The 57,671-nt window shown below is 49.6% G+C and carries 49 protein-coding genes (2 of these 49 only partly in view); 44 read left to right on the forward strand and 5 right to left on the reverse strand.

Features of this window, described 5'->3' with window-relative positions; translation table 11 throughout:
* From RQP52_RS16950 to RQP52_RS16960, 3 genes are all read left to right on the forward strand, one after another.
* Positions 1-726 carry the 3' portion of a glycoside hydrolase family 35 protein gene (locus RQP52_RS16950; RefSeq protein WP_379173910.1) on the forward strand. Its footprint begins 1,050 nt before the window's first position, so the window shows 726 of its 1,776 coding nt (coding positions 1,051-1,776); the start codon falls outside the window, past its left edge; it ends in the stop codon at positions 724-726.
* A 19-nt stretch (positions 727-745) separates the two neighbouring features.
* Entirely contained in the window at positions 746-1,573 is an 828-nt protein-coding gene (locus tag RQP52_RS16955) for an alkaline phosphatase family protein (RefSeq protein ID WP_315952974.1), read from the forward strand.
* 117 nt (positions 1,574-1,690) lie between these two features.
* Positions 1,691-2,671 carry a CapA family protein gene (locus RQP52_RS16960; protein ID WP_315952975.1) on the forward strand — a complete coding sequence of 327 codons (981 nt, stop codon included), beginning with the start codon at positions 1,691-1,693 and terminating at the stop codon, positions 2,669-2,671.
* Positions 2,672-3,681: 1,010 nt separating this feature from the next.
* Here RQP52_RS16960 and RQP52_RS16965 read toward each other — a convergent pair.
* A complete protein-coding gene (locus RQP52_RS16965; protein ID WP_315952976.1) occupies positions 3,682-3,819 on the reverse strand; it encodes a hypothetical protein in 138 nt (45 codons plus the stop codon).
* A gap of 220 nt (positions 3,820-4,039) precedes the next feature.
* Here RQP52_RS16965 and RQP52_RS16970 point away from each other — a divergent pair, with 220 nt between their 5' ends.
* The 9 genes from RQP52_RS16970 (at position 4,040) to abc-f (ending at position 12,347) form a co-directional block, all read left to right on the forward strand.
* On the forward strand, positions 4,040-4,768 hold the full coding sequence (locus RQP52_RS16970; protein WP_315952977.1) for an amino acid ABC transporter ATP-binding protein: 729 nt from the start codon (positions 4,040-4,042) through the stop codon (positions 4,766-4,768).
* Between the two features lie 61 nt (positions 4,769-4,829).
* A complete protein-coding gene (locus RQP52_RS16975; RefSeq protein WP_315952978.1) occupies positions 4,830-5,705 on the forward strand; it encodes a glutamate ABC transporter substrate-binding protein in 876 nt (291 codons plus the stop codon).
* Positions 5,706-5,766: 61 nt separating this feature from the next.
* Positions 5,767-6,417, forward strand: a complete 651-nt coding sequence (locus tag RQP52_RS16980) for an amino acid ABC transporter permease (protein ID WP_315952979.1) — start codon at positions 5,767-5,769, stop codon at positions 6,415-6,417.
* 4 nt (positions 6,418-6,421) lie between these two features.
* Positions 6,422-7,072 (forward strand): amino acid ABC transporter permease, encoded by a 651-nt coding sequence (locus tag RQP52_RS16985; RefSeq protein WP_315952980.1) that lies wholly within the window; start codon positions 6,422-6,424, stop codon positions 7,070-7,072.
* 33 nt (positions 7,073-7,105) lie between these two features.
* Positions 7,106-7,867 carry a TSUP family transporter gene (locus RQP52_RS16990; RefSeq protein ID WP_315952981.1) on the forward strand — a complete coding sequence of 254 codons (762 nt, stop codon included), beginning with the start codon at positions 7,106-7,108 and terminating at the stop codon, positions 7,865-7,867.
* Positions 7,852-9,162: a sensor histidine kinase gene (locus RQP52_RS16995; RefSeq protein ID WP_315952982.1), complete on the forward strand. Its 1,311-nt coding sequence runs from the start codon at positions 7,852-7,854 to the stop codon at positions 9,160-9,162. The genes RQP52_RS16990 and RQP52_RS16995 overlap by 16 nt, the downstream gene beginning before the upstream one ends.
* Positions 9,163-9,167: 5 nt before the next feature.
* Positions 9,168-10,070 carry a response regulator gene (locus RQP52_RS17000; protein ID WP_315952983.1) on the forward strand — a complete coding sequence of 301 codons (903 nt, stop codon included), beginning with the start codon at positions 9,168-9,170 and terminating at the stop codon, positions 10,068-10,070.
* A gap of 89 nt (positions 10,071-10,159) precedes the next feature.
* Positions 10,160-10,303, forward strand: coding sequence for a hypothetical protein (locus RQP52_RS17005; protein ID WP_315952984.1), 144 nt, complete (start codon positions 10,160-10,162; stop codon positions 10,301-10,303).
* A gap of 109 nt (positions 10,304-10,412) precedes the next feature.
* Complete coding sequence (gene abc-f, locus RQP52_RS17010) at positions 10,413-12,347, forward strand: ribosomal protection-like ABC-F family protein (RefSeq protein ID WP_315952985.1); 1,935 nt, start codon at positions 10,413-10,415, stop codon at positions 12,345-12,347.
* Positions 12,348-12,618: 271 nt separating this feature from the next.
* On the opposite strand, the gene RQP52_RS17015 is transcribed toward abc-f, so the two are convergent.
* Positions 12,619-13,704, reverse strand: coding sequence for a GntR family transcriptional regulator (locus RQP52_RS17015; RefSeq protein ID WP_315952986.1), 1,086 nt, complete (start codon positions 13,702-13,704; stop codon positions 12,619-12,621).
* A gap of 193 nt (positions 13,705-13,897) precedes the next feature.
* On the opposite strand from RQP52_RS17015, the gene RQP52_RS17020 reads away from it, so the two are divergent.
* The 7 genes from RQP52_RS17020 (at position 13,898) to RQP52_RS17050 (ending at position 20,453) form a co-directional block, all read left to right on the forward strand.
* Positions 13,898-15,202, forward strand: coding sequence for an ABC transporter substrate-binding protein (locus RQP52_RS17020; protein WP_315952987.1), 1,305 nt, complete (start codon positions 13,898-13,900; stop codon positions 15,200-15,202).
* Between the two features lie 99 nt (positions 15,203-15,301).
* The gene (locus tag RQP52_RS17025) at positions 15,302-16,186 is read left to right on the forward strand and encodes a carbohydrate ABC transporter permease (protein WP_315952988.1); all 885 of its coding nucleotides are present in this window, start codon (positions 15,302-15,304) and stop codon (positions 16,184-16,186) included.
* Between the two features lie 9 nt (positions 16,187-16,195).
* Positions 16,196-17,035 (forward strand): carbohydrate ABC transporter permease, encoded by an 840-nt coding sequence (locus RQP52_RS17030; RefSeq protein WP_379175033.1) that lies wholly within the window; start codon positions 16,196-16,198, stop codon positions 17,033-17,035.
* A 56-nt stretch (positions 17,036-17,091) separates the two neighbouring features.
* Complete coding sequence (locus RQP52_RS17035) at positions 17,092-18,054, forward strand: glycoside hydrolase family 43 protein (protein WP_315952990.1); 963 nt, start codon at positions 17,092-17,094, stop codon at positions 18,052-18,054.
* A gap of 168 nt (positions 18,055-18,222) precedes the next feature.
* Positions 18,223-18,921, forward strand: coding sequence for a pirin family protein (locus tag RQP52_RS17040; protein ID WP_315952991.1), 699 nt, complete (start codon positions 18,223-18,225; stop codon positions 18,919-18,921).
* A 16-nt stretch (positions 18,922-18,937) separates the two neighbouring features.
* The gene (locus RQP52_RS17045; RefSeq protein WP_315952992.1) at positions 18,938-19,267 is read left to right on the forward strand and encodes a hypothetical protein; all 330 of its coding nucleotides are present in this window, start codon (positions 18,938-18,940) and stop codon (positions 19,265-19,267) included.
* Between the two features lie 67 nt (positions 19,268-19,334).
* Complete coding sequence (locus RQP52_RS17050; RefSeq protein WP_315952993.1) at positions 19,335-20,453, forward strand: nitric oxide synthase oxygenase; 1,119 nt, start codon at positions 19,335-19,337, stop codon at positions 20,451-20,453.
* An 87-nt stretch (positions 20,454-20,540) separates the two neighbouring features.
* On the opposite strand, the gene RQP52_RS17055 is transcribed toward RQP52_RS17050, so the two are convergent.
* On the reverse strand, positions 20,541-21,035 hold the full coding sequence (locus RQP52_RS17055) for a hypothetical protein (RefSeq protein WP_315952994.1): 495 nt from the start codon (positions 21,033-21,035) through the stop codon (positions 20,541-20,543).
* 621 nt (positions 21,036-21,656) lie between these two features.
* Between RQP52_RS17055 and RQP52_RS17060 the strand changes: the two genes are divergently transcribed.
* The 17 genes from RQP52_RS17060 (at position 21,657) to RQP52_RS17140 (ending at position 41,428) form a co-directional block, all read left to right on the forward strand.
* Positions 21,657-23,450, forward strand: coding sequence for a sensor histidine kinase (locus RQP52_RS17060; protein ID WP_315952995.1), 1,794 nt, complete (start codon positions 21,657-21,659; stop codon positions 23,448-23,450).
* On the forward strand, positions 23,416-24,225 hold the full coding sequence (locus tag RQP52_RS17065; RefSeq protein WP_315952996.1) for a response regulator transcription factor: 810 nt from the start codon (positions 23,416-23,418) through the stop codon (positions 24,223-24,225). Before RQP52_RS17060 ends, RQP52_RS17065 begins: the two co-directional genes overlap by 35 nt.
* A 109-nt stretch (positions 24,226-24,334) precedes the next feature.
* On the forward strand, positions 24,335-25,693 hold the full coding sequence (locus tag RQP52_RS17070) for an extracellular solute-binding protein (RefSeq protein ID WP_315952997.1): 1,359 nt from the start codon (positions 24,335-24,337) through the stop codon (positions 25,691-25,693).
* 82 nt (positions 25,694-25,775) lie between these two features.
* Positions 25,776-26,657 carry a carbohydrate ABC transporter permease gene (locus RQP52_RS17075; protein ID WP_127457874.1) on the forward strand — a complete coding sequence of 294 codons (882 nt, stop codon included), beginning with the start codon at positions 25,776-25,778 and terminating at the stop codon, positions 26,655-26,657.
* A 31-nt stretch (positions 26,658-26,688) separates the two neighbouring features.
* Complete coding sequence (locus RQP52_RS17080) at positions 26,689-27,558, forward strand: carbohydrate ABC transporter permease (protein ID WP_315953121.1); 870 nt, start codon at positions 26,689-26,691, stop codon at positions 27,556-27,558.
* A 193-nt stretch (positions 27,559-27,751) separates the two neighbouring features.
* Positions 27,752-28,663: an EamA family transporter RarD gene (gene rarD, locus RQP52_RS17085; RefSeq protein ID WP_315952998.1), complete on the forward strand. Its 912-nt coding sequence runs from the start codon at positions 27,752-27,754 to the stop codon at positions 28,661-28,663.
* 589 nt (positions 28,664-29,252) lie between these two features.
* The gene (locus tag RQP52_RS17090; RefSeq protein WP_315952999.1) at positions 29,253-30,119 is read left to right on the forward strand and encodes a MurR/RpiR family transcriptional regulator; all 867 of its coding nucleotides are present in this window, start codon (positions 29,253-29,255) and stop codon (positions 30,117-30,119) included.
* Positions 30,120-30,298: 179 nt separating this feature from the next.
* Positions 30,299-31,213, forward strand: a complete 915-nt coding sequence (gene murQ, locus RQP52_RS17095) for an N-acetylmuramic acid 6-phosphate etherase (RefSeq protein WP_315953000.1) — start codon at positions 30,299-30,301, stop codon at positions 31,211-31,213.
* A 31-nt stretch (positions 31,214-31,244) separates the two neighbouring features.
* Entirely contained in the window at positions 31,245-32,684 is a 1,440-nt protein-coding gene (locus RQP52_RS17100) for an ABC transporter substrate-binding protein (RefSeq protein WP_315953001.1), read from the forward strand.
* Between the two features lie 101 nt (positions 32,685-32,785).
* Complete coding sequence (locus RQP52_RS17105; RefSeq protein ID WP_157317659.1) at positions 32,786-33,691, forward strand: carbohydrate ABC transporter permease; 906 nt, start codon at positions 32,786-32,788, stop codon at positions 33,689-33,691.
* 19 nt (positions 33,692-33,710) lie between these two features.
* Positions 33,711-34,571: a carbohydrate ABC transporter permease gene (locus RQP52_RS17110; RefSeq protein WP_315953002.1), complete on the forward strand. Its 861-nt coding sequence runs from the start codon at positions 33,711-33,713 to the stop codon at positions 34,569-34,571.
* Positions 34,572-34,605: 34 nt separating this feature from the next.
* Positions 34,606-35,574: a GNAT family N-acetyltransferase gene (locus RQP52_RS17115; protein ID WP_315953003.1), complete on the forward strand. Its 969-nt coding sequence runs from the start codon at positions 34,606-34,608 to the stop codon at positions 35,572-35,574.
* Positions 35,575-36,282, forward strand: coding sequence for a PIG-L deacetylase family protein (locus RQP52_RS17120; protein ID WP_315953004.1), 708 nt, complete (start codon positions 35,575-35,577; stop codon positions 36,280-36,282).
* A 93-nt stretch (positions 36,283-36,375) separates the two neighbouring features.
* Positions 36,376-37,518, forward strand: a complete 1,143-nt coding sequence (locus tag RQP52_RS17125) for an exo-beta-N-acetylmuramidase NamZ family protein (RefSeq protein WP_315953005.1) — start codon at positions 36,376-36,378, stop codon at positions 37,516-37,518.
* 29 nt (positions 37,519-37,547) lie between these two features.
* Complete coding sequence (locus tag RQP52_RS17130; protein ID WP_315953006.1) at positions 37,548-38,465, forward strand: N-acetylglucosamine kinase; 918 nt, start codon at positions 37,548-37,550, stop codon at positions 38,463-38,465.
* 105 nt (positions 38,466-38,570) lie between these two features.
* Positions 38,571-40,223: a beta-N-acetylhexosaminidase gene (nagZ, locus tag RQP52_RS17135; RefSeq protein WP_315953007.1), complete on the forward strand. Its 1,653-nt coding sequence runs from the start codon at positions 38,571-38,573 to the stop codon at positions 40,221-40,223.
* Positions 40,223-41,428 (forward strand): anhydro-N-acetylmuramic acid kinase, encoded by a 1,206-nt coding sequence (locus RQP52_RS17140; protein WP_315953122.1) that lies wholly within the window; start codon positions 40,223-40,225, stop codon positions 41,426-41,428. Before nagZ ends, RQP52_RS17140 begins: the two co-directional genes overlap by 1 nt.
* Before the next feature lie 980 nt (positions 41,429-42,408).
* Here the strand turns inward: RQP52_RS17140 and RQP52_RS17145 are convergent.
* Both RQP52_RS17145 and RQP52_RS17150 read right to left on the reverse strand, forming a co-directional pair.
* Positions 42,409-44,118 carry an MORN repeat-containing protein gene (locus RQP52_RS17145; RefSeq protein ID WP_315953008.1) on the reverse strand — a complete coding sequence of 570 codons (1,710 nt, stop codon included), beginning with the start codon at positions 44,116-44,118 and terminating at the stop codon, positions 42,409-42,411.
* Positions 44,119-44,164: 46 nt separating this feature from the next.
* Complete coding sequence (locus tag RQP52_RS17150) at positions 44,165-44,551, reverse strand: DUF4280 domain-containing protein (RefSeq protein ID WP_315953009.1); 387 nt, start codon at positions 44,549-44,551, stop codon at positions 44,165-44,167.
* Between the two features lie 212 nt (positions 44,552-44,763).
* Here RQP52_RS17150 and RQP52_RS17155 point away from each other — a divergent pair, with 212 nt between their 5' ends.
* The 8 genes from RQP52_RS17155 to RQP52_RS17190 all read left to right on the forward strand — a co-directional run.
* The gene (locus RQP52_RS17155; protein ID WP_315953010.1) at positions 44,764-47,997 is read left to right on the forward strand and encodes a stalk domain-containing protein; all 3,234 of its coding nucleotides are present in this window, start codon (positions 44,764-44,766) and stop codon (positions 47,995-47,997) included.
* Between the two features lie 17 nt (positions 47,998-48,014).
* The gene (locus RQP52_RS17160; protein WP_315953011.1) at positions 48,015-50,783 is read left to right on the forward strand and encodes an adenylate/guanylate cyclase domain-containing protein; all 2,769 of its coding nucleotides are present in this window, start codon (positions 48,015-48,017) and stop codon (positions 50,781-50,783) included.
* Positions 50,761-51,297, forward strand: coding sequence for a GNAT family N-acetyltransferase (locus tag RQP52_RS17165; RefSeq protein WP_315953012.1), 537 nt, complete (start codon positions 50,761-50,763; stop codon positions 51,295-51,297). The genes RQP52_RS17160 and RQP52_RS17165 overlap by 23 nt, the downstream gene beginning before the upstream one ends.
* A gap of 18 nt (positions 51,298-51,315) precedes the next feature.
* Positions 51,316-54,378, forward strand: coding sequence for a cyclic nucleotide-binding domain-containing protein (locus RQP52_RS17170; RefSeq protein WP_315953013.1), 3,063 nt, complete (start codon positions 51,316-51,318; stop codon positions 54,376-54,378).
* A gap of 13 nt (positions 54,379-54,391) precedes the next feature.
* Positions 54,392-54,853 (forward strand): ATP-binding protein, encoded by a 462-nt coding sequence (locus RQP52_RS17175; RefSeq protein ID WP_315953014.1) that lies wholly within the window; start codon positions 54,392-54,394, stop codon positions 54,851-54,853.
* Positions 54,850-55,185: an STAS domain-containing protein gene (locus RQP52_RS17180; protein WP_127457854.1), complete on the forward strand. Its 336-nt coding sequence runs from the start codon at positions 54,850-54,852 to the stop codon at positions 55,183-55,185. The genes RQP52_RS17175 and RQP52_RS17180 overlap by 4 nt, the downstream gene beginning before the upstream one ends.
* Before the next feature lie 51 nt (positions 55,186-55,236).
* Positions 55,237-56,634, forward strand: a complete 1,398-nt coding sequence (locus tag RQP52_RS17185) for a PP2C family protein-serine/threonine phosphatase (protein ID WP_315953015.1) — start codon at positions 55,237-55,239, stop codon at positions 56,632-56,634.
* Between the two features lie 128 nt (positions 56,635-56,762).
* Positions 56,763-57,671 carry the 5' portion of an eCIS core domain-containing protein gene (locus RQP52_RS17190; RefSeq protein ID WP_315953016.1) on the forward strand. The gene runs 63 nt beyond the window's last position, so the window shows 909 of its 972 coding nt (coding positions 1-909); its start codon is at positions 56,763-56,765; its stop codon lies beyond the right edge, outside the window.

Consider the following 57,671-nt stretch of genomic DNA (forward strand, 5'->3'; position numbering starts at 1 on the left):
ACAGAGAAAGCAGATCTGTTGGGGCAGCTAGCCCAGCTTTCCACACCTGTTAAACGTACGTGCCCGGAGCCGATGGAGATGTTGGGCCAAAGCTATGGCTTCATCGTTTATTCAACACAGGTATCCGGTCCGCGGACCGGAGAAAAGCTGCACCTGCAAGAGGTGCACGATCGCGCACAAGTTTTCCTGGACGGTGTCTACCAAGACACAATTGAGCGTTGGGACCCGCGTCCTCTCTCGCTGGACATTCCTGCCGAAGGCGCGAGGCTGGACATCGTGGTTGAGAACATGGGCCGCGTTAATTACGGACCGAAACTGAAGGACTACAAAGGGATTACAGAAGGCGTACGCTTCAACAATCAATTCTTGTTTGATTGGACGATTTATCCACTGCCACTGGACAAAGTAGATGCAATTCCATTTGTGAGTTCAGAGAAAAACGTAAAGCAGGATGACGCGCGGGATCAGGAGCGCCCGACTTTCTATCGTGGGGAATTTCACGTTGAAGAGGCTGGAGACACCTTCGTCCGTTTGGACGGATGGTCCAAAGGCGTTGTGTGGATCAACGGTTTTAATCTTGGACGTTACTGGGAAAAAGGTCCACAGCGTACGTTATATGTACCGGCGCCGTTACTGCGGAAGGGCAGCAATGAAATCATCATCTTCGAGCTGCATCGTACAGAAGAACCGATAGTTGCACTGACGGATTCACCTGATTTAGGGTAAAACGGGGAGCGTGAGAACGATGGTATCAAAAAAGGATATCAAACGTGTCATTATTCTAGGTATTGATGGTGCAGGAACATTCATCCGTGAAGCACAGACCCCTTATCTGGATATTTTGCTAGCTGGAGGCGTGCAAACACACCTGGCTCGCACCGTCTATCCTTCCAACAGCGGGGAGTGCTGGGGATCGCTTTTGCATGGTGTAGTGCCGAATCGGCATGAATCTCATGTACATATTCAAAAGAATCGAAGCTTTCCGGTGGATTCTATGGCGCCCTCTATTTTCCGGATATTGCGAAAAGCAAGACCTGACAGTACAATGGCCGCATTCGTTTCATGGAAACCCATTATTACCGGCGTAATTGAAGACATTGATGGCATGAATAAATATGCCGCTCCGGATGAAGAACTGGTTCCCGCCATCGGGGCGTACCTGCGTTCAAATCCGGGGGTAGAGCTCATGTTCGTTCAACTGGATGATGTGGATGCTGCCGGCCATCGCCATGGGTACGGGGAAGGTTCCACGGAATACCTGAAGGCCATTACGCGTGCTGACAAGCAGATCGGCGAGATCAGCAAAGCGCTGCTGGAGGCGGGGATGCTGGAAGACAGCTTGCTGATCATCACAACCGACCACGGTGGCGGTGGTTTGGATGCTTTCAATCATGGGAGTGACGCGCCGCGGGATATAACCATTTTCTGGGGATGCCGGGGTCCTGGTGTTAATCCCGAGGCCAATTTGCTGGGCTTGTCGATTATGGACACGGCGGCGGTCGCGATTCATGCGCTTGGCCTGCCGATTCCGAGAGATTGGGATGCCAAACTGCCGGCGGGATTGCTGAATTAGGGTTGGAATTGGGGACAGTTCGATGGGGAGCATCGGACTGTCTTTTTGCGCTTGTTGCTGTGCCGCCTATTTTACAAGCGTCATCTCCTTTTCTTGAATATTGTGCTCAAGAGAGGAGTGAGGGCGTTGATCCAAGTTAAGATTGCCGCTGTCGGAGATTTATTGATGAAAAGTGAAATTATTGCTGCGGCCAAAAGGCCGGAAGGGCATGTGTTTGACCCTATTTTCGAAGAGGTTGCCCCCATTTTGAAAGCGCATGATTTGGCATTAGGCAATTTGGAGACGACCTTCTCCGGCAAAAGACTGCTGGGCTCTCCCGGCGTCCGCCCCAAATGCAACTGTCCCAGAGAACGGAGAAATCCAAGAACAGGGCTTCCTGTTTTCAATTGTCCGGATGAGCTGGCAGGTTCGCTGAAAAAGGCGGGGTTCAATGTCCTGACGACAGCCAACAACCACTGCATGGACGGCGGGCGCAGCGGGGTGAAACGAACGTTGCAGGTTCTGGATGCGCACAAGCTTCAGCATACGGGAACTGCGCGTTCTGCGAAAGAAGCGAAAGGGCCGCTGATCGTGGATGTGAAAGGCGTGCGTATCGGCATAGTAGCCTATACCGAGAAAACCAATGCCATACCGGTACCGCAGAGGTGGCTAGTCAATCGGTTCAATGCGAATCAGATGAAGGCGGATATTCGGGCAATGAAGAATAAAGCAGACTTTATCATAGCTTGTCTTCATTTCGGCAAAGAGTATAGGAACTACCCGGACAGTGGTCAGAAAAAGTGGATGGACTTCCTGTTCAGGCAAGGTGTGAACGTCGTCTTAGGGGCACATCCGCATGTGCTTCATCCGGTCACTCAGGCCGTGATGAAAGATAAATACGGCGTAGAACGAACGCGCGTCGCTGCTTCATCTTTAGGGAATTTCGTATCTTCGAAATTGACGAAGGGGAAGAACACGGTTCGGGGCATGATTCTGTCGCTCACCCTGACGAAGCATGACAATGGTCGAACGGACATCAGCGGCGTTGAGCAAATCCCTACCCTTGTGGAGCGGAGAAAAGGGGAGACGACTGCGTACACCGTCGTTCCGGAGAGGTGACGCTGGATGCGTCTCGTGTCTGCGTTAACGTCGTAAAACAAGCTTAAACCAGCGGGGATGGGCAAAAAGTCCCCGCGCCAAGTCCGTGACGTTGTTTTTCGTCGCTAACGTTTGCTGAAAGCGTCTCGTGTCTGCGTTAACGTCGTAAAACAAGCTTAAACCAGCGGGGGTATGGCAAAATACCCCCGCGCCGAGTCGGTGACGTTGTTTTTCATCGCTAACGTATGCTGAATGCGTCTCGTGTCTGCGTTAGCGTCGCAAAACGAACTTAACCAGCGGGGAGGGGGCGAAAAGCCCCCCCGTCAAGTCTGTAACGTTGCTTTTCCTCTCTAACGTATGCTGAAAGCGTCTCGTGTCTGCGTTAACGTCGTAAAACAAGCTTAACGCAGCGGGGATGGGCAAAAAGTCCCCGCGCCAAGTCGGTAACGTTGTTTTTCGTCGCTAACGTTTGCTGAAAGCGTCTCGTGTCTGCGTTAACGTCGTAAAACAAGCTTAACGCAGCGGGGATGGGCAAAAAGTCCCCGCGCCAAGTCCGTAACGTTGTTTTTCGTCGCTAACGTTTGCTGAAAGCGTCTCGTGTCTGCGTTAACGTCGTAAAACAAGCTTAAACCAGCGGGGGTATGGCAAAATACCCCCGCGCCGAGTCAGTAACGCTGTTTTTCATAGCTAACGTATGCCGAGTGCGCCCCTTCACCCCTCTTACATTGCACTTTGTGCAACACAAGAGGTGCTCCGTGTCTTTAATCTCGCAGTTCATTGTACAAAGTACAACGAACTTACCCCAACTGGCTGAATTAATCGACATTTCAGCCCATAACATTGTACTTTGTACAATATAGAGGGGCGCCGGAGTCAAATTCAGCCCATATTGTTGTACTTTGTACAACATAGATAGACCGTCAGGCTGAATGCCTAACGGTCTTTTCTGCCTTTTGCTATAGCTCCCCAGCATAAGGGAACTAAAAGACGATATTTGTTCCAAATCGACTGTTTTTAGCATTTGAGCGGAACTACAGGGTCTTGTCCGCCGCCCCGTCGAATCGCCCGCCCGCGGTTGTCTCGCTCGCCACCCAAGCGGAGCCCCTCGCCCAGTGCCCGCTGCTGTCTCGTTCACCGCCTAGGCGAATTCCTCGCCTTCCGTGTCTCATTCGCCCTCACCCCAAACCCCATGGTTTCACCCGCAGGTGAGACGGTTAAGCATACTATAGGCCAGCACCCCGCCTTAACAAAAATTTCAAATCTTTTTTCTACCTCATGTCGGATTGTATAAGATTCCATAGTTTGACATTAAGATTTAAAGACATCAAGTGTAAGTTAACATGACAAATAGTTTACATGGTTAAGCTTTTAAGTGAAGGGGGGGTTCCATTGATCTCATTCCAGCAAGTAGAGAAGCATTACGGCGATTTTCATGTGCTCAAAGGAATTGATCTTCAGGTCCAGCAGGGGGAAGTTGTCGTTGTCGTCGGTCCGTCAGGTTCAGGCAAAAGTACGCTGCTCAGATGCATCAATCGACTGGAGACGATCACCAGCGGAGAACTAACCGTGAACGAGCGTAAATTCAGCGACAGAAAGACGGATATCAACAAGCTGCGCCGTGATATTGGGATGGTTTTCCAACATTTTAATCTGTATCCGCATAAAAAAGTCATCGATAACATCACGCTTGCGCCAATGAAAGTACTCGGCCTGCCGAAGAAGGAAGCGGAAGAAACGGCGATGTACTACCTTGAGAAGGTAGGCATTCAGGACAAAGCCGGAAGCTATCCCTCGCAATTATCAGGCGGTCAGCAGCAGCGGGTAGCGATAGCCAGAGGGCTGGCGATGAAGCCGAAAATTATGCTCTTCGACGAACCGACATCGGCGCTGGACCCAGAGATGGTGGGTGAGGTGCTGGACGTCATGAAGGCGCTGGCTCATGAGGGAATGACGATGGTTGTGGTCACGCACGAGATGGGCTTTGCCCGGGAAGTGGCGGATCGGGTTGTTTTTATGGATAAAGGGCAAATCGTCGAAGAATCGCCTCCGGAGGAATTTTTCGTCAATCCGAAAGAAGAGCGGGCACGACTGTTTCTAAACCGCGTTCTGAATCACTAATATTCGTTCTGCATCACTAATCCCGCGTTCTGAACCATTAAAAATGAGGAGATGAACTTATATGATAGCTAGAAAGTGGAATTTTATCGTCTTATTATCAGCCGTATTCGCATTGGCAGGGTGTGCCTCGACATCAACAACTGGAGGTGCGTCCAGTACGCCAGCAGGTTCGCCAGCAGCAAGCGCGAGCGCGCCAAGCACGGCCAAGCCGGCAGGCGGGGCATCGGTTCTCGACGAGATCAAGAGCAGAGGCAAGCTGGTCGTTGGCGTCAAATACGACACGAAGCTGTTCGGCTTGAAAAATCCGACAGGCGGCGAAGTCGAAGGCTTCGACGTGGACATCGCCAAAGCGTTGGCCAAGGAAATTCTCGGAGATGAGAAGAAAATTGAGCTGAAAGAAGTAACGTCCAAGACGCGCATCCCGATGCTCGACAACAAGGAGATCGACATGATTGTCGCCACGATGACGATCACGGACGAACGCAAGAAGCAGGTTGAATTCTCCGATGTTTATTTTAAAGCGGGACAGTCCCTGCTAGTGAAGAAAGGCAGTCCGATCAAATCGGTTGCCGATATTAAAAAAGGCACCAAAGTACTGGCGGTAAAAGGCGCTACGTCCGTTGGAAACATTAAAGCCAAAGCACCGGAGGCAACGGTACTGGAGTTCGATAACTACCAAGATGCCTTCAGTGCCCTAAAAGCGGGGCAAGGGGACACGCTGACCACGGATAATGCGATCCTCTACGGCATGGTGGCACAGGATCCGAACTTTGCCGTTGTCGGTGAACCATTCACGGATGAGCCTTACGGCATCGCGATGAAGAAAGGAGAAACAGCGCTTCAAACCGTGGTTAACGACAGTCTGAAGAAGCTGCAATCAAACGGCGAATACGACAAGCTTTATAAGAAGTGGATCGGCGAGGCGCCATCCAAATAACCAAGATCAGATGGGTGGCCGCAAGCTGCCCATCTTCTGTCTATGAGGGGGGCACAAGCCGATGCCGGATTTCTCAATTTTCACTGACCACATTGATATCTTTATGAAGGGCTTTGTTAACACCATCTGGGCTAGTCTCATTGCCTTAATCGGCAGCTTTATTCTGGGGACGTTAATCGCCATATGCCGGATCTCTTCGGTAAAACCCCTGCAGTGGGTAGGTACGGCTTACGTGGAGTTCATTCGGAACATTCCGCTATTGCTCGTCGTTTTTGTCTTCTTTTATGGTTTGCCTTCCCTTGGCGTTACCTTGAGCGGCTTCGTATGCGGAACCTTGGGGCTGACGGTGTACACGGCAGCTTTCATCGCCGAGGCGATCCGCGCCGGGATCATGTCAGTTCCGCTTGGCCAATCGGAAGCCGCAAGGTCCTCTGGGCTGACCTATGGGCAAGCGATGTGGCATGTCGTCCTTCCGCAAGCGATCAAAATTGTTATACCGCCACTGAGCAACCAGTTTATTAACCTGGTTAAGAATTCGTCGGTACTAGGGGTGTTTGCGGGACTTGATCTTATGTATTTTGGGGATATGATAGCAAGCGAGACGTACGCCACATTTGATACGTATATTTTCGTCGCTGTGCTTTATTTGCTCTTAACGCTGCCACTAAGCTACGGCGCTTTGTATCTAGAACGTAAGCTGGCGAGGGGGTGAATGAATGGATATTTTGCATGCTTTCTCTGTGGATAACATGAGGTTTATTCTCGAAGGATTTTATATGACGCTAAAAGTTGCCCTGATTTCCATCCTTCTAAGCTTTCTTGTAGGCTGCGTCGTGGGAACGGTCCGTTATACGAAAATACCCATCGTTTCACCTGTTTTAGGCGTAGCTGTAGAGTTGCTGCGTAACTTGCCTTTACTTTTGATCATTTTTTTCGCCCGTTTTGCCTTGCCGGATGTCGGCATTAAGCTGGGCCCGATGAATGCGACGATTGTGGCGCTAACGCTTTTTGAAGGGGCGATGATTGCAGAAATTGTGCGAAGCGGGCTCATTTCCATCGAAAAAGGGCAGATCGAAGCCGCCCGTTCTTCTGGGTTAAGCTATGTCCAAACCCTTTGGCATATCGTGATTCCACAGGGGCTTCGCCGTATGGTTCCTCCGCTGGTCAGCCAGTTTATCTCCTTGCTCAAAGATACATCTCTTGCCATTGTTATTTCCTTGCCTGAACTGATGCATCATGCGAAAATAGTAATTGGACAAAGTTATAGCTATACCTTACCAATTCTGTTTGTCGTGGCTGTGCTTTATTTTGCAGTCAATTATGCATTATCGTTAGCGGCGCGAAGATTTGAAGCGAGAATGGTGTAGAGAATTTGAGCGGAAAGAGGAGTTATTGACATCATGTTACACTTGAGTTGGGAAATGTTATTGTTCGTCATCATTGGAGGGTTTCTGGCCGCCTATGTCGATTCGGTCGTGGGAGGCGGGGGATTGATCGCCTTGCCTGTTCTTCTGGCAACAGGATTGCCACCGGCCATCGCGCTGGGAACGAATAAACTGGCTGGCACGATGTCGTCCCTGACGAGTACCATTTCCTTCATGCGTTCAGGCAATATCGATTTCAAAGCAGTAAAAGGCTTATTTCTTTTATCTTTAACAGGAGCCGTTTGCGGAACGATGGTACTTAGGCAAATTCCTTCGGATTTTCTTAAGCCGTTGGTCGTCGTCATGTTGATCCTGATCACTATCTACACACTTTTTCGGAAAAATTGGGGAAACAACTCGACATTCCGCCAGTACTCGACCAGGACAGCCCTTCTAATGGGAGGCGCCGCTTTCGGCTTAGGCTTCTATGACGGCTTTTTTGGACCGGGCACGGGTTCCTTTCTTATATTCGTTTTTCTTATGTTAGGTTTTGATTTTGTGAAAGCGGCCGGGAACGCCAAAATGCTCAATTTTGGAAGCAATATAGCTAGCTTGGCTACGTTCATGGTGCTGGGGTCCATTAACTACGGAATCGGGATTCCGATGGGGATCGCGATGATTTGCGGCTCCTTATTAGGGTCGCGTATGGCCATTCGCAAAGGTTCAGCGTATGTGCGCCCTTTATTTCTTACCGTATGTATACTTCTAATTAGCAAGCAGATATGGGATTTAATCTAGGGGGTGATCGGCTGGGACGCTTGAAAAATGAAGGGCTACAAATGATTCTCATCGCCATTGTGACGGCCATTGCCGGCGAGTTCAAAATAACGCCCTTCAGCGGCGAAGTGTTTCGGATCGGTCTGGGGAGCAGCACCTTTCTTCTGTGCCTGCTCTTGCTCAAACATTTGCCTTATATCTATACAGGTATTATTACCGGCATTACCGTTTTACTGTTTCGTTCCATCGAGGCGGGGATCATGACACACGGAGCTGTATCGCTTGGCTGGAGCGTGCAGACCCATTTGCCTGCGATGCTGTACTATATGGCTTTTGCGGTGGGCATGAGCTTGATGAAAGAGAAAATGGGGAGATTCCATCCCCTCGTGCTTGGTCTATTCTTATCGCTCATTGATCTCATGTCCAATGAGATTGAGCTGCTGGCGCGCAGCGTCATTTTCGATACCCCCTACAAGTTTTCACAGCAATTAGTGTATATTTCCGTAACTGCCCTTGTAAGAAGCTACTTTGTAGTAGGCATCTACAGCAGCGTGACCATTCATCAGATGAGGGTCCTCCACAGTGAGCAGCAGAAGCGGATGGAGCAAATGCTGAATACGAACAGCGGACTATATGGCGAGGTTTTCTACCTGCGTAAGTCCATGGAAACGATTGAGCAGTTGACGGCCAAAAGCCACAATTTATATGAAAGAGTGAATGGCTCGGGGCTAAAGAGTTATGCCCGCACGATTTTGGAAATCACGCAACAAATCCATGAGGTAAAAAAGGACTCGCAGCGCATCCTTGCCGGCTTATTAAAGCTGTTTGACCGGGAATTCGCCTCGAATATGAGGCTGGCGGAAATCATCGAGTTCGCGATAAAATCCAATCTAGGGTACAGCGCGATGATCGGCAAACGGATTCAATTCACCACTGATCTGCGCATCAATTATGATTCGGATCACTATCTTCCTCTGCTGACGGTTATGAATAATTTGTTGTCCAACAGTGTGGAGGCGATCGAAGATCAGGGGACGATTCACGTAAGTGCATACGGGCGTGGTGCTGAAACGATTTTGATGGTCTCGGATACGGGAACGGGGATTGCTGATCTGGAGAAAGAGATGATTTTCGAGCCTGGCTTCACGACGAAATTCAATCAGGAAGGCTTTGCTGCAACCGGCATCGGGCTTTCTCACGTACGGGATATTGTTCATTCCTTAGGCGGAGATATTCATTTGCGTTCTGATGAGCTTGGCTCTCAGACAACTTTTGTGATCACCTTATTGACCGATACGTTGAAAAAAGGAGCGTAGAGATCATGCTGTCTTTCGGAATTGTGGACGATGATGCGGTAAGCAGGCTGATGCTGCACAAGATTATTGAAAAAGGCGGATTAGGTGAAGTCGTAGGAACGGCAGGCAGCGGGAGCGAAGGGGAAAGAGTGCTGCTCGAAACGACTCCGGACGTCGTTGTCATCGATCTGCTGATGCCGGATCAGGATGGCATTGAGACCATTATTCGGCTCAAGGAGCAAGGTTTTCAGGGCAAGTACGTCATGATTTCGCAGATAGAAAATAAAGAGATGATCGGCAAGGCTTACCAGGCCGGCGTCGAATACTATATCCAAAAGCCGATTAACAAAATCGAAGTGGAAGCGGTCCTTTCCAAGGTTAACGAACAGTGGAAGATCAGCCGTTCCTTAAAGGAGATTCAGGACTCTTTGACGAAGCTGAGCCTCTTGAACCTCAGTCCGGAGAGCCCTCGTAAAAAGCGCAGCGTACGCGAAATCGTCCAGCCCATTCTCATGGACATGGGGATTGTCGGGGAGAGCGGAAGCAGGGACGTGACGGACATTATTGAGCATCTGACGAAGCATCATAGAGGTGACGGAATACCGCCACTGAAGGAGCTGTATGAGACGGCGGCACGTTGCCACAAACTGCAAGAAGCTGATGTGGAAAAGGAAGGGAAAGCCGTCGAGCAGCGAATTCGCCGCGCCGTTATGGCTGCTCTGGCCCATATAGCTAGCATAGGTTTGACGGATTACAGCAATCCGAAATTTGAACATTATGCGCCGCTCTATTTTGAGTTTCAGGATGTCCGTTTGAAGATGAAAGAAATCGATGAGAATTTGAAGTCGGAGAAAAGTAAAATTAACATCAAAAAGTTTCTCCAGGTCCTTTATTTAGAAGTCACGGACAAAATGCGAAGCGAGCATTAGGCCCGGAAGATGGGCGCTTTGCGGTTGCGAATTGACCGACGGTTATGATATGATTTTGTACATAGTGAAGAAAAGGAGGTGAAGGTAGGATGAATCGAGAGTTTGTGAACAACCGTGTGAGCCAGTTACCTATCGCGATGGCTGGCATCGTTCATGCATCTGCATACAACGGGAGAAGTCTGTCCAAATTTGCTCATACGGCATCACAACTCACGAGAAGACACCTACCTTAACCTCAATCGGATGATCCGCTGAAGGTCGTAGGAATTTTCCTGCGGCCTTTTTTGCTGCGTTCAGGATGTTCAGGATAGGGTCTTCCATAACCAAGGAGGATCCTTCACGATGTTAATTATAAATGGTCAAAATATAAAGAAATACCATGGCGCTCAGTTGGTGCTGGCGGACGTTACGTTTGAGATTCACGAAGGCGAACGAATCGGATTGGTCGGACGAAATGGGAGCGGTAAATCGACGCTGCTGCGCCTCATTTCCAAAATGGAAAAGCCGGACGAAGGGCTATTAACGGTGCGCAAAGATACACGAATCGGCTACTTAGCCCAGATTCCGACGGAATGGGAGAGCGGCACCGTGTACGATGTGCTCGCGGCTAGTTTTGCGGAGCTGCTGGAGTGCCGGACCGCGATGACGGAGCTGGAACAGCGCATGTCGGAGCCAGCTGCGGACGGTCAGCTCGATCAACTGCTGGGGCGGTATGCGCAGCTGCAGGAGCGTTTTGAGCGGGAAGGCGGCTATGAGCTGGATGCCAGAATCGACCAGGTGGCAAGCGGACTTCGCATTGCCCGTGAGGTATACGGACGAAGCTTCGCCTCGCTGTCCGGTGGGGAGAAGACGAAGATTGCACTCGCATCCCAACTGATCGGCAAGCCGGATGTACTGCTGCTCGATGAGCCGACGAATCATCTCGATTTATTTGGCGTTGAATGGCTGGAAGAATACTTGACCCATTATGAAGGCGCGTGCTTCATCGTGTCTCATGATCGCTACTTTTTGGATCGGGTCGTCACCAAAATTGTGGAGTTGGAGGACGGGGAGTCTTCGACGTATCTGACATCCTATACGGGTTACATGAAAGAGAAAGAAGTCCGACTGCTGCAGCAATTTGCGGATTATCAGGAACAGCAGAAGGTCATCAAGAAAATGAAAGAGACGATCAAGCAGCTCATGGAGTGGGGGCGTATCGGAGGAAATGATAAGTTTTTCCGCAGAGCGGCATCCATGCAGAAAGCGTTGGATCGTATGGAGAAGCTGAAGCGCCCTGTTCTTGATCCGAAGGCAGCTGAATTCGGGCTGAAGGTGGACGATCGCTCCGGCAAGCGGGTCATTGTGTTTGATGACGTAAGCAAGCAGTACGGGGATAAAGTGCTGCTGCGGAAGGCAAGCGGCTTGCTCGAGTATGGCGAGAAAGTGATGCTTCTGGGGCATAACGGTTCAGGGAAAACGACGCTGTTGAAAATGCTTTTGGGCGAGGTGAAGCCGGATGGCGGCGACCTGCAAATCGGCGCGCGCGTGGACATCGGTTACTTGGCGCAGCAGGAGTACCCCGAGGACCAAAAGAAGACGGTGCTGGCATACTTTTGCGAGGAAGCGAAGCTGGAAGAAGGGGAAGCTAGAAGCCGACTCGCCGCTTATCTGTTCTATGGCGCAGATGTTTTTAAACCGGTAAGCTCCCTCTCCGGTGGAGAGTGGACGCGGCTGCGGCTGGCGCTGCTCGTGCTGCGCAAGCCGAATCTGCTCATTTTGGATGAGCCGACGAATCATATGGACATAACCTCAAGGGAGGCGCTGGAGGAAGCGCTTGAGGAGTTTCCGGGCACAGTGCTTGCGGTGACGCACGACCGTTACTTCATAAACCGGCTGTCCCAGAAAATCTGGGAGCTGGATCAAGGGCGCATCACCGTTTATTTGGGCAGCTTTGATGACTACAAAGCGAAAAGCGCACAGCTGCGCGCGGCGCAGGCGCGCAAGGCGGATGCCGCTCCGGTGGCGAAGTCCGCCGGAGCAGGGTCCAAGGCAGCAGCGGCCAAGGCGGAGCCGCACGTGGCGTCTGCTCCGCGCGGGAAGTCACGCAGCACGGCTGCGTTCGCGCGCGAGCGGCTGGAGCGGGACATCGCGGAAGCGGAGGCGCGGCTCGGCGGGCTCGATCAGGTGCTGGAGAATCCGGCGCCTGAGGAGCTGAGCCGCCTCTGGGCAGAGCGCGAAGCGGCCCAGGGGGATCTGGATCAGCTGTATGCGGAGTGGATACAGCTTGAAGAATAGGAGGAGGGGAGCCTGCGGGCTCCTCTTTTTTTGGTGGCGGCGGAGAGACGGAACTACGATACGCTATTTTGATGTAAAGCGCCCCCTAGCCCTGTTAAAGGGAACCAGGGGGCGCTATTTCGCTTGTTTGGGCCGATTTGCAGGTGACTGCTCGCGGATAGGGCCATGTAGTTCCGCTAGGTCAGGGATATCGGCTGATTTAACCGAAATAGGTGATCACTGTTCCGCTAAAGCAAGCTCAAAGTCGCAGCATGGACCTGCAGCCCCACCCCTAAACCTGCACCCAACGCACAGGGATTTCCATGCGATGCGGCGTATACTGGCCGCTGCACTGCTCAAGCAGCAAGCTTACGGCAGAAAGCGCCATTTGCTCCTCATCCTGCAGCACGTGCGAGATTCCCGGGATTTCCGGATCATCGAAGGACACAAGCTCGGTATTAGGATTCAGTCCTTCTTCCTCATGGAGGGCATGATGCGCAAGCCTCGCCATCTCGGCTGTCAGAGCAAAGACAGCTGTAAGGTTGGGATGTTGATGCAGAAATTTAGTGACATAAGCTGAGGTGTCGCCTGTTCTCAGGATGTCGATGGGCACGTGGCACCATAAGTTTTTATCAATGGGAATGTTGCTGTCAATATAAGCCTTTTCGAAGCCGTGGGTGCGGTCCTCAATGCTCGTATTCGTATTATCCGGGGAGATGAGAGCAATTTGCCGATGCCCCACCTTGAGCAGACGGTCTACGGTTTCATAGGCGCCACCCCAATTATCGGATGTAATCCGGTACGTATCGATATTACGCAAGTAGCGGTCGATGAAGACAAAAGGGTACTTGTCTAAAGACAAACGCAGCAGTGATTCGTTATAGCTCTCATCTTCCGTAGGGAAAACAATGATGCCGCGAACGCCCTGCGTGTTCGTAAGCTGTTGGACGGCACGGGACTCTTCGTGGGAAGATTCCCGAGTGATATGCAGGACAAGCTGATAACCAGCTTCCTTAACATAAAACTCGACATAATCAACTAGTCGTTGAATGACCTTTGTTTTCATCGTAGGGATAATCAGACCAATGTAATTGTAATCGTGTGCAGTTGGCGAGATAGGGACAGACCGCGTCGCCGCCGTTTCCATGGTCACGGATACCGGATTTGTCGATACGAAGGTTCCCTTCCCTTGAATGCGCGTGACGAGCCCCTCGTCCACGAGGGCGGCCAGGGCATTTTTCACTGTAATTTTACTGACCCTAAATTCATCCATGAATTCCTGCTCGGAAGGTACGCGATCTTTGGGACGGAGCTCTCCTGAAATAATCTTGTCTTTGATGGATTGGTAAATTTGTCGATAGAGAGGAACTTTATTCATTCGAGCATCACCTGATTCTGTTTAATCTAGCTAGCCTCATTGTACTTAGTAAATCAATAAAAGGGAATATGTTTAATATAATAAATATGATTTTATACTGAATTGGTTATATAAATATGGGATTTTATGTACTATAATTCGATATGTAAAGCGCTTACACGTTGTTAATTCCAATCTAGGGGGAATCATTGTTATGAAAAGGAAGCTTCAAGTAACTTCAGCTGTGGTGCTGGCATCGATGCTTTTACTATCTGCTTGCACATCAAGCCCGAGCTCCACGCAAAGTGATAGCGCAACCAAGCCAGGCGAGCCAGTCAAGCTGAGCTTCTGGACGTTTAATGAACTGCATCAGAAATTTTTTGAAAGCATGGCCGAGTCATGGAATAAAAATCATCCTGATCAGTCAATCAAACTAGAAGCGACGACGTTCCCTTATGATGATAACCACAATAAACTGCTTGTTGCGCTGCAATCCGGTACAGGTGCTCCTGATATGGCTGACATTGAAATCAGCAAGATTGGGAATTTCCTGAAAGGTGATGTGCAACTTACCCCTCTAAACGATATTGTTGAGCCGGAAAAAGCAAATCTGGTCATGTCTCGACTCGATAATTATGCCAAAGACGGCAAATATTACGGCATAGACTACCACGTTGGCGCTCAAGTCATCTACTATAACAAGGAAATTCTCGATAAAGCAGGCGTGAATGCGGACAACATTAAGACGTGGGACGATTATGAAAATGCAGGCAAACAGGTTCTCGCAAAGACCGGAAAGCCGATGACGACCGTCGAAACGCAGGATCAGTGGAGCTTTTGGCCACTCGTTGTTCAACATGGTTCAGATTTTCTGGATAAAAGCGGTAACGTGACATTGGGAGATCAGGCGAACACGGATGTGCTGTCTTACCTTCAAAAGCTGGTGAAGGAAAAAGTAGCTATTGTGGCTCCGGGCGGCTTTCACCATGCGGAAGAATACTATGGCTTTATGAATAAAGGCGGAGCGGCTTCGGTCTGGATGCCAATGTGGTATATGGGGCGCTTCACAGACTACATGCCTGATCTCAAAGGCAAAATTATCATTAAACCGATGCCGGTATTTAAGCAAGGCGAAATGCGTTCTTCCGGAATGGGGGGCACGGGTACGGTCATTACGAAGCAATCGAAGAATCAAGACATTGCGAAGAAGTTCCTTTCCTATGCCAAGTTGTCCAAAGAGGGGAACATCCAGATCTGGTCGCAGCTCGGATTTGACCCGATTCGCTCGGATGTTTGGAACGATCCTGCGCTCAAAGCGGATAACAAATTCACTGCATATTTTGGCAAGAATCTGTGGGACGTTCTCATTTCTGTAAAAGGTGAAATTGCGCCTACGAATATTAAGGAGAAGACGCCGGCTGTATCTGATTACCTCAAGACGAAAGCGATTTTCCAAGCGCTGAATGATTTGAAGGATCCGAAACAAGTCCTGGACGATGCCGTGAAAAATATCAAGTAGTTCGAACGCCTCGCGTTCCGTTGCTGGCTTTGCCTGAGCTGAATGATACGGCTTAGATGAAGCCGGCAGCGCTTCTAGAGAGGAGTAGCGATAGTAGATATGAGTAAATTTCTGTATTCCTCCCGGGTAGCTCCCTACGTATTTGTTTTGCCTTTTGTATTGTCTTTCCTCATATTTTTCGCCTATCCGGTAGTGACGACGGTGGTCATGAGTTTCCAAGAGGTGCTTCCGGGTCAAACGCATTTCATTGGGCTGGCCAATTATAAAAATTTATGGAGCGAGTCCTTTTTTACGGCATTGAAAAATAGCAGCAGGTATACATTCTGGACCATTCTGGTGTTAATCCCGCTGCCTCTTGTGCTGGCTGTATTCCTGAACGCTAAGCTCACCAAAGCGAGCGCTTTTTTCCGTTCTGCTTTGTTTATTCCATCGCTCACTTCGGTAGTTGTGGCGGGGACGATATTCCGGCTTGTTTTCGGCAGTTTGGACGAAGCTGTAATGAACGGTTTCCGACATTTGCTAGGCTTGCCGAGCATTAACTGGCTTGCGGGCTCAACGACCGGCATGCTTGTCATGGTCATCCTGGCGACTTGGCGTTTTACCGGCGTCAATATCATTTATTTCTTGTCAGCGCTGCAAAGCATTCCGCATGAACTATATGAGTCGGCGGAGATTGACGGCGCGAACAAGTGGGACCGCTTCTGGCGCATTACACTGCCTTTATTGAAGCCGGTTGCGATTTATGTCATTACGATTTCAATCTATGGCGGCTATTCCATGTTTACTGAGAGCTTCATTCTGTGGAATGGCAATCGCTCCCCCAATGACATTGGTTTGACGATGATTGGCCTGCTCTACAGGGAAGGTATCGAGCGAAATAATTTGGGATTCGGTTCAGCCATTGGCATTACTTTGTTAGCGATTACGATGGTATTGAATGTCATTCAGTTAAAATTTTTCGGATTATTTAAAAAGGAGGACTAGGACATGCAAATGGAAAGAAACAAATTCCTTCAATCCTCCTTATTGTTCTTGCTGTTTGCCGTACTTGCGATTCTCGCTTTGTTCCCGTTCTACAGTCTGGCTTTGGCCTCGTTAAAACCATCGAAAGAGATGCTGCGTTATGGGCTTAATGTGAAGCTGCAACCGGAACTGTTATCTTTACATAACTATTCGTTTCTGTTTTCTGCCTCCGCCAAGAAGTACTTGATATGGTATAAGAACAGTATTGTGATCTCGGTTGTATATACCCTATGTTGTTTACTTTTATCCTCTATGGTGGGTTACGGGCTGGCGATGTACCGTTTTGTCGGGAGAAATCTCATTTTCCTCTTCGTGCTCTTGGTCATGATGGTGCCCGTTGAAATTATTATGCTCCCGCTTTATAAGCAGATGATCAGCTTCCGTTTAATTGATACGTATGCCGGGGTTATTCTGCCATTTGTCGTAGCACCGCTGCCAATCTTCTTCTTCCGGCAATATGCGGCTGGGCTGCCAAAGGATTTCCTCGATGCGGGAAGAATTGACGGCTGCTCGGAGTACGGAATCTTTTTCAAGATTATGATGCCTTTGATGGCTCCGGCCTTTGGGGCAATGGCTATTCTGCAGGCTCTTGCCAGCTGGAACAGCTTTGTTTGGCCGCTCATTGTGCTCAAAACGGGTGAGAAGCTGACACTGCCCATCGGTCTATCTAGCTTAGTCACGCCTTACGGCAACAACTACGATATTCTCATTGCCGGGTCCGTGCTGGCGATCGTCCCGATCCTAATTGTTTTTATTTTCTTCCAGCGGTTTTTCGTGTCGGGGCTTACGGTTGGCGGCGTGAAAGGCTGATGAACTGACAAATTGACAAATTGACAAACACAGATAGCGTTAAAGGAGACTAACTTATGAAAAACTTGGAAACCAACGTAATCAAACCTCTTTTGGAGCAGCGTGCTGATCCTTGGGTATATAAGCATACAGATGAATTTTATTACTTTACAGCGTCGGTTCCTGAGTATGATCGCATTGAGCTGCGTCGCTCAGCGACGATTGATGGTTTAAGGGAGGCGAAGCCGGTCGTAGCATGGCGGAAATATAGCGAAGGTCCGCTGAGTGCCAATATTTGGGCGCCGGAGATTCATTTTGTAGCGGGCAAATGGTATATCTATTTTGCTGCGGCTAGAACGACTGAAACGAACGAGGGTCTCTTTGACCACCGAATGTTTGTTCTTGAAAATGATGCAGCCAATCCGCTGGAAGGGGAGTGGGTGGAGAAGGGGCAGCTCCGCACCGAGTGGGAGAGTTTTGCGCTGGACGCGACTTCCTTCGAACATCGCGGAATTCGGTATTTGGTCTGGGCGCAGAAGGATCCTGACATTGTAGGTAATTCGAATCTCTACATCTCCGAAATGAGTAGTCCTTGGACACTCCAAGGTAAGCAGGTGATGATAACGACACCTGAGTATGATTGGGAAATTATCGGTTTTAAGGTCAATGAGGGTGCGGCGGTATTGAAGGCCAATGGACGAATTTTCATCTCTTTTTCCGCAAGCGCAACAGACTTCAATTACTGTATGGGGCTGTTAACGGCAGACGAAGACGCGGATTTGTTGGACCCGCAGTCGTGGTCAAAATCCCAATCGCCGGTTCTCTCAACCGACGAGCACATCGCCCTTTATGGGCCTGGGCATAACAGCTTCACCGTGTCGGAAGATGGTTCACAGGACATTCTCGTGTTCCACGCGAGGAATTACAAAGAGATCGAAGGCGATCCGCTCTACGATCCCAACCGCCATACATTTGTCCGTGTGCTGAAGTGGCATGAGGACGGCACGCCGGACTTTGCAGGTTCCGTGCTTGGCGATTAGTAAGCAGATAAGGGCTGTTCCGAAAGGTCTAAAAAGGCCGGGGGATGGCCTTTTTTGTTCCTTCGGCGCCTCGCCTCTATTTTGCAACCGTTCCGCCACGGTTCCGACATGGAAGTCGATTATCACAATATGATAAGCTTAGAGTACTACATAAAGGAGGCGATAGCTGTGATTCAAGTCTTTCCTGCACATACGCGTAACAGTTCGGATTTAGGCTGGCTTAAGGGGTATAAGAGCTTTTCGTTTGGTGATTATTTTGATGAAAATAATACGGGGTTCGGGGTTATGCGCGTTTGCAATTATGATGAAATTGCCGCGGGTCGCGGTTTTGGACCTCATCCGCATAGTGACATGGAAATTGTCAGTGTCGTTCTCAGCGGAGCGATTAAGCACGAGGATAGTTTAGGAAATGTGGCGATTACGGCAGCAGGCGGCGTTCAGCGCATGTCAGCGGGCAGCGGTGTGATTCATGCTGAGTACAATGCCTCGGATTCGGAGCCGCTTAGCTTGTTCCAACTCTGGTTCATGCCGGCAAAGCGGGGCACAGAGCCGTCCTTCGAGAACGTGACCTATGTGCCAGAAGCCATGACGAATGCCCTGCTGCCGGTCGTAACACCTGAAGGCGGCGAACACAAAGCGAAAATTTACCAGGATATGAGCATCTATCTCAGCAAGTTGGAAGCAGGTAAAGAGCTTGTCTTCAATCAGGGTGAGAATCGACGTATTTTTCTTATGGTCATTAACGGGAAATTAGAGGCCAATCAGGCACAGCTGGAAACCATGGACAGCGCGCGGATGGAGGCGGAGTCAACGCTTGCGCTTCGAGCGACGGAAGATGCGCATTTCATGTTAATCGATCTGCCATAACAAGGAGGCTGCGGAGATGAAGGAACAATTTTTGGTGAAGCATGCGGTAGGCGGCCGGGCATTTATCGATACAGGCAAGCAGCCGGTTGAGTATATGTATAAGCAAGTAGAAGACCGATGGGTTTTTACCGTGAGGATCGATAAGGAGCGTATTGCTGAGCTTTTAAAATGGAAAGATGAACTTAATGTCTTTATTTTTCAAGAGTTTGAGAATCAGCCGACACGGAAAGTATGGTTTTATGTTGGCGATGACGCCGTTCATTATTCAGAGGAGCAGGGCGAGTTGAAGATTATTGCCGGCTCTCAGATAGCCTATGTACCGGAGCAATTTAGCGCACAATTGTAAGAGATAAGGAGCCCTGGCGGCTTGAATGGCCGAGGGAGCTTCTATGAATCGGAGTGGAGTTACACCTATGAAAGAAGTTCAGGATTTGCAGGATGTGCAAGATCAACTGTTAGATAAGGCTGTTCCTTTTATTAGAGAATGTTACGCTGAGTTAGGAAAAAGCGAGGGCGAAATGGAAGCTCGCATTGCTGAAATTACCCGTTCCATCGGGTATAAGGGTTCCTATGAGCACACGCTGCAAGAGCTGGAGCATGGGGCCAAAATGGCTTGGCGCAACAGTAATCGCTGCATCGGGCGATTGTTCTGGGAGACGTTGACCGTGCAGGATGCCCGTCATGCGACAACGGAAGATGAGATGGCGGAAGCCCTCTTCCGGCATATTGAGACGGCGACGAATGACGGGAAAATTCGCCCGATGATTACGGTATTTTCACCTATGCAGGGGGCAGAGGCGACGGCAGCTCCGGGGGCCTTTATTCATAATGCACAGCTAATTCGATATGCAGGTTATGAGACGGAGGATGGCATTGTAGGCGATCCTGCTTCTTTGCAGATCACAGCCATGTGTCAATCACTCGGGTGGCAGGGAGCGGGGACGTCTTTCGATGTCCTGCCTCTAGTCCTTCAGATGGGGAATAACACGCCGAAATTCTATGAAATTCCGAGCGGACTGGTTAAGGAAGTCGCTATCACGCATCCGGATATCGCGGCAATGGCGGATTTGCGTCTCCAGTGGTACGCGGTGCCGATCGTTTCTAACATGTACCTGGAGATTGGAGGCATTCATTACTCGGCGGCTCCATTTAACGGTTGGTACATGGGCACAGAAATCGGGGCTCGTAACTTCGCTGACGAAGCGCGATATAACATGCTGCCGCGTGTAGCGGAAGTGATGGGATTAGATACTCGGCGCGACGCTTCCCTCTGGAAGGATCGGGCGCTTGTGGAGTTGAATGTGGCTGTGCTGCATTCTTTCCAGCAGCAGGGCGTAGCCATTGTGGATCATCATACCGCAGCGCGGCAGTTCAAACGGTTCGAGGAAAAAGAGGAGAAGGCAAGCCGTGAGGTCACGGGCGACTGGACGTGGCTGATCCCGCCGCTTTCCCCGGCGACAACGCATATTTTTCACCAGCATTATAGCAATGAAGTGAAGCTTCCCAACTTTTTTTATCGCGATGAAGAGTAGAGAAACAGAGCAGGCGCCTTTGGCGGCCTGCTTTTTTGTTGACTGCGCTGCATGAGCGTGTCGCGTTAAGCAAACATTGCTCGGCTTTTATCCGCCTCGCACCAAGTAACCCATCCGCTCAGCATGATCGCCTCGCACCAAGTAACCCATCTGCTCAGCATGCCCGCCTCGCATTAAGTAACCCATCTGCTCAGCATGATCGCCTCGCAGCAAGTAACCCATCCGCTCGGCCTGATCGCCTCGCACCAAGTAACACATCTGCTCAGCATGATCGCCTCGCACCAAGTAACCCATCTGCTCAGCATGCCCGCCTCGCACCAAGTAACCCATCCGCTCGGTATGCCCGCCTTGCACCAAGCAACCCATCCGCTCAGCATGCCCGCCTCGCGCCAAGTAACCCATCCGCTCAGCATGATCGCCTCGCACCAAGTAACCCATCTGCTCAGCATGCCCGCCTCGCATTAAGTAACCCATCTGCTCAGCATGCCCGCCTCGCCCCAAGTAACCCATCTGCTCAGCATGCCCGCCTCGCACCAAGTAACCCATCCGCTCGGCATGCCCGCCTTGCACCAAGCAACCCATCTGCCCCGCACGATAGCCCTCGCACCCATATCTCTGTTGTACTTTCTACAACATAGAACAGCATTAAACCCCACCACCCCACTCTTCATTGCACAAAGTACAATGAATTCAATCCAAATAGGGCAAAAATCGCTCTATTCTGCTTTCCACGCTGCACTTTGTACAACGTAGAAGGAGGCAGCGCTCGATCTGAGACCGTAATGCTGCACAAAGTGCAACATAGTGAAGGCGTGAGCCATTATTGGGGGCAGCCATTGGATGAAATCCAATGACAAGCCCATTTTGGCAATAAAATGGCACACTTCATTGGAGTAATTCCAACGAAACAGCAATCTTTTGCCTCAAATACGCAGATTTGACCGGAAGTGATTGGATTTTGTCCAATGAAATCACACATTTGGCTTCTCAGGAAGCCTTTTCATTGGATTTCATCCAATGAAGCACGCACATCTGCAGCGCGCCTGTGGCGCGGCGCAAACAATTGTGGCAGTTGAACTACCTCAGTTGAACTACCACTCAGCTTTATTTTAATCTAAGAAAGCTGGTAGGCAATTTCACACGTCTGTAGTATGATTTGGCAAGAAACTTGTGCATGAATCAGACGGAAAAGGGGAACCCCACATGTGGCAGAAGGTGGCTAATTGGAATACATTGCGCAATCAAATGCTGGCCGGCTTCGTTTTTGTTATGATCATCGTGCTAATTTGCGCTGGAGCCATTACGTTCAACTCGGTATCCACTCTCCTGAACACGAAAGCGGAAACACAGATGAAGCAAATCGCCTCGCAGGCAAACGGCAGGCTAGAAGCGATCCTCACGCAAATTGACATGCTAACGTTGCAGGCCGTCAATGACACCTATTTACAGCAGCTGTTTCTTTCCAATGTGCAAGGTAAAGAGGTGACCTTTAGCGAGCGGCAGGCGTTGTCGAAAATCGCCAATCATATACAAGCTTATAGCGGTGTTAGCAATGTGGAGCTGTACACCACGAGTTTTGTACGGTTGTTCCCACTGGATGATCAAAGGATGTCCGATCGGGTGGACAACCATTGGATTGAGCAGGCGGATAAGGAAAAAGGGAAGCTGGTCTGGATCGGGAATGATCCAAAGGAACCCGGTACGGTTCTGGCGATTCGACGTATCAACTTAATTGACCGTTGGTTTTCGAATGGCGGTTATTTGCTCGTCCGAATTAACAGCAGCTATTTTGATTTTCAGAAACAGTTAACGGATACAGGCAGCCACCAGGAATTGTTAGTGCTTGCAGACAGCTCAGGAACACCGGTCATACCGGATGGTGAAGTCACGGACGAGGTGGGTGAATTAATGCAGACCTCCTCTCAGACGGTAACGATCAAACAGAAACGCTACATTTTGGTGAAGCAGCCATCGGAACAAACCGGATGGACGCTTATGATTTTGTATCCGGTCAGCGATATTACCGATGGGATCTCTGTTCTGCGCTGGGCCATTATCGTATCCGGGGCGATTGGGTCAGTGTTGTTCATTATTCTCTCATTTTTGCTCTCGATGATGATTACGCGGCCCATTTTAAGGCTTATGAGAGCTATGAGAAATACACGGCAAGGCGTGCTGACGCCGAATCTTACGAAAACGTATACAACAGAGCTGAACGATTTGAATATGACCTATAACCAAATGGTAGACAATATCAACGGACTCATTAAACTGGTGTATGAAAAAGAGGTCATCCAAAGCCGCACGGAACTGCAAGCACTTCAAGCGCAGATTGATCCGCATTTTTTATACAATACACTGGAAGCTTTGTACTGGTCTTTGCAGGATAAAGATGAGGAGGAACTCGCCGATCTTGTTGTCGCGATGTCGGATTTGTTCCGTTATGTCATCGGCAGTCCCAATAAGGATGAATGGGTGTCGATGGGAGAGGAATTGGAGCACATTAAGCGGTATCTGAGCATTATGGGTGTGAGGTTCGGCTCCCGCCTGGTCTGGGAAATCAACATTGATGATGCGTACAATCATGTCCTCATTCCCAAACTGCTGATTCAGCCTCTTGTGGAGAATGCGATCCTACACGGTTTAGAAGGAAAAACGGATCCTGGTCTCATCACAATCCGCGTAGAGCCTTCACCTTTGGGAGCCGCGGAACTGCGGATCACGGTCAGCGATGACGGACCGGGGATGAGCGAGCAGACGCTCCAAGCCGTCAAGGATGCGATGGAACGCGGAGGCGCGCCGTCGGGTAAAGGAAAGGGCATGGCGATTTCCAATGTGCAGCGCCGCATTCAGCTGTATTACCCGGCACTGGCAGAGGGCAGCAGAGGCTTGTCCATCCATAGTATTCTGCGAGAAGGGACAAGCGTCAGCTTCGACATTCCGATTCATAAGGAGGATAACGATGATTCCACCAAGCAAAACCATACTGATCGTTGATGATGAGCCGCTCACGAGAGAAGGCATCCGCAAAACGCTCGAAGCCTGGTCAATCGGCCGCTATCACATCTTAAGCAGCAGCAACGGAACTGAAGCGTTGGAGGTGTTGAATACCCGTCCGGTGCATCTGCTTATCACCGATATTCGCATGCCGGAGATCAGCGGATTGCAAGTCGTAGAGGACTCGCGCAATACAGGGCATAAGCCTGTCGTTATCGTCATTTCGGGACATCCCGATTTCCAATATGCTCAAACTGCAATTCAGCTAGGGGTCGTAAACTATTTGCTAAAGCCGATCAAAAAGAGCAAGCTCCTTGAAGCCGTTGAGCAGGCGCTGCAGATTGAAGAAGAACGCGGGCGCGTGGAAACGATGGAGAAAATGGTCGATTCCCGGCTCATGCAGGCCAAAACCGTCTCCATGAATTATAGCGCTCCCGTCAGGCAAGCGGTGCTTTATGTAGAGGAGCATCTGCAGGAACCTCTCGGTATGAGTGAGGTGGCAGGGCATATTCATTTGAATCCGAGCTATTTTAGCGCTCTTTTTAAGGAGCAGACAGGTGTCACTTTCAGTGAATATGTCACGAGGAGCCGGATTCAGAAAGCGAAGGAACTGCTTTTGCAAACCAGGCTGACGATTGCGGACATTTCCGAACAGGTCGGGTACCAGACATCGAAGTATTTTATTAAACTGTTCAAAGACTATGAAGGCATCAGCCCGAATCAATACCGCAAGCAGGCGAATGAGAACGAAGAGAACATGGAAACCCAAAATTAGAAACCCAAAAATAGTGGTATATTTCCCGATAGCCGTTACTCCCTGCCGTCGCAATGAAAGCGCTACAATAATACTCGTAGCAAACATAGTTTAAGGGGGAAAACAACGCATGGCAAGAAAAACGCTTACATGGACGATGACGACGATGCTTAGTCTCGGTTTAGTTTTATCCGGGTGCTCCAGTTCTACGACAGAGAGCGCCAGCTCACCGCAGCCTGCCAAGGAAACAGCGAAGGCAGCAGGAGAGAGCGCTCAACCAGCTAAGAAAGTAACGATCAAAATGATGCACCTCTGGCCGACCGGTAACTCCGCAACGCAAAACAAAATTGTAAACGATATCATTAAAGAGTATCAAACGGCAAATCCGAATGTGACCATTGAACAAGAAGTGCTTGAGAATGAGCAATATAAAAATAAAATGAAGGTCCTGTCCACTTCCAACGCATTGCCGGATGTAGGCTTCACATGGGCTGCAGGCTACATGGATCCTTATGTCAAGGGTGACATGTTCGCTCCGCTAGACGATCTGCTGCAAGGCGATTTGAAGGATAAATTCGTTAACGGAACGACGAACGCCTATGCTTTTGGCGGCAAAACCTACGGGCTTCCCGTGGAACTGAACATTGTGCCGGTGTACTACAATAAAGCGATTTTCGCGAAATATAACCTGCAAGTGCCGAAAACCTATGATGAATTTAAAAATGTGGTCAAAACGCTTAGCTCAAACGGTGTTGCCCCAATCGCATTGGGGAACAAGGACCGCTGGACCGGCTCCCTGTGGTACATGTATCTAGCGGATCGCATCGGCGGACCGGAAACGTTGAAGAAAGCCATTGACCGCTCCGGTTCATTCAACGATCCTGGTTTGGTTCGTGCAGCATCCGAAATTACCCAATTGGTTGATATGAACGGGTTCAACAAAGGCTTCAACGGACTTTCCAACGATGAGGGCAAAGCGGAATTCATGAACAGCAAAGCAGCTATGTACATGATGGGAACATGGGAACTGCCGAATTACACAACGAATAAAGATGTTCCACAAGCGTTCAAGGATCAAATCGGCTTCTTTAAATTCCCGACCGTCGATGGCGGCAAAGGGAACTTGGACAGCTGGGTTGGCGGTCCGGGCGTAGGTTTGTTCGTTGCCAACAACTCGAAGGTCAAAGAGGAATCCAAGAAATTCGTCTCCTTCTTCGTTCAGAAGTGGGGCGAGCACGCGATTTCCGAAGCGGGTGTGATCCCGGCGACGAAAGTGGATACTTCCAAGGTGAAACTGCCGCAAATGTACATTGACTTATTAAATGAACTTAATAAAGCAAGTAACATCACGTTGTTCGCTGACGTACAGATGAAACCTGCTTCCGCGGAAGTTCACTTGAACATGATTCAAGCGTTATTCGGCAAAGCGGTCACGCCGGAAGAGTTTGCGAAAAAGCATGAAGAAGCATTGGCCAAAGAAGGTAAGTAACCACATGAATCGAGTGGGAAGGACATATCCCGACACGCGGTATGTCCTTTTCCTTTATCGGTAAGGAAGGGAAGTGTCCGTTATGGATAAAGTCATGTCCAATAAATCCATGATCGCTTTGTACGTCATTCCCTCGTTACTTCTGGTTGTGGCCCTGATCTACATGCCGATCGTCATGACGGGCTATTACGGATTAATGAAGTGGGACGGCGTCGGTAAAATGAGCTTTATCGGCTTGCAAAATTATATGGAGCTGCTTCGTGATGAGCTGTTCTGGAGCAGTGCGAAGCATTCTTTTCTGCTTGCTATTTTTTCAGCGTTGAGCTTGCTCGTCTACTTGTTGGTAGCGTTGGTGCTATCGGCCAATCTTCGTGGAGCCAATCTGTTTCGCAAAGTATACTTAATTCCGATGCTGCTGTCCTCAGTGGCAATTGCCCAACTATGGCTGAAAATTTTCCACCCGACGAACGGAATGCTAAATCATATCCTGACGTCGCTGGGGGTCCAGCATACACCTGAATGGCTCTCTAATCCATCGATTGTTCTTTATGCTATTTTTATCCCGATCCTGTGGCAGTACGCGGGATTCTATATTCTAATTTACTATGCCGCATTGAAAAATGTACCCAGTTCGCTGATAGAATCAGCGCGCATTGACGGCGCTAGCCCATGGCGAATTGCCCTATCCATTCGTATTCCTTTGATCGCCGAAGTCATGAAAGTGACCGTAGTTCTAGCGGTTGTAGGGTCGCTGAAATATTTTGACCTGATCTATGTGATGACAGGCGGCGGACCGAATGGTGCCAGCGAAGTTATGGCCTCCTACATGTACCGCAAGGCGTTCAAAGGCTACGATTTCGGCTACGCCAGCGCGATTGGCTTCTTCCTGTTGATCATCTGTCTCGTTGTGACATGGCTGATTCGCAAAGCAACGGCATCCAAAGATAACATCCAATATTCGTAACGAAAGGAGCTTGATTAGGGTGAATATCGAAATGATAGAGCGTCAAGCGCAGCCTCAAATCATGCGGAGCAAGCTGCCGGGACGGATTGGATATGGTGTTCTTTATGCCATTTTGACCATCGTTGCTGTGATTCAGGTCGTTCCTTTGTTGTGGCTTATGCTGTTTTCGTTAAAAAATAACGAAGAAATATTTAATCTGGCGCCAATGGCCTTTCCGGAACGGCTGCGCTGGGAAAATTACGAGAAGGTGTGGACGCAGGGCCATATCAATAATTACTTTTTCAACAGTGTCTGGATGACAGTGGTTTCTGTAGCGATTACGGTGTTGTTGGCCAGCCTGGTCACCTTCGCATTAACGCGGATGAAGTGGAAGCTGCAATCGTTCGTGCTTGGCCTGTTCATGGTCGGATTGATGATCCCCGTGCACTCGACGCTGATCCCGCTGTTCAGTTTTTTCACTAAAACACATCTGACCAACCACCCGTTGTCCATCATCCTGTCGTACATCTCGTTCAATCTGCCGATTACGATTATGATCATGCTAGGATTCTACTACACACTGCCTCGTGAGGTGGAAGAAGCGGCTGTCATGGATGGGTGCTCGGTGAACCGCATGTTCTTCAGCATCACGCTGCCGATGACCGTATCGGTGCTTTCCACGGCTGTTATTATCAATATGATCTACAATTGGAATGAGTTTATTTTCGTCAATACCTTCATTAGTTCCGAGAAATATAAAACGCTAACCGTCGGGGTGCAAAATTTCATCGGTCAATATACGACAGACTGGGGAGCTATCGGCGCTACGTTGATGATCAGTATTTTGCCGATTCTGCTGGCTTTCTTGCTGCTTAGCAATCGTATCGTGGAAGGTATTGCAGCTGGCTCAGTTAAAGGGTAATAAAATCATAGGATGTCCACTTTTGAAACTCTCGTCTATCGGGGGTTTATTTTTTTTGTGAAAAAGTGGACTTAACTAGGTACGGACAGATGTGACACTCTATGTTACAATAGGACAATGCAAAATTGACCCGCGGATGATACAACTAGATTCACAGGGTTCTGTAACTAGACATTGAAAGAAGGATTCGACTATGAAAAAAGGGCTCTGGTACGCCATTATTGCTTATATCGCATGGGGGTTGCTGCCTGTTTATTGGAGATCATTTGAGTCGCTGCTTGCTGGGGAAATCTTGGCACACCGCGTCATCTGGTCATTTGTATTTATGGGTCTGCTTCTATTGGTAGGGCGAGGCAAGATGGCGCAGCTCCGAAATATGTTTACAAACCGCAAGACTTTACTTGTGGTCGCGGCAAGCTCGATTCTGATTTCGTCCAACTGGCTGATTTTCATCTGGGCCGTCAACAACGGCCATGTCATTGAGACGAGTATCGGATATTACATTACCCCGTTGTTTAATGTCATGCTTGCCGTCCTGTTTCTACGTGAAAAGCCGAACTTTAGCCAGTGGATTGCCGTCGCTTTGGCGGGAGCCGGCGTTTTGGTAGCTACGATCGACTACGGTAGATTCCCGTGGGTATCCTTGTCGCTGGCGGCTTCGTTCGGCGTTTACAGCCTGGTGAAAAAGAAGGTGTCCTACGAAGCATCGGTTGGACTGGCTGGGGAAACCGCGTTCGTTTTTCCTATCGCTGTCGCTTATATCGTTTACTTGCATTTTACTCATCATGAAGCGGCTTGGTCGCTTCCTACTGTTTCGTTTGTGCTGCTTTTATTGTCAGGCGCGGTAACGGCTTTGCCTTTGCTGTGGTTTGCCAAAGCAGCGGCGCGGCTTCCGTTATCGATGCTGGGCTTCATCCAATACATCGGACCTTCGATTACGCTGCTGCTCAGCATATTTGTGTTTAAGGAGAAGTTTTCGCCGGTGCTGTTTATCAGCTTCTCGCTGATCTGGGCGGCGCTCATCGTCTACGCCTTGGCGTCGATGCGGGTGGCTAGGACGAACGCTGCTACTACTGCTGCTGCTTCGGCTGCGGAGGCAGGGTAAGCGGATGTTGCAGTAGCAGGAAGATTTGATTACTTGGAGTAGCCAGTTTAGCCGGAGCGTGAAGTAGCGGTTGACGTGCAGTGTTACTTGGAGCAGCTAAAATAGATGGAAATTGTCCAGTTATTTCCTATATTTCGGTTTGACCCGGCGATATAACTGGAAAAACTCCAGTTATATCGGTTGTTTCGCTCGCACGAAAGCAATTTCGAGCGAATTAAATGGAGGTTGTCCACTTATTCACCTGGAAAACGAAGATTTGAATAAATTAGCGGTGGTTTTTCCAGCTAATTTATTAGAGCCCCCTCACCAGCGGTGAGTTGGCCAAGCCAAACCGCCAAAACGGAATAAAGGGCTATCCCACAAGTCTAACTAGAAGACTTGCACGGATAGCCCTTTATTTTTTTCTTTGGAGCAATCAGTTAGATTGGAATTTAATTTTACCGTGGTAAATAAACATTGAAATAAAATTTCTTGATTGGCGACTAGGAATCCGTTAGGATAGGAGAAGATCATCTTGTATTTTCAAAAAAATATTCGTATGATATTAGTAATTTTAGCTCAGATAATATATGGCGAGTAGGGAAGAGCGATGGCAATTAACGATAACATTTTGATCAAAATTCGGGATATGAAAGAAAGTCTTACGCCTGTAGAGAAACTGGTGGCCGAGTATATCTTAGAGAACTTGGAAGAGATTCCTCACTTATCGATTAAGAGTCTCGCACAGTTGACGAAAACGAGCGACGCATCGGTGCTGCGGTTCTGCAAAACGATGGGTTACAAAGGTTACCGTAATTTTATCGTCAGCATCTCTGCTTCAATTGGCTCTATGGATGATGAGCAGAAGGATCAATATACCGATATCCAGCCTGGGGATGATCTTTCGATTATTATCTCTAATATTTCCCGCAACAATAGTAAATCAATTGAAGATACCTTAAGTGTGATTGATAAAAATGAAATCGCCCGTGCGGTGAAGGTGCTGCGCGAGAGTGGCCGCATTGTTTTCTTTGGGATTGGTGCATCCGGATTGGTGTGCATCGACGCGGAGCAGAAGTTTTCGCGGATTAACAAGATGTGCCATAGCTACACAGACGGACACAGCCAACTCACCAATGCAACACTTCTTGATAAATCAGATGTAGCTATCTTTATTTCAAACTCCGGCAGCACCATTGAAATTATAGAGTCGCTGGACATTGTCAAAAAGAATGGCGCGACCGTCATCGCGATTACGAAATATAATAAAAGCGAGTTAGCCGAAAAGGCGGACATCGTGCTCAGCATATCCACGCCTGAGGTTACGATCCGCAGTGGGGCGATGGGCTCGCGTATTGCCATGCTAACGGTAATTGATATTCTTTTTGCTGGAGTCGCCAGCGCAGAGTACAAAAAAGTGAAGAAATATTTGTCCAAAACACATGATATCATCGCCAGCAGCAAACACCGCAAATGAATAAGAAAGACAATGGCTAAGCATGATAAAGTCGTTGTCTTTTTTTTGTCGTTCACCAAAATAAAAATTCAAATTTTTTTTGTAAAATAAAATAAAATTTCAAAAAGTATTGACCATAGTGAAATTTTTCGCTAGTATGAATTTAGAAACTTAAAGAAACAGGATAGGAGGATGAGACAATGGATGAGTATCTGTCGGGGTTGACTACGGAAGAGATTAATGAGAAAACACAGATGATCGACGAATGTACAACAGAACAAATGTTACGTTTGATGAACGAGCAGGATGCGACAGTTCCCGCAGCCGTAGGAGCGGAGATTCCGCAGATTATGAAAGCGGTTGACATTTTGCATCATGCACTGAAAAATGGTGGCAGAATGTTCTACGTAGGGGCTGGATCTTCTGGCAGACTCGGTGTGCTCGACGCTTCTGAATGTCCTCCTACTTTTGGTGTAGATGCCATGCTGGTGCAAGGTCATATTGCTGGTGGGGATGTGGCCCTAAGATTTGCGGTTGAAGGATTTGAGGATAACGCAGAAGAGGGGGTCGCACTTATTGAGCGTTGCGGAGTGACTGACAAGGATGCGGTTATTGGGATTACAGCTAGTGGAAGTGCACAATTCGTTATTGCTGCTTTGAGAAAAGCGAAGGAAATTGGGGCTGCGACAATCGGTGTTGTAAATAACAAAAACTCAAAACTAGAACCTGTCTGTGACGTATGCATCGCGCCTGTCGTAGGGCCGGAAGTGATTATGGGATCCACCCGTTTGAAAGCGGGGACAGCACAGAAGCTGGTTCTAAATATGCTTACGACTTGTACGATGGTCAAATTAGGGAAGACTTATAACAACCTAATGGTTGACATGAAAGCAAGTAATATCAAATTGCGTGATCGTTCCGTACGGATTATTCGGGCGGCATCAGGCGTTGACGAGGCGACTGCGATGGCCCATTTGGAAGCTGCTTCCATGAACTGTAAACTAGCCATCATGATGATCAAAACAGGCATGAATGCCGCGGACGCTGAACAAGCCCTGCTGCAAAGTGAAGGCAGTTTGAAAAGAGCCATACGTACCTTTGTTCAAGTTGTGTAAATAACTGAAATTATTAGGAGGTCTGTTTTTCATGAAAAGAAAAATGCCCGTATTAGCATCCGTTGTAGCTTTAACAATGGCTTTAACCGCTTGTGGTGGCGCTTCAGGCACGAAAGAGTCGAGTTCACCGGCTGCATCAGCTCCAGCTGCAAGTGCTGGCGCTTCAACAGCTAAAGATACCATTACGGCACTTTTGCCGCCGGTTTCACCGAACTACCAAAAAACTTTCGAACAAATGTCCAAAGATTTTACTGCCTTATATCCAAACCTGACGTTGAAAATCGAACCGGCTAGCTGGGAAGATATGAAGCAGAAATTGGACACACAAGTGAATGCGGGCAGCCCGCCGGATATTGCATTCGGAGGCTCTGACGGTATCCCGAAATACGTGCAGCAAGGTTTGCTCATGGACATCACGGATACAGCAACTCCTGAAATGATTAATGATTATGACAAAGCTCCACTTGATTACATGAAAAATGGTAAAGGTCTTTACGGCTTCCCGGCGTACATGGAAGTACACGCATTGGGCGGAAATAAAGAGTTCCTAGAAAAAGCAGGAATCGACTGGAAAAAAGTACAGACAAACGGCTGGACGTATGACGAATTCCGTCAAGCGATCAAAAAAGGCGTAGTCACTGAAAATGGCAAAACGCGTTACGGTTTTGTGTTTGCGGTGAAAGGCGTTGCTGCTGTTGACTACTTGGGTATTATGGCGAAAAATGCCGGAATGCCGAACGCATTTGATAAAGATTTGAAATATGCATACACTAGCAAAAATTACTTGGGTCTACTTAAAGATCTTCGTCAACTGATTGATGACGGATCCATGCCGAAAGAGCTTAGCTCCGTAGATGCTGGTAAACGTTGGAACATGTTCTTGACAGGTCAAACGATGATCACAGGTAAAGGTCTTGCCGTGTTTGAGAACTCTGCAAAAGCAAACAATGCAAAACTAAAAGCTAATGATGCAAGTGCAGTAAAAGATTCCATCCCTGTTGATTATGTTGTATTGCCGGCTCCGACTTTCCAAGGTGCTAAACAATCCGCTGCTGCTGTCGTTGACGGTTACATGACGTTCCGCGGTAAAAAGGAACCAACTGCTGAGCACAAAGCAAACGTTGTAAAAGCAGCTTACTTCCTAGCTAGCGGTAAAAATGCGGCTACAACAAATAATGATTTGTTCTCCGCACATATCACACAAAGCGCTAAAAAAGCGGCTGAAAGCATGAAAATTGAGAGAAGCCCAGAGAACGTGGCAGCTGTTGACTATATGCTTAAAAATGCAACGCCAGCTCGTTCCGATATTCCAAGTGAACTAGGCGCTAAAGCGATTAAATTGGAAACGGAAGTTATCGTTCCTAAGTTCCAGGGTCTAATCGCAGGCGAAGTTACACCTGAAGCGATGTACGAAGCTGTGAAAACTGCCGCAATTGCTGCATTTGGTGCAGACGGCGTTGTTAAAGACTAATTAAAAACCGTACATTTCGGATAGTCGTGAAAGCAACTCACACGACTATCCGAACTATTTTAATCCGGGTTTTCTGAAACGGGGTTTGGGGGTTAGAGGAAATGGCAACGAATATCGCTAAACCGATAAAAAGAAGAGGAATCAAAGGAGAAGGTGTCTGGGGATATGCATTTATTGCCGTCGCTTTGGTTGTTTTTGCGATGTTCACCGCATACCCGGTTGTAAGTGCATTTATCATCAGTCTCCAGGAATACAAACCTCTTGGTTCCACTTATGTTGGATTCGCCAATTACGCTTCTTCATTAAAAGATCCTTTGTTCTGGCAAGCAATGCGCAATACGGTCGTCTATACGATACTGACCGTGCCAGTTAACTTGATCTTATCCATGGTGATCGCGATCTTGATTCTTCCGCTGAGGAAGAAAACACAAGGATTCTTCAAAGGTATTTATTATTTGCCTGTCGTAGCGTCCGGTGTTGCTTTATCTGTCGTATGGCTTTGGATCTTCGATCCGCTTGAGGGCGGGATTCTCAATCAACTGATTCATTTCTTCGGATTCAGCAATCAGAACTGGTTGGGGTCAAGTAAAACAGCCATGTTTTCTTTGGTCCTGATGTCTTGGCTATCCAGTCACGGCACAAGCATTATCATTTACCTGGCAGGACTTCTTGGCATTGATGATACGTTCTATGAAGCAGCGGAAATGGATGGCGCGAACTTCTTCCAGAAGCTGTGGTACATTGTTGTTCCTGCTTTGAAACCAGCTACGTTATTCCTTCTGGTAACGGGTGTTATCGGTTCTTTCCAAGTGTTCCAGAACGCTTACCTGATGACCGGCGGTGGCCCGAACAATGCGACAACGATGGTTGGCCTACTGATTTTCAATAATGCGTTTACTTATTTTGAATTCGGTAAAGCCGCGGCACAATCGCTGATTCTAGCTGTTATTATTGCAGGGATTTCCGTTATTCAGTTCAAATTCGCAGGAAAAGATGTCGACTATTAAGAGAGGGGATGGATAAATAATGGCTTTATACAGCAATCATGCAGGCAAACCTAGAGTAAAAACCATTCGCAATTCAATCATTTTTATCGCCCTTCTCCTTTTTGCTTTGGCGACGATATTTCCAATCTATTTCATGGTCATTTCATCCTTTGCAGATCCGGTTGAGGCAGGAGCGGTGAACTACTCCATTTTACCAAGCAAGTTCACATTCGCTTCCTTCAAATATTTCTTTGATTATAGCGAGTATTCGTATCGGTGGATTCTGAACTCCCTGATCGTAGCAACTACAGTAATGGTATCCAACGTGATTTTCGCCAGTATGGCTGGATATGCATTTTCCAAACTTCGTTTTAAAGGGAGAGGCGTGCTGTTTGCGGTATTGCTTGTCTCCATGATGATTCCTTACCAAGTTACACAAGTTCCTTTGTATATTCTTGTTGTGAATGTGTTCAATCTGCAAAACACGTACAGCGCATTAATTATGCCGGGTATCGTTACGGTCTATAATATTTTTCTTGCTAAACAGTTTATGAGCAGCATCCCGAACGAGATTATGGAAAGTGCCAAAATCGAAGGGTGCAGCCAGTTCACGATCTATTGGAGAATTATTCTTCCTTTGTCCAAAACGGTACTTGCCGTCATGGCGATTCTAACGTTTATGGATAGCTGGAACACGTTCTTCTGGCCGCTTCTGGTCACCAATACGATGGATATGCAGACGATTCAACTGGGGCTCAAAAACTTCCGCTTCGCCAACACGACGTTTATCGCACCGATGATGGCAGGGGCTACGATCTCAGCACTACCGATGTTTATTCTTTTCTTCAGCTTGCAAAAGTACTTCTTAGAAGGTGTAACGGTTGGAGCGGTAAAAGGCTAATACAAGCCGGGCGTGGGGGAGGTATCACTTCAGCATGATTGTGTCTTGGGATCAACAGTATCGTCAGGCCGTTATTGATTTATGGAATGAAGAAGCCGTGAAGGATGGCTATAAGGAACTGACGGAAGAAACCTTTGAGCGTATTTTCACGGCCAATCCTTATTTTGATAGCGAAAATACCTTTGTGTTACTGGATCAAAATGAGGTCAAAGGCTTCGCCTGTGGCTGTACAGGGGATGATCTGCCGCTTGGGGAAGTGGGTGGATACATCACCTGCATCGTTTTGGCCGAAGGCTTCCAAACGAATCAGAATTATCAAGGCATGCTGGACGCTTTGGAACGTCGTTTCCAGCAATTGGGGAAAAAGCAAGGCGAGGTCTTATTTTTTAATCCGATGTTATTGCCATGGTATATACCTGGGACTCCAAAGCATGAGCATAACAATGCGCCAGGTGTGCCGATCGAGAGTAAATTGTATGCGTTTTTGCTGGAAGCAGGATATGTAGAACGCGCGAAAGAATGCGCGATGTATTTGAAGTTGGACGGTTTCACCATACCGGAGGATGTAAGAGCTAAGGAGCATAAGGCGTCAGCTGAAGGATACACGGTGGAATTGTTCGATTCGGAAAAGCATAACGGCGTTAAGGAAATGCTTAATGGCTTTAACAATCTTTTGTGGCAAAGGGAAATCGGGCAGTGCACGGCAGATGGTGTGCCAGTGGTCATTGCTGCATATAAAGACAAAGTCATCGGATTTGCAGGCCCGGTCATTCGTCAGGACAACGGACGCGGCTACTTTGCGGGCATCGGCGTGCTTCCTGAGCATGAGGGTCATGGGCTGGGCAGCCTGCTTTTTTTTAAGCTGTGCGAAGCATTCCGTTCAATTGGTACGGACTACATGTCGCTCTACACAGGCAGTACGAATCCGGCCATTCGCATTTATGAGAAGGCAGGTTTTACAACCGTCAAACAATTTTCTGTGATGAGAAGGGAGTTTGTGTAAATGAGCGAGCAAAAGTTAACGATATTAGCGATCGGCGGTCATGTTGGGGATGCCGAATTAACGGCTGGAGGCGTATTGGCAAGCCACTTCCTGAAAGGTGATCGCATTGCGACACTGGCGCTGACAGCAGGCGAACGCGGTGTTCCTGCAGGACAAGATATGGCGGAATATCGCGTGCAGAAAGTGAAAGAGGCGAAAACATTTGCCGAAATGCTGGGCGGGGAAGCTTTCGTCTTCGACGATATTCCAGACGGCGAGCTGCAGGATAACCAAGAGATGCGCTTCCGTGTATGCGATGTCATTCGTCAAGTTCGTCCAAACGTGATTATCACCCATTGGAAAAACAGCATGCACAAGGATCACATGACTACGCACCGCATCGTGAACGATGCCCGTTTTTTTGCTGCCTTGCCGACATTTGAACGGGAGCTTCCAGCCCATTTTGCTCAGAGATTGTATTATGCCGAGAACTGGGAAGATGCGGTCGACTACCGTCCGTACGTCTATGTCGATTATGATCAGGAAGCTTTCGATCTATGGGTCAAAGCCGTTTCCACGCATTGGTTCGTAACCGGCAGCAAGTCGTTCAAGTACTTGGAATACTACAAGCATTTGATGAGAGTCCGCGGGCTTGAGGCCAGAAAAGAATATGCACAAACGTTCATGATTCCAGAAGAAAATATGCGTGTGCTCAAAACTGAATTATAGAAAATCATCCGACCTCTACACGCAGCCGCTTATCACGAATATGGCTTGGGTAGAGGTTTTGTTCAATAAAAAGAAGCGAGCGAGGGGAAAGCTATGATTCTTAACGGGATTGATTGTATCGGGCAGTATGCTCATCTATTCAAAGGGAAACGGCTGGGGCTGATTACGGCGCCAACGGGATTGAACAAGGATTTTGTTTCTACGATTCAAATTTTGCACGAGAATTTCAACCTCACGGCCTTATTCTCTCCGGAGCATGGGGTGCGGGGAGATCAAGCCGCTGGCGCACTGGTAGAAACTTATTTGGACCCGATTACACAGGTGCCTGTACACAGCTTGTATCGCAAAGATTCCAAACGTTTGAGCCAAGAGATGCTGGATGAAGTCGATATGGTCGTCTATGATATTCAGGATGTAGGAACCCGCTATTATACGTTTATATATACAATGTTATATGCTTTGGAAGATTGTGCGAAAGCAGGGAAACCTTTTGTTATTCTCGACCGGATTAATCCTTTGGATGGCGTGACGGTGGAAGGTAATATTTTAAAACCGGAATATCAATCTTTTGTAGGCAATTACCCGCTTGCAGTCCGTTACGGGATGACCGTCGGAGAACTCGCCATGATGGCAAATGATCAGATGAACTGGCAGTGTGAGCTGCATGTGGTCCGCTGTGAAGGTTGGGAGCGAAACATGCTATTCCCCGAGACGGGTCAAGAGTGGATCATGCCTTCCCTAGGTCTTCCGCGATTTAGATCAGCTTTGCTATATCCGGGAACTTGCATCTTTGAAGGCACGAACTTGTCGGAAGGACGCGGGACAACAGTTCCGTTTGAAGCCATAGGGGCTCCGTTCATCGATGGGCAGAAGCTGGCGGATGAAATGAATGCCAAGAAACTGCCAGGCGTTGTTTTCCGGCCGGTCTATTTTAAACCGAGTTTCTCGAAGCATCAAGGAGAGTCCTGCAGCGGCGTTCAAATTCATGTATTGGATACTCGCGCTGTCCAGCCTCTTGAAACGGGGATTACCCTGCTCTACACGATCAAAAACAATTATGAAGAGTTTGCCTTCCTGCCTCCTTTCCGAGAAGGCTCCAGACCTTTCATGGATTTATTATGCGGAGACAATGTGTATCGACAAGACCATGTGAACGTTTCGGATCTGCTTCAGCAATTTGGTGAAGAGAGCAAGACGTTTGCGCAGATGAAACAACAGTATCATTTGTACAAATAGAATAAACGGAAGAAGTGATAAGTGACCCAATGACAAGATATGTAGCGGGGCTAGATGGCGGAGGTACCAAAACAGCGGTAAAAATAGCTGACGAGAGCGGCCAAGTGGTGCATAGCTTTGCATCTGGAGCGATTAACTATAATGGGCAAGATGCGGAGAGCATCAAGCGGAGTTTTCAGGACATTTTTCAAGGCATTAGCGATGCCTGCGGGGGACTGGAGCACTGTGAACAAATCGTAATTGGTGCAGCAGGGGTTAGCAATCCTAGTGTTACGTCCCGTTTGGAAGCGAATGTTAGAGAATGCGGCTATCAAGGGAACGTATACATCACAGGTGATCAGGAAACGGCGCTTTGCGGAGCGCATGATCGCGAGTACGGCATCATTTTAATTGCGGGAACAGGGTCTATTTGTTATGGCAAAAAAGAGGACGGGACGATTCACCGTGCCGGCGGGCTGGGACACCTCATCGATGATGAGGGCAGCGGTTACAGCATCGGCCGCGACCTGTTGTCTGCGCTCGTTCGAGCTAATGATGGAAGAATCGGGGAGACTGTCATTACTGGAATGGTCTACGAACAGCTTCAACTGACGAATGTTCAGCAGATCGTTGGTTTTGTCTATAACAAAGAGACAAACAAGAAGGATATCGCAGCCTTGGCGCCTATCCTGTCTAAGGCTTGCGAACAAGGGGACGAAACGGCGCTGGCTATTGCGGCTAAAAACGCTGCATCGCTTTTCGAGACGGTCGTTCCTGTCGTGGAAAAGCTGTCCTTGCAGCAAGGAAACCTTGCGATGGCCGGAAGTGTATTGCTGAATAATAGCCATGTGCGGGACGCATTTGTTCAGCTATTGTGTGAAAAATATCCGGATTTGACTTGTATTACGGCTAAAAAGGATGCGGCGAGCGGTGCCGTTTTGATGGCGCTGAATCGTTTGAAGAAATAGGCTGCGATAGAGATTGAGATAGACCGAGATAGACCGAGACAGAGAAAGACATAAAGAGTTAATTTTGAGGATAGAAGTTTTTTCAGCGAGGGAGAGGGATAAAGAATGAAAAAGATTCAGGACATGACGCTAAGAGAGAAAATCGGGCAGATGCTTCTTTGCGGTTTTGAAGGCACGGAAGCAACGGAGCAGCTCAAAGCGCTGATTGCTGAACACCATATTGGCGGTGTTATTTATTTTGCGCGTAACGTAGAACAAACTGGACAGGTGGCAGAGTTATCCGAGCAGCTGCAGCAAATCGCCGAGCAGTCGGACACGTTACCGCTATGGGTTTCCATCGACCAAGAGGGCGGAATGGTTGCCCGTATTACCGAAGGCGTTGCCTTGATGCCTGGGCAGATGGCGCTTGCGGCTGGAGCGATTGGGCCGGTAGAGGGAGCGAGAGTTGGCGTAAAAGATGCAGGCGACGCCGCTTATGAAGCTGCGTTCATTTCGGGGAAAGAGCTGAGAGCGCTTGGAATTAACTTGAACTTTGCTCCTGTGCTCGATGTGAATAATAATCCGGATAACCCGGTTATTGGTGTACGGTCATTCGGCGAGTCTGCAGAGCTTGTCGCTGAATTTGGACGACGTTCGGTGCAAGGCTTTCAGGACGCTAACGTTGTCGCGACAGCGAAACATTTCCCGGGACATGGCGATACGAGCGTTGACTCCCATTTGGATTTGCCTACGATCAAGCATGATCAAGAACGGATTCGTTCTTTGGAGCTTGTGCCGTTCATTCAAGCTATCGATGGCGGTGTCGATGCGATTATGTCATCGCACATTTATTTCCCGGCTTTTGAGTCCGAGAAGCTGCCTGCGACGCTTTCCAAGTCTGTGTTAACCGGACTGCTGCGAGAGGAGCTGGGCTACGAGGGCGTCGTGATGACAGACTGCATGGAGATGAATGCCATTGCCGAACATTATGGCACAGTTGCCGCCAGTGTTATGGCGATCGAAGCTGGGGCTGATCTTGTGCTCATCAGCCATAGGCTTGACCGCCAGATCGGCGCTATTGATGCGATCGAACAGGCTGTTAAAGAGGGGCGTCTGAGTGAAACGCGCATCGACGCGTCCGTGGAAAGGCTGCTCGCGCTCAAGGAGCGCCGCGGGTTGTTTGCACCGCAGACGGGCTCGGCGGCTGAAGTAGGGACCGCGGAGCATTGCGCGGTCGCCCAACGTCTCAGCGAAGCGAGCATCACGCTCGTCAAGGACGAGCAGGGATTACTGCCGCTGAAGCGTGTAAGAACGCTAGCGGTCACCGTGGCCGCAGCGGTATCGTCCGGCGTCGACGAAGCGTACGCCGGACCGGCAAGTCTGGGCGCAGCGCTTGCTGAGCGCGGCCTTGACGTGCTCGACCGTGTGCTGCCGCTGGCAGAGGTCGGTGGGTTGACGGGCTCGGTGCTGGCCGCAGCGGAAGAAGCGGAGCAGATCGTCATCGGGACGTACAACGCCCGATTCCATCCGGCGCAGGTCGAGCTGGTGCGCGCCCTGCAAGCACTCGGCAAGCCAGTAATCGTCGTCGCGCTGCGCGTGCCGTACGATTTGCTTGAGCTGCCGGAGGTTTCCACCTTCATCGCGGCTTACGAAAGCCGCCCGCTAGCGCTGCAAAGCACAGCCAAAGCTTTGCTGGGTGAGCTGGAGATGAAAGGCCGTCTGCCCGTCACGCTGGGCTTCGGATATCCAGCAGGTTGGAAATGGGAGGGCGGACTGTGATGCTCCGTTCCCTTTTGAATCAGACTTCGCTAACCGTAGCGGGCATCATGTCAGGCACTTCCCTGGACGGCATCGACGTTGCCATCGTCCGGATCGATGGTAGCGGAATTGATGCCAAAGTCAAACTGCTTCACTTCGAAAGCTTCTCCTATGAAGAGGAAGTACGCGAAAAGCTGAAGCAGTTATGCTCCATCGATCACTCGAATGTTGCCCTATTGTGCGGCATGAACTTTGCCATTGCCGAGCGATTTGCTGACGCGGTGGTGCAGACGGCTAAGGCCGCGGGAATGAACATGGAGGAGATCGATCTCATCTCCACCCATGGACAAACCGTGTGGCACATTCCGGTTGCGGATGAAGCCGATCCTTATCTGCCCAAATCAACGCTGCAAATCGGTGATTTGTCTGTCATCGCCAAACGGACCGGCCGTGTGGTTGTCGGCGACTTCCGCACCGCCGATATGGCGGTAGGAGGGCAAGGCGCTCCACTTGCGCCTTATGGGGATTTCATTATGTTCCGCGATGCGGCCAAAGGGCGCATCCTGCAAAACATCGGCGGCATAGGCAATTGCACCGCAATTCCGGCTCAGGGAACGACTGCGACGATGTCCGATGCCAGCAAACTCATTGCTTTCGATACGGGTCCGGGCAACATGATCATGGATCAAGTCGTCTACGAGTTGTCCGAAGGCCGGCTAACCTATGATGCGGATGGCGCATGGGCGGCTCGCGGTCAAGTCCACACCGAGCTGCTGGAGGAGATGCTGGCGCATCCTTACTTTGCGCAGCTTCCTCCGAAGACCACGGGGCGTGAGCTGTTCGGCAAAGCGTACACGGCTGCATGGCTCAAAATCGCATTGGATCGCGGACTCGCTCACGAAGATATCGTCGCTACAGCGACGGCGTTCACCGCGCATTCCATTGCTCGCGCTTATAAAGATTTTGTTCTGCCGCACTGCGCCATAGCGGAAGTTATCGTAAGCGGCGGCGGTGCGCGCAATCATACGCTGCTTAACATGATGCAGGAGCTGCTCCCTGAGCAAGCGATTCTCACCTCCGACGAGCTGGGCATCTCTGGCGACGCTAAGGAAGCCATCTTGTTCGCCCTGCTGGGGAACGATTTCATCCACGGCGTGCCGAACAATTTGCCGTCAGCGACAGGTGCAGAGCGCCTGACTGTCATGGGCAAGTTGGCTTTGCCTTAGGGCGGAGATGAAGCAGAGAAGATGCAAAAAGTACAGTAAATCCGAATCGATTTCCCTATAAAGAATGAAAACCTGCAAAACATACATCAAATATCGCGATTTCACGCCACTTTGGGCTGTGACGTGCATTTTTGATGTATCAAATGCAGGTTTTTATGTTTATGGCTATTTTTTTGTGGAATTGCTGTACTTTATGCAGTAAAGACGTTGCTGACTTTGTACCAAGTCGTGAAAAAGGGATGCATTTTAAGACCGAGCCTAACGGATAAAGCCAAGTCTAACGGACTGAGCTGCTTCTATTTGAGCGATTTAAGCTCAATATGAAATTTAGCGGACATGAGAGACGCTAATGAGCGTGAGATGGCCAGAATCGGCCAATAATCAAGTAAATAAAGGCTCTCAGGTCTGATAGCCTCTTGATATTGGTCGGAATAGCCAAATTAAGGGCTTAGGTGTCCGTTGCTATAGTACATAGTTTAGGCGGTAGGTGAGATGGTGGAGTGAGGCTTAATTTCCTATATTGTAGATAGCTCAGAATTTGCATTACTTGGGATATTAGTTGCGGTGGACGAGGGGGCATGTGCGATATGGAGTCAGTCTGATGCTGAAGCGGACGGAATATTGTGCGTGAGAGTAAGGAGTAGTGGAGAAGAAGGAATTGGTTGGAGTAGCTAGGGTAGTGAGGTTTAGTTTACTTTATTGTAGATAGCTCAGAATTTACGTTGCTCGGGGATATTAGTTGCGGTGGACGAGGGGCCATGTGCGATATGGTGTCAGTATGATGGTGATGCGGACGGAAGATTGTGCGTAAGAGTAAGGAGTAGTGGAGAAGAAGGAATGGGTTAGAGCAGCTAGGGTAGTGAGGTTTTGATTACTTTTTTGTAGATATCTCAGAATTTGCATTACTAAGGGATACTAGTCACATTGGAGCCCACAAAAAAACAGCCGGGAGAGCCCAATAGAGCGTCTCCCGGCTATTGCTATTTCACAGAGCTCACCTGCAGTAGGTGGGCTTCTTTGGTTTTATCAAAATGCGTCAAGGTGAAGAGGTAATCCCCCTTGTAATAGCTGTTCGTGTAGGTGCCATTCCCGGCACCGACCTCGGTTTCCATCACGACGTAGCCGGCTTCGTTAGGCTCGCCGCGTTTTTTGATGGTCTCGATGGCTGGCTGCAGCAGCGCCAAAGGCTTCGAGCCCCAAATGCTAAGCGAAGTAACAACCGCTTCCTTCGGGTTGCCCTTCGCTGGCTCTACCAGTAACGACAGCTGGTAGGCCGGATAGCTCAGCAGCAGCTTCACACCTGCCGTTGCTGCTGCCGCATCGCCCACCCCAGCGCCTACGGCAGCTGGCGTGGAAGCCCCAACGGCTGCTTCACCTGCACCGGCACTAGCACTAGCGCCAGTGTCAGCTGCAGCCGCAGCCCCCACGGAGGCGTCAACCGCCGCCTCCTGGCCCGCAAGCATGACGCTGGCATCCTGCAGCGTCACCTCCGCCGGTTTGCCCAGCAAGTCTTCGACTTTCTTGCTGGACAAACCGAGGAAGCCCTGCAGGCTAGCCTGGCCGCCTGCAAAAAAGCTCCGCAGAAGCGGCGCGCCGTCTGCATCAAACACAGTGCCAAGGCCGTCATAGACGCCGACCTTGAAATCGCCCTTGTAGACGAGTTTGCCCAGCTCGTCATACGCTTCTCCGGCGCCGTTCAAGGCGCCGCTCACATACGTGCCCTTGAAACGGGGCACGCCTTTCTCATCAAAGGCGGTGCCCTCGCCGCCGTACGTGCCGGCCAGGAACTGGCCTTTAAACTTCATCAGGCCGTTAGCGTAGTACTCGGTTCCGTCGCCGGAGTAGCTGCCGTTCTTAAAGCCGCCTTCATAAACGAGAAGGCCTTTGGTATCGAACAGCTTGCCAGCTCCGCTATACTGACCGGCTGCAAATTCCCCTTCATATTGGGCGATGCCGCCCGAAGAGAACAGCTTGCCCGCCCCATTGTAAAGGCCACCGTTAAACGCGCCTTCGTAAAGCAGATCGCCGCTTGGGGCAAACAATTTTCCGGCCCCGCCGTACTTGCCATTTTGAAATTCCCCGATATACAGGACTTTCTGATTGGGAGTATATAAGGTGCCGGCCCCGTTGTAGGCATCTCCCGCAAAAGCTCCTTTATACAGCAATGTACCTTGTTCGTCATAGAGAGAGCCGGCGCCTGATTTCTGCCCCTTTTCAAAATCGCCTTCGTAAGCGAGAACGCCGTTCTTGTGATAAAGCTTGCCTTTCCCCGCGTACAGCCCGTCAACTAGACCGCCTTCATAACGCGCCGCTTTCTCGGCACCCACTACTTTGCCATTCCCCGAGAAGCTAGTCAGCTTCGTGGTGTTCTCCTGCAGAACAGGAACCCGGTTCAACCATTTATTCACGATCGCAGGAGGGCGGATGAAGATAAAAAAGATCAGGACGAGAATCAATAAGGTGATGAAAAGCAGGAGCCTTTTGGAGACGTAGTAGGAGCCGATCAAAATATAGTTTTTTAACGAGGTCTCACGCGTTTGCAGCATGACTCTAAGAATCTGTTGAAACTTAATGATCGCTAGTTTGGGCAGTCTTCCAATGGTTTGAAAGGCTTTCATGACATGTCCGATGAAAGGTGCTACGACGGGCTTTAGCACTTTTTCAATGGTTTTGACCGGCTGAATCTCCAAATGATTTCACTCCTAAAAGGACGCTCGATTTTTTTATAAAAATGCGTTAAGGCACCTGAATGGTCATTTGTCCAGGCTGCTGAACTTGGATGACACCGCCCCAATTGCACATGCATTTGGAGGAGTTGTTCAGAGCCGGCATGTTAGCGACGAGCACCGTTGGTGATCCAGGAACCCAAGGAGCTGCCGTCACCGGTACGCAGGGCATGGGCGTCAGGACGCCGAATGCCGCCGCTGTTGCTGCGGCAACCATGGGATTGGCCATGGAATTACACATGCCGAACGGCAAAATGTTCACCATAGGCTTATTATCCATAATGTTTGCGATGGGCATTGCGGTCATTACCATATTCGCTGGCAGCACCATTAACGAACTGGGCGCAGCGCCGAAAGAACATTGCAGCATGGCACCGCCGCAGACAAGGTTCCCCATGGGATACCTCCTTTTATGTAACAAGTTATTTATGTAGCAGGATCCGATGCAGTTGTAGTTTCTGTTACTTTTATACTACTAGAAAAGCAGATAACCATCAATCTATTACTATATTCGATTCTTTTCGCTAAGTTTCTCCAAAAGATGGGTGCGAGAGTGAAAGAGATATTGTACTATAAAGGAAGAGTTGCAAGCGAGCGGAGGGATTCAGAGTGGCAGGGTTAAAAGCAGTAAGGCTGGGACTTGTAGTGCTGCTGTCGGCAGCGCCGGTTCTGGCAGCAGGGCCAAGCGTGGAAGCTGCATCGGTAAAAGCTTTAACCATGAAAGAAGCGATGGATCAAGGTGTGAAAATAAGTTCTGTACTGCGGGACGCCAGAACGGATATTTCAAAGAAAAAGCTGGAGCTGGAGCAAGCGCAGCATGCTGTGAAAAGTGAGGAAGCGAAGGCTTCCGGCCTTTTTGCCAAACCCCGGAATTTAAGTCAGGACCTAACGATACGTTTGAAGGTGCCTGAGGCCAGCAAGCAGCTGTATCTCGCACAGGAAACACTTCGACAATCGATAAATACGGTTCGGTTTGATGTGCAAAAAGCGTATTTAACGGCATATCAGGATGAAGCAGCGGAAGAGAACGCACGCAAGAAATGGGAGGACGCCAAAACGGCGTTGGATACGGTTAAAAAGAAGCGGAAATTCGGGCTTGCTGACAGTGCCGAGCAGGAGCAGGCGGAGAAGGCGCTGGAGAAGGCCGCATCCGTTTATAAACAAGCGCAATTAACGGCCAAAGCAAGTCGTTTGGCGCTGGGCAAGCTGCTTCAATTGGATATGGAAAATAAAGTTCAGCTTTCTTTTGAACCGGATTACGCGAATCTGGATCAGAAGCAGCTGCCGGCCTACATAACTAGCGGGCTCAAATCGACGGTCAGTCTGCTGAAAGATACGGAGGATCGGCGTTTGGCCGATCATAAACTAAGCACGACACGTGATCTGTACAGTTCCAAATTTGGCAGCAGCCGCATGAAGGTTATGGATGGTCTGTATAAGGCTAAGGATATCGACATGGATATGTTTCTGGCCAGCTATGAAACGACGTTGTCACAGGTGAAGAAAGATTGGGAAGGGTTTTTCCTTTTGCTCGGATTCATTCCGATTCCCAAATCTTTGCTTCAGGGGGAGTTTGATGGACTGCGTTACCTTGACGACCTGCGGGATGCGTTACCTATTGCTACCATGGAACAAAACAAAGCGGTTCTGCAGGAGAAGGAGAGCCGATCAGCGGTTATAGCAGCAGTGAGAGCTTCCTATATGGAAGCGAAGGGTGCGGAGGAAGGTTACGCGCAAGCTTTACGCGATAAGGATAGTGCCGTAAGCGCGCTGGATAAAGCAACTCAGAAGGTGAAACTCAGCTTGATGAAAACCGACGAGCTTGCGGCTTATAAAGAAGCGGTGAGCAAGGCAGATGAGCAAATTTTAATGGCGCAAATGAGCTATGAAACAGCGCTTGGCAAGCTGGACATCGACACGGGTGGGGCTGTTGCAAAAACGTTGAAGAAAGGCATCCTGCCTTATCAAAACCTGGATGACGGGCTCGCCGCCGTCAAGCCGCAAAATCCAAAGGCGCCTGCGGGCTCTTGGAAATTGAAGCCGGCCATTGGTCCGCTGCTCAGTGATTTTAGCGTGACCGTGAATAAAAAGCTCGGCGCCACCGATTACGCGTTGTTTACCAAAGATGGCCGAGCGATCGGTAAACGCACCAAGATGAATAAGGCTGTGCGACAATTAACGCTTAAACTTAGTCAGCTTGAGAACTTGAAGGTTGTGCTCTACGCGAAGGGGAAACCGATTGGGGAGCTGCTGCTGGAGGGCAAAGGAAATGCCGGACAGTTGGCGGCGGCAGATGAAGCCAAGGATGGCCCTGAAAATGGTGGAAATGGCGGAAGTTCGGTGGGAGACGGAACTACAAACGGCGAGAGCGCTTCTGGTGCTGACGAGGAAAAAGGGCTCGGTACCGTTATCATCGGTTCCTACAAGGTGCAGCTGGATGCGCTGACTCCTGAAGCCTATAATGCAGCTTCGGCAACGATGTCTTCATCGGGACAGGGGATCTTCTATAAAGCGGATGAGCCTGGAGCGGTCTGGTTCGGCATGGATAATGCCGTAGACCCGAGCGCGATAGCCGATCCGACGAGTTCCGCAGCGCTTTCACAGAAGGACGCGGAGGCTCTAAAAGTCACCGTGGAAATTGCGAAGCCTGGTGCTATCGCTTCTTTGCAAACGCCCGAACAGCTGCAGCAGCAGATTGACACGCTGAAGAAAGATATTGTGAAGCTGGAGGCGGCCAAGGAAGCGGCAGTTACGGATATGAAGCTGAGCGAGATCGCCGATTTGGCGGTCGAGATCAAGGATGCACAGGCCCAGCTCGGGATGCTGGAGGCGCTGCAGAAAGGCGACAGCCAGGCAGCTCTTCAGCAGATGGAGCTGGTGAACAACCCGGACGCGCTGATCGCAGCGCTGTCCGAGGAGACCGAGACACCACCGGGCTCGCCTGGTGGTGAAGTCCCCCCAGGCGGCACGACGCCTGGGAAGGAAGCGGCCAGCGAGGATGCGCTGGCCGAGCAGGCTGAGCTCCAGCAGACGAAGCTGGAGCAAGCCCTTGCCGCCGGCGAGCCGGTAGCTGCTGCAGCGGTACTGCAGCAGCTTCTGGCGACGCAGGCGCAGCTCGCGGATGCGCAAACGGGCGCATCCGAAGGACAGGCTTCGCTCGCAGAGGCGAAGCAGAAGCTGGAGGCTGCGCTGAAGCTGGCGCAGGCGCAGGGGGACACGGAGCGGGTCGCGACGCTGACCCGCTCGCTCGAAGCCGTCGCCGAGGCGGTGGCGACGGCGAAGAAGGACGCGCTGTTCGCGCAGCTTGACGCCGTGCAGGTGCTTGCGGCAGCGTTGCCGCAAGAGGCAAGCGTGCAGACGCAGCTTGAACAGCAGGTCACGAAGCTGCTGAAGGAGCTGCAGCAGCAAGAAAAGGCCAAGTATACGCCTGAGGAGCAGGCGGCCTTGGCCGATGTTTCAGCTGCATTGGCAGCCAGTGTTTCCGTTCAACCGCTTCCGGCAGAAAACGTGCTTTCTCCCAATATTTTCATCAAATTTGATGCTCCGCCTGTTATAATAAACGGGCAGGCATATTTACCTATAAGATCCGTATCAGAGTCGTTCGGTGCTGCTGTAGATTGGGACCAAGATACTCTCACGGTTACGGTCAGCACGGAATATAAGACGATCACGAGCCGTATCAGTGAAGACAAAGCTTATGTTGATGGGGATCCTGTGCAAATCGACGGACCGGCCTATCTGCTTGAGGGAAAGACTTATGTCCCATTAAGGTTCATAGCAGAATCCTTGGGTCTGCAAGTGGATTGGAACGCACCGACGCAAATCATTCAGATTTCAAATTAAGAGGAGATTAAAGAGCGATGAAGAAATCGATTGCGGCATTGCTGCTCGTACTGCTGCTTCTGGGTGCTGCTGGAACCTACCTTGGAATAAACAGGGAAAGCTTCACACTATGGCCTTTTCACAAGAGCATGCCTTTCGACGGTTTATCGAAGGCGATCTCGGATGGGCATAACAATTTGTTTGTCATTGACAACGCGAAGAAGACGATTCACAAGCTGGACGGGGATGGTGTTCTTCAGTACTCCATTACGAGTGAGACGGGAAAAAACGGAGAAGTGTACCGTTTTAACGATATGGCTGTCGATGATTTGGGGTATCTCTACACGATTCGGACGTTGCTTGATCCGTATGGGATTGCAGTTAAGTCCGAGCAGATCGTTCGTTATACGCCGGATGGACAGTTCGACCGCAGCTTGTTCTCACAGGAATACAATGACGCGCAACCCCAAAGGTACAGACTGGGATCTTTGCGGAATGTTCAGGTTCACGATGGAATGGTCTACTTTTTCAATGACGAAGTACAGCAGTTAACTCTCTACCAAGCTCCAGTTGGCAAAGAGGAGACGTCTGCGCCCAAGTCGGTCTATACGATAAAGCTCCCGCAAAATAAGTTTGTCGCTGAGGCAGATGGCTTTAAGCCTGGCGAAATCTACTATTCAACGCGCAGCGGAGAGATCTATCGCGCTTTTGGCGACGGGCATTCCGAGCTTGTTTATCCGCTTCCCGGGCTTGATCGCACAAGACGCAATTTCCCTGAAAGCCTGCATCTTGATAATCAAGGCCGTCTGATCTTCATCGATTTTAACAACAAAATGATTTCACGGCTTGATCCTGCACAGCCTTACACGATTGAAGGACTTGTAACTGAAGATAAGGCGAAAGCAAACAGCATAGATCTTGCTTTTGATGCCACATCGAGTTCCATCGCGCAGGATGGCAGCCTTATTATTGTAGAATCGACGCAAATTAATCGCCGCCTGCCGGATGGGACAATTACGCCGTCCATGGTAGAGGCTCTATACAGCCAGCCGGTAAGAACCCAATTGTTTGTACATTGGTCAGTTGCCGTAGCGGCTCTGATCCTTGTGCTGTATGCGATCAAACTTATCTTCTTCAATTTGCTGCAGCGCCGTCTTCCTTTGATGATGAAACAGATCCTCATTCTAGTGCCGGTCATTGCGGCTTCGATGATTCTGCTGTCGACCGTCATTTATGAGAGTTTCTCGAAGAAAATGGAAGAGGAAACGTTTAGCGAGCTTATTTTACTGGCCAAAAACGGTCAAAATCTCGTCGATGGCGATAAGCTGGAAAGTCTGTCGTCACCGCTGGATTACAACGGTGCAATTTATCAATCTTTCCGCCGAAAGATTCAGTCGGTTTTTGAGAATAACGCCAGCGATGATAATCAAGGCTTTTACAAAGCTGTATATAAATACGAAAACGGGGTTATTTATCGGATTTTAGAAGACGATGATGGCATGCATATGTTCAATCCGTTCCAACAAACCCCTGAGAATCAGCAGGTTGTGCTTGAAGGTAAGCCGGCTACGGGACAATGGCAGGATTTCTCCGGCGAGTGGCGTTATGCGATTGCCCCTATTTTTAACTCAGCGGGTAAAATTGTCGGTGTTTTCGAAACGAGTAAAAACCTGGATGGCATCCTGAAGCATCGCCAAGCGGTACTTCAATCGATTATCCGCAATATTGCGCTTATCTCCGTAGGTTTGCTGCTTGTGCTCTTTGTAATGACTTATGTATTACTGTCTTCAATCCGGAAGCTGCGCAACAGCGTTGGCGAGATTGCCAAAGGCAATTGGGACACGGTCGTTAAGATCAACACGCGCGACGAGGTGTCAGATTTGGGCGACAGCGTCAATACGATGGCAGCCCGTATTCGGGACTATATTACCAAAGTAGAGAACTTTAGCCAGTCCTACTACCGCTTCGTTCCACAGCAGTTTTTGCGATTCCTGAACAAGGAAAGCATTCTGGAGGTTGAACTAGGCGATCAAGTAGAGAAAAATATGTCGATTTTGATTTTTAACATCCGAAGCTTCTATTTGCTTTCCAAGAAGCTCACGCCGGAAGAGAACTTCAACTTCGTCAATTCATTCCTTAGCCGATTCGGCCCTTATGTCCGCAAGCATCAAGGTCTTATGAACAAGTATCTGGGGGCAGGCTTCATGGCGCTTTTCCCGAATCAAGCGGATGAAGCGCTGCAGGCGTGCGTTGAGATGCGCAAGGAATTGGATCTTTACAATTCGCATCGAGCCAAAGTCGGCTATTCACCGCTAGATTTCGGTATCGGTCTGCATAAAGGACCGCTCCGTCTCGGAATTATCGGTGAACAGCAGCGCCTAGAGGGCAATGTGATCTCTGACGGTGTGAATGTGGCAAGTATGCTGGAGAAAATGACGGAACCGCTTGGCGCCTCCATTCTCATTACCGATCATGTGGTGCAGTCGCTGCAGCAACCGGCAGCCTTTCAATACCGGAACCTGGGATTGATTCAGGTAGAAGGAGTGAAGGAGCCGCTTCGACTGTTCGACGTTTATCAGGGCGATCCCGATACGATTCGGGTGCTGAAAGAGAAGACCAAGACACTATTCGAGCAGGCAGTCACGTATTACCAGGTAGGACGTTTCTATGATGCAAGAGAAGCTTTCTTGATGGTCATTAAACAGAATCGTCAGGATAAGGCGGCACAGCTATACTTCTATATTTGTGATGAATATTTCCAACACGGTACGACAGCAGAGTGGAATGGCACATTATCTGTTTCATGATGAAAGAGGCGAACTTGATATGCAAGTGCACGAGTTGACTACAGAGAGAGACGCTCAACGGATTACGGAATTTTATTTATCTTCCTCCTCATTTGATGATCAAAGGCATACGCCGGGGGAGCTAGAGCATTTTCGCAATGCTCCCCTGCTTAGCTTGACTCAGCGCAATCACTGGCATTGGTTTATTGAGAATGAAGCCGGAGAGATTATTGCGGTGACCAGCTGCAAGGAAAATGAGCATCAATCCGGTGGTTATTTATGGGATTACTTAGCCGTGCATCGCGATTATCGCCGGCATGGCTTTGCGAAAGTTTTGTTTCAAGCGCTAGAAACGTTCTCGAGAGAAGCGGGAGGGCGCTACATTCTTACGTATACATGCGATTTACCCGAATATCAGCCTATTCAAAAAATGTTCCGGGCGAACGGTTTCGAACTCATCGGCACTTATCCGAATTACTATTACGAAGGCGAAGCGCGATTAGCTTTCTATAAACCGCTTATTGAAGACAAATGATAGATTGGACCTGATGATATGCAAGGAAGCTTAACCAGATGGATGGGACTGCGGACGGAAGATATCCGAAAGCTGTGGATGATGCTGCCGATCTTTTATTTTAGCGGAATTGCGGAGTCATTGAACTATACGGCATTTATGGCCCTTTTTAACCAAAGATTCGGCGTGCAGTATTTGCCCTATATCTATATTGCCGAGGCGGCCATTATGCCTCTAGAGGGTTGGTTGCTGGCAAAGCTGGCCAATCGGTTGCCGAAGGCCAAATTGATGACGACGCTCTATCTGTTGATGATCGGTTTATTGGTGTTGAACGGTGCGGTGCTGCTGGGTTTCAAGCTGGGTGGCATTGACTTCCGCTTTTATTATCCCATTATGTTCATCTCCTCCAACTTTGTTGTCAGGCAGCTGACGCTGCTCTTGTGGAGCACAGCTTTTGATTTATGCCCCACTCAGCAGGCAAAAAGATTGATGCCGGTGTTCATCGCGTCGACGACGACAGGTGGAATTACCGCCGGTTTGCTCGCTCATCAAATCGGCAAGCTGCTCGGAACGGAAGCGGTCTATGCGCTTGCTCCGGTGTTGATGGTGTTCGGCTTCATCTTTTTTCGTAAGGCGCTCGCGCGCTACTTGGTGCCTTTAACGTTAAAAGAAGATCTGCGGCTGAAAAGCCAGAGCGGAACGGTTCAGGCAGAGGAAGAAGAACAACAGCTGCCTGCCGGCTACTATGCCAAGCAGATGCTGCGCAGCCCGTTCTTGTTGTGCGCAGTTGCGCTAATGACGCTGATGCCGGCCGTGTATTTCATGATCGAGTATCAGTACTTTACCGCGGCGGAAGCCAAGTTTCCACTTGAAGGCGATTTAACCTCTTTTTACGGCTTGATTACGGCCATTCAATTCACGTTCTGTCTTTTGCTGCAGACGGTGTCTACCCGTTTAATGAACTGGCTGGGCGCTAGCAACATGCTGCTCGCCATCACCGTGGTGTTCTTCGGAGGATTCGGACTTACGGCCTTATTTATGAATCAGTCCCTTGGATTGGTGCTGGTTTCGGGTTCTTATGCCGTCTTCTATATTTTGCTGTATTACATTGCAGAACCTTGTTATCAGCTTTTTTTCAAAATGATGCCCATCTCCAAAAGGGACGGCTACCGTTATTTTGCTCAGGGTGTCGCTGCCTCAGGCGGGATATTGATCGGCTCCTTGCTGTCGCTGCTGCATTCCTTCGGCTTGATCCAACTGTCGCTGCTAGCTTGGCTAGGCGTAGGTTTGGCGGTCGTTCTCGTCATTGTCGCTTGGTACGGCAGGCACTTATACATCCGCGAGCTGGTAAAAAGTGTGCAATCGCTGCACGCTGATTTGTCTGATATTGCGGAGTCCTTTATTGGGGGCATCCGCAGTTCTAAGGCGCTTTCTGCCATGCTGGGCTACTTGAAGCATCCGAACGATTATGTGCGGGAACTGGCGCTTGAAGTAATCGGCAAGGCGAAGGATTCCGCGTTTCTACCGCATTTGATCGGGATGATCGGGGAAGAAAGCTCACGTATCCGCATAGCCGTGCTGCGCGCGATGAATCTCCAAAGCGCTACGATTCAAGATCTCGTACAGGTTGCGTCCTTCCTTGAGGACGAAGACCCGGAGGTGCGCGCGGAAAGTGTAAAACTGATTTCCAAAGCAACGCATCTTAAAAGTCAGTCGCACTTTTTCATTCGCGTTAAGCTGCTGGATAACCATCCGAGGGTTGTACATGAAGGGGTTAAGGCGCTTTACTCGCTCGAAAGCGAAGAAAGCTATCAAGCCTGTGACGAGGCGATTATCAAAATGCTCGATAACGGCGGCGAATGGGCTGTCTATGGCTGCCATACCGTAGCGGATCTGAAGCTGGATACCTATTCCGCTTGGGTGTTATCGCTGCTCGATGATCATCGGCCCGCGGTTAAAGTTGCCGCTGCAGCGTGCCTCGGTAAGCTTAGCCATATCGAGGCGATTCCGGTCCTTCTGAATATGGTGCCCTTGGCGGATCAGGAGCTGCGCAAAGCCATTCTCCAAGCCTTGGTAGATATGGGCGATAAAGCATTGCCGACCCTGTCGGGCAGCCTGAACCATGCGAATCCTTTCATCTGGAACGCAGCCGTTACGGCTCTTGCAGAGCTGCTCGATGAAAATAAGCTGAGAACGCAGCTCGTTGACCCTTGCGTAAATCGCATGCTTGCCTCGACGCAGGAACGAGCTTTGTCGGAAGCCCTGCTCCAGCTTGGTATGAAGGGATTAGCAGAGCTTGCGAATCAACGGTGCGCTGAGCTGCACAATGCGCTGGTCGGCGGGGCTTGGGCCGTTATGGCCAAGTTCGCTGACGAACGTGTTGTGGCGACGCTGCGCGAAGCAACCAAGGACGAGAACGAAGAGGTCCGGGAGAATGCGCTTGAGGTGCTGGCCGAGGGACTGGGGGACCGTAAATTGGCTTTCGCCCTGCTGGAGTTATTGAAGCAAGGAACGGCCAGCAGCGATATAGCGATGACCGAGCCGCTCAGGTTACTGCAAGAAGCTGTACGATGGTCGGATGATTGGCTGAAGGATATCGCGGTTTACGCATTAAGTTCACTGGAGCGTGATGGGATGAGAGAAGAGCGCAAGTTTTTGACCATGCTGGATAAAGTTATTTTTCTGAAGCAGGTCTCTTTATTCGCTGATTTGTCCGTGGATGAACTGGGGTTAATCGCTGGTATTGCGACGGAAGAAGTCCACGAAGACCTGACCTATTTACTGCGCCGGGGGCAAAGCAATTCAGCGATGTATTTAATCATTGAGGGCAATGTTGAGCTGAGTAATGAGACTGGTGTAGGCGAAACCGTAACGATTGGTGTTCTGGGACCTAAACAACCATTCGGGGAAACGACGGCTCTGGACGGATCGCCTTCCTCAGTTACAGCTCAAGCTATTTTCGATGAAGTGCGAGTGCTTGCGTTGCAAGGTGAAAGTCTTTCCCGACTGGTGAGATTGTATCCGGAGATCGGCATCGGGCTGCTGCATGCATCAAGTGCCCGTGTTCGTTTGCTGGAAAACATGCTTTTGAAAATGGCTTAAATCGGCTAGGTGGATGAGCAGAGAGGGCGGGACGAACGTGTCGGTAGAGACCATCGTGTTAAGCAATGATCTGAAGGAGCTTGAGCGTCTAGGCGTATTCTTAAAAGGGCTGTCACCGGCAATGGGCATGGATGATCAGACGTTATTCCAATTGAATCTGGTTTGCGACGAGCTGGTAACCAATATCATTCTCTATGGGCACCCTCCGGAGGAACGCGGTATGCACACGATCCGTCTCGACATTGGGGCTGCTGCAGATGGCTGGGAGCTTTGCCTGACGGATCGCGGAGTGCCTTTTAATCCGTTACTCAAGGCAAGCCCTCGGGTTGATCTTAGTATGGACGAGCGTGGGATCGGCGGTCTGGGCATTCACTTTGTGAAACAAGTGATGGATGATATCCGCTATGAGCGTCTGAACGAAGAAAATAGACTGATGATGACAAAACGTCGAATTCAGAAGGAGGGAATATCATGAATGTAACTGAGAGCATACAGGGGGACATCGTCTTGCTGAGCTTAAATGGCAGACTGGATGCCAATACGTCAGCGAGTTTGGAAGCGGCTTTCTCTAAGCTGGTCGAACAAGGGAAAGGCAAGTTTGTTTTTGATCTGCAAGGACTTGACTATGTGAGCTCTGCAGGACTTAGAAGCTTATTGTCCGCAGCTAAAATGATCAAGGTTATACAAGGTAAGTTGGCACTTGTGCGCATGAATGAGAATGTCAAAGAGGTTTTCGATATGTCAGGGTTTAGTTCCATTTTTTCGATTTATGACAAGGAAGATGATGCCATCCATGCCATATCGTAGCCGAACAAACAAGTACCAAGATCGTGCCCAAAAGCTGGGGAGGCGTATGGAATGAATATCGTCGTAGGTGCTCTTCTTCTTGTTTGTTTGGTGATCGGCATCGTGTGGCAGCTTAGCGAACGAAGACGCAAGACGGCTGATCTGGAGCTTCAGCGGACGATGCAGCTGTTCGATGTCAGCTTGGAAGTGAACTCGACAATTCACAAACAGGATTTGCTGATCAAAATCATGGAGACCTCCTCTCGCATCATGAATGCAGAAGCTTCTTCCGTCATTTTGGTCGATGAGGAAAAAGGAGAATTGTTTTTCGACCTTGCGCTTGGTGAAAAAGGCGATGAAGTCCGCGAAATTCGCCTCAAAATCGGCGAAGGCATCGCCGGCTGGGTGGCCCAGACCGGCCAATCGGTCAAAATCGATGATGCGGCACAGGACGAACGCTGGTCCTCGAAGGTCGCCAAACGCGTCGATTATCCGACACGTAACATGCTTTGCGTGCCGCTTGTGAGCAAAGGTAAAATTATCGGTGTGCTGCAGGTGTTGAACAAGCGAGAGGATGTGCATTTTACCGACCGTGATTTGCAGCTCCTGGAGTCCATTGCTTCTCCGATCGCGGCGTCTTTGGAGAATGCCATGCTCTACGACGTTTTGGAGAAGACGACGGCCGCCAAAGAACGAATGGAAAGCGAACTGCGTATCGCAACTAACATTCAGATGGGCTTCTTGCCACGCCAAGGCTTGTACATGACGAGAGGTTCAGAATCAGGACTCGCGGATGCCAATGAAATTACGGCAGAAGCTAGGGCATTTATTCGTCCGGCGCGTGAGGTCGGCGGCGATTTCTACGATTATTTTCGACTCGGCGACGACAAGCTGTTTTTCGTTTTGGGGGACGTATCGGATAAAGGGATTCCTGCAGCGTTGTTCATGGCAGTTACGATGACCTTGCTCAAGGGTAAAATGAGCCCGGACATGTCGCCTGGAGAGCTGCTTACAGCCGTAAATCAAGAGTTGTATAAGGACGATTCGACGATGTTTGCGACGATTTTCTGCGGTGTGCTTGACGTAAGATCAGGGAGGCTGCAGTACAGTGATGGAGGCCATTGTCCACCGTACATCGTCCGTGAGAACGGCTTTGTAGATCAGCTGAAAGGGAAAAAAGGCCTTCCGCTTGGCGTCATGGATGACATGCTTTATGCGGATAACGAAGTGACGCTTGATCAGGGTGACCGACTGATTATGTATACGGATGGCATTACGGAAGCCGAGGACCGGCAGCAGGAGCAATACGGCTTCTCGCGACTTCATGCACTTTTACAAAAGGAGTTGTCGAGCCAGCCGGCGCAGCTACTGGAACAGATGACCCGGGATGTCGACCGCTTCGCAAATGGTGCTATCCAGTCGGATGATATTGCCGTACTCATCATAGATCGTAAACCAAACAAAATGTAACCTCAAAAATCCGCAGGTGTGATATAGTGAAACTAGATGACATCATGCGCTCAGATACGGATAATGATGGGGCGCAAGCCGTCAGTTGATGGCATTTTACTCAGTACTACCATTCTAGGAGGGTTCATATGCCAATGCATCTATCGCGTATCAACAGGCAGCCAGATACTTCCCTGCACAATCATTCTCGCACGAAAAACAATACGCACGGGCAGTCTACGGGAGCAGATCTCATGAATATACAACGGGCTATCGGCAATAAAGCGGTAGGCAGCATGCTGTCCATACAGACGAAATTGACGGTTGGTCCGGCTGGAGACGCCTATGAACAAGAGGCGGATCAAGTAGGCAAAGAAGTGGCGGACAAAATCGCAGCCTCGGAAAATAGTGGAGCGTCAGCTGATGTACAGCGGAGCGAAGGCGGGGAGTCGGAAGAGGAAGAGCTGCAGATGAAGCCGTCCTCGGAGACGATCCAGCGGAGCGAAGGCGGAGAGTCGGAAGAGGAAGAACTGCAGATGAAGCCGTCCTCGGAGACGATCCAGCGGAGCGAAGGCGGAGAGTCGGAAGAGGAAGAACTGCAGATGAAGCCGTCCTCGGAGACGATCCAGCGGAGCGAAGGCGGAGAGATGGAGGAGGAAGAGCTGCAGATGAAGCCATCCTCAGAGACGATTCAGCGGAGCGAAGGCGGAGAGATGGAAGAGGAAGAACTGCAGATGAAGCCATCCTCGGAGACGATTCAGCGGAGCGAAGGCGGAGAGTCGGAAGAGGAAGAGCTGCAGATGAAATCGTCCGACGGTGAAGCGTTTGAGGCGGATGCTTCCATTGAATCGCAGATTAAATCCATGCAAGGCAGCGGCAGTAAGATGGACGCACAAATTCAGGCTAAGATGGAATCGGCCTTTAATGCGGATTTCAGCAATGTTAACATCCATAATAATCCAGCCTCATCGAAGATTAATGCTTCGTTAGGGGCGGAAGCTTTTGCGACAGGGAATGATATCTTTTTCCGTGAAGGACGCTATAACCCGGATTCGCGC

Origin of the sequence: Paenibacillus violae (assembly GCF_032461945.1) — a bacterium.
Classification (GTDB): domain Bacteria; phylum Bacillota; class Bacilli; order Paenibacillales; family NBRC-103111; genus Paenibacillus_E; species Paenibacillus_E violae.

Excerpts from the sequence above, each read along its gene's own strand:
- RQP52_RS16955 (WP_315952974.1), top strand. The coding sequence starts at position 746 with ATGGTATCAAAAAAGGATATCAAACGTGTCATTATTCTAGGTATTGAT.
- RQP52_RS16965 (WP_315952976.1), bottom strand. The coding sequence starts at position 3,819 with ATGAGACACGGAAGGCGAGGAATTCGCCTAGGCGGTGAACGAGACAGC.
- RQP52_RS16975 (WP_315952978.1), top strand. The coding sequence starts at position 4,830 with ATGATAGCTAGAAAGTGGAATTTTATCGTCTTATTATCAGCCGTATTC.
- RQP52_RS16980 (WP_315952979.1), top strand. The coding sequence starts at position 5,767 with ATGCCGGATTTCTCAATTTTCACTGACCACATTGATATCTTTATGAAG.
- RQP52_RS16985 (WP_315952980.1), top strand. The coding sequence starts at position 6,422 with ATGGATATTTTGCATGCTTTCTCTGTGGATAACATGAGGTTTATTCTC.
- RQP52_RS16990 (WP_315952981.1), top strand. The coding sequence starts at position 7,106 with ATGTTACACTTGAGTTGGGAAATGTTATTGTTCGTCATCATTGGAGGG.
- RQP52_RS16995 (WP_315952982.1), top strand. The coding sequence starts at position 7,852 with ATGGGATTTAATCTAGGGGGTGATCGGCTGGGACGCTTGAAAAATGAA.
- RQP52_RS17000 (WP_315952983.1), top strand. The coding sequence starts at position 9,168 with ATGCTGTCTTTCGGAATTGTGGACGATGATGCGGTAAGCAGGCTGATG.
- RQP52_RS17005 (WP_315952984.1), top strand. The coding sequence starts at position 10,160 with ATGAATCGAGAGTTTGTGAACAACCGTGTGAGCCAGTTACCTATCGCG.
- abc-f (WP_315952985.1), top strand. The coding sequence starts at position 10,413 with ATGTTAATTATAAATGGTCAAAATATAAAGAAATACCATGGCGCTCAG.
- RQP52_RS17015 (WP_315952986.1), bottom strand. The coding sequence starts at position 13,704 with ATGAATAAAGTTCCTCTCTATCGACAAATTTACCAATCCATCAAAGAC.
- RQP52_RS17020 (WP_315952987.1), top strand. The coding sequence starts at position 13,898 with ATGAAAAGGAAGCTTCAAGTAACTTCAGCTGTGGTGCTGGCATCGATG.
- RQP52_RS17025 (WP_315952988.1), top strand. The coding sequence starts at position 15,302 with ATGAGTAAATTTCTGTATTCCTCCCGGGTAGCTCCCTACGTATTTGTT.
- RQP52_RS17030 (WP_379175033.1), top strand. The coding sequence starts at position 16,196 with ATGGAAAGAAACAAATTCCTTCAATCCTCCTTATTGTTCTTGCTGTTT.
- RQP52_RS17035 (WP_315952990.1), top strand. The coding sequence starts at position 17,092 with ATGAAAAACTTGGAAACCAACGTAATCAAACCTCTTTTGGAGCAGCGT.
- RQP52_RS17045 (WP_315952992.1), top strand. The coding sequence starts at position 18,938 with ATGAAGGAACAATTTTTGGTGAAGCATGCGGTAGGCGGCCGGGCATTT.
- RQP52_RS17050 (WP_315952993.1), top strand. The coding sequence starts at position 19,335 with ATGAAAGAAGTTCAGGATTTGCAGGATGTGCAAGATCAACTGTTAGAT.
- RQP52_RS17055 (WP_315952994.1), bottom strand. The coding sequence starts at position 21,035 with ATGGGTTGCTTGGTGCAAGGCGGGCATGCCGAGCGGATGGGTTACTTG.
- RQP52_RS17060 (WP_315952995.1), top strand. The coding sequence starts at position 21,657 with ATGTGGCAGAAGGTGGCTAATTGGAATACATTGCGCAATCAAATGCTG.
- RQP52_RS17065 (WP_315952996.1), top strand. The coding sequence starts at position 23,416 with ATGATTCCACCAAGCAAAACCATACTGATCGTTGATGATGAGCCGCTC.
- RQP52_RS17070 (WP_315952997.1), top strand. The coding sequence starts at position 24,335 with ATGGCAAGAAAAACGCTTACATGGACGATGACGACGATGCTTAGTCTC.
- RQP52_RS17075 (WP_127457874.1), top strand. The coding sequence starts at position 25,776 with ATGGATAAAGTCATGTCCAATAAATCCATGATCGCTTTGTACGTCATT.
- RQP52_RS17080 (WP_315953121.1), top strand. The coding sequence starts at position 26,689 with ATGATAGAGCGTCAAGCGCAGCCTCAAATCATGCGGAGCAAGCTGCCG.
- rarD (WP_315952998.1), top strand. The coding sequence starts at position 27,752 with ATGAAAAAAGGGCTCTGGTACGCCATTATTGCTTATATCGCATGGGGG.
- RQP52_RS17090 (WP_315952999.1), top strand. The coding sequence starts at position 29,253 with ATGGCAATTAACGATAACATTTTGATCAAAATTCGGGATATGAAAGAA.
- murQ (WP_315953000.1), top strand. The coding sequence starts at position 30,299 with ATGGATGAGTATCTGTCGGGGTTGACTACGGAAGAGATTAATGAGAAA.
- RQP52_RS17100 (WP_315953001.1), top strand. The coding sequence starts at position 31,245 with ATGAAAAGAAAAATGCCCGTATTAGCATCCGTTGTAGCTTTAACAATG.
- RQP52_RS17105 (WP_157317659.1), top strand. The coding sequence starts at position 32,786 with ATGGCAACGAATATCGCTAAACCGATAAAAAGAAGAGGAATCAAAGGA.
- RQP52_RS17110 (WP_315953002.1), top strand. The coding sequence starts at position 33,711 with ATGGCTTTATACAGCAATCATGCAGGCAAACCTAGAGTAAAAACCATT.
- RQP52_RS17115 (WP_315953003.1), top strand. The coding sequence starts at position 34,606 with ATGATTGTGTCTTGGGATCAACAGTATCGTCAGGCCGTTATTGATTTA.
- RQP52_RS17120 (WP_315953004.1), top strand. The coding sequence starts at position 35,575 with ATGAGCGAGCAAAAGTTAACGATATTAGCGATCGGCGGTCATGTTGGG.
- RQP52_RS17125 (WP_315953005.1), top strand. The coding sequence starts at position 36,376 with ATGATTCTTAACGGGATTGATTGTATCGGGCAGTATGCTCATCTATTC.
- RQP52_RS17130 (WP_315953006.1), top strand. The coding sequence starts at position 37,548 with ATGACAAGATATGTAGCGGGGCTAGATGGCGGAGGTACCAAAACAGCG.
- nagZ (WP_315953007.1), top strand. The coding sequence starts at position 38,571 with ATGAAAAAGATTCAGGACATGACGCTAAGAGAGAAAATCGGGCAGATG.
- RQP52_RS17140 (WP_315953122.1), top strand. The coding sequence starts at position 40,223 with ATGCTCCGTTCCCTTTTGAATCAGACTTCGCTAACCGTAGCGGGCATC.
- RQP52_RS17150 (WP_315953009.1), bottom strand. The coding sequence starts at position 44,551 with ATGGGGAACCTTGTCTGCGGCGGTGCCATGCTGCAATGTTCTTTCGGC.
- RQP52_RS17160 (WP_315953011.1), top strand. The coding sequence starts at position 48,015 with ATGAAGAAATCGATTGCGGCATTGCTGCTCGTACTGCTGCTTCTGGGT.
- RQP52_RS17165 (WP_315953012.1), top strand. The coding sequence starts at position 50,761 with ATGGCACATTATCTGTTTCATGATGAAAGAGGCGAACTTGATATGCAA.
- RQP52_RS17170 (WP_315953013.1), top strand. The coding sequence starts at position 51,316 with ATGCAAGGAAGCTTAACCAGATGGATGGGACTGCGGACGGAAGATATC.
- RQP52_RS17175 (WP_315953014.1), top strand. The coding sequence starts at position 54,392 with ATGAGCAGAGAGGGCGGGACGAACGTGTCGGTAGAGACCATCGTGTTA.
- RQP52_RS17180 (WP_127457854.1), top strand. The coding sequence starts at position 54,850 with ATGAATGTAACTGAGAGCATACAGGGGGACATCGTCTTGCTGAGCTTA.
- RQP52_RS17185 (WP_315953015.1), top strand. The coding sequence starts at position 55,237 with ATGAATATCGTCGTAGGTGCTCTTCTTCTTGTTTGTTTGGTGATCGGC.